The organism is Clostridioides sp. ZZV14-6009, from assembly GCF_020658095.1.
In the GTDB taxonomy this organism is placed as follows: Bacteria; Bacillota; Clostridia; order Peptostreptococcales; family Peptostreptococcaceae; genus Clostridioides.
On sequence record NZ_JAGWDG010000010.1, the window covers coordinates 1 to 57,671 of the forward strand.

The following is a 57,671-nucleotide window of genomic DNA, read 5'->3' on the forward strand; positions in this document are numbered from 1 at the left end:
TTTGATTTGGATATATTCTAAACTTAAAAGCTTTCATCTGTATCATTTCTTCACCTCCTTTTAATTTATATTACAGGTTTACATCTCCACCATACTTACGTTGAGGATGGAGTATTTCGCCTATCTTTGATAAAATGTTTTTATGTACTCTAGATTTTAATGTTTATTTTCTGATATAAATAATTTGTATACCCTCTCAGGTCTACCTTTTGTTGAGTTTTGTTTTTCGTATAATATAGTAGCATTTCCAGACTTTAGGAGACTACTTAAAAATCTATTGGCAGTTCTTACTGTTACATTTAAACATGAAGATAATTCCTTGGGAGTAACTTCATCTCTTTGTAGAATTTCAGTAACAGATATAATCTTTTGAATAGTAAGAGTAGATAATTTAGAATTTTTGGCAATTGTATTTATGTGTGGAGTTACTTTATTTGAAACAGTAAGTAATTTATCACATAATAAAGGTCCTATTGTCTCATAACTTTCATTAACTAAGAAACTGTAGTTTAAATGATTTATTTTAGATTCCTTATTAGCACTTATGGCGTTAGACATAGCTTGTTTTATATCATTACCAATTCCATACCCAACACATACTTTAAACTCTATACTATTTTCAATAAATTCTTTTATATAACATGTAGTAAAATTTTTGGTTAATGATTTAATAGTGTCGCATTTAGTAAAAATTTTAAAAGAACTACTATTTTTTTCAATTATAAAATCAGTTAATTTGTCTTTTTTTACAGTATTCAATATTTTATAAATTTTATCTATAGTATAATCATCATAGTTTGTATCTTTAGCTGTTATATATATTACACTAGGTTGGTTTACCTTCATTCTATGCAGATGAATGTCCTTTATTAATTCATTAAAAGTACTTTTTAATAAGTTTATGTCAGGATATATAAAATGAAAATTTACTCCTGCATCTTGTAACATAGGAACAATACTACTAAAACGAGTAGTAGAAAAATCAATTTTACCTTCATCCCATAACTTAATATGTTTTTTTGCAATATTTTTTTCAAGTTCTGCTATATCAGATAAACTCATTTTGGATGCATTTTCATTAATACTATACATTAAATCTCCAAAAGTACCATTTGATAAATAATATGATATGTCTTTTGGATTATCTGCCCAGTCCATTAGGTCAAAGTATGCTCTAGAAAAATCTAATGTATTGTATTTAAAAATAAGTTTTAGAAACGTATCATAATAACTTTGTAAATCAGTACCAAAATCAACTAAAGGTTTTTTTATAGTACCAGCTTTTTTTGTAATAGCTTCCTTAGGGATAGGGCCACTAACTGCAAATCCATCAAACTTATCTTCGATTTCTAGATACAAATCTCCAACATGAGAAAAATCTTTATAAATATATATTTCAATTTCTGCATTAATATTTAACCTTTTTATAGAGTTCTCTACAAACTCCTTTAAGAATTCAGTTGTTATGATTGCTATTTTCATAGACTACTTCCTTTTCAATTAGTATAATTATTTCATATTAGGTATTACTTTTTCTAGCTCTGATAAAACAATCTCTCTTTGTATTATTATATATAATAATATCATGACAAAATATTTATTGTCTAACTAATTATAATCTATTCAAAATGAATGATAAATTACAAGTACTTTCTGGAGCAATGATGATTCCTGTTATATTACTTGTTGTAGCAGGGGTATTTATAGGATTAGGGTCAGTTTTTGCAAATGTGGAAAACGTTTTTGTCTTAGGGTTTAATGGAAGTATATTGATACCAGCAATAGTAACAGCCATGTTGGTAGGGGTAACAGAACCAATAGAGTATACATTCTTATTTGTTGCACCATTATTGTACTTTGTAGTATATGTATCGCTAGCAGGATTAACATATGTATTTACAGAAATGTTTAATGTTTCTATAATGGGAGAATCATTTAGACATATGTTTCCTAACTTGTTACAATCTCAAAAAGTGGGTACATTACCTTTATTATTTTTAATACCAATATTCTTTATAGTTACTTATGTAATATTCAAATGGGCAATTAAGAAGTTTGATATAAAGACACCAGGAAGAAGTTCAGAAGAAGTTAAGCTTTATAGTAAGAAAGAATACAGAGAAAGACAATCAGTAGATAATGTTAAAGCAGTAAATAATGGTGCAGTAGAAGATACAGTAGAAGACAAAGATACAGAACTTGTACATTCTATAATAGAAGGTCTAGGAGGAAGTGGTAATATAAAAAATATTACAAACTGTGCAACTAGGCTTAGAGTAGAGTTAAACTCAATAGATGGATTCTATGAAGATGGTTTCTGGGTAAATGATTTAGGTGCAAGTGGAGTAGTTAGAAAGAAAAATTCAGTTCAAGTTATATTTGGGCCAAGAGTTATCACAATAGCAGCAAAAGTTAAAGCTGTATTAGGTGTAGATTAATGAGTATAAAGCCGTGCAAATTAGATTAGTTTGCATGGCTTTTTTAGTTTCAAGAGTATTATAGTTATTTTGAATTTATGGAAAACTTGTGCATAATAGCCATATCTACTAAATAAACTGATGACTTTAAAATAGGACTGTTAAATTAAGAAATACGGAAGTATGAAAAATGAAACATAATAAAACATAACAAAACATAACTAAAATTATAAAAAAATATAAAATATTATAGCTAAATAGTATAAAACATAATATAATTACTTTGAAGGGGGTGACAAAATGTGGGAATTTTATAATAATTTAATAGATAAAGTACCAGAAAACATAAGAGTAAAAGATTTTGTTATAGGTTCAGAGTTTGCTATGGTAATAACAGATTATGGAGCAGGTATTAGTCATTTATTATGTGATAAAAGATTTTCTTTTGAAAACGATATAAAAATAAATATGTCTTTAAAAGATTTATGCACGTCAATTAAGTCTTGGAATTTTATAGAGGCTAGTTTAGGATTAGCAGCAATAAATTCTTATTATAATCAGAATATTTGCAATAAAACATCAAAAGTAGAGAAAATTAATCATCATTTTATTTCCATGATTGATGATTCATCAAAAAAAATAGCAGTAGTAGAGGGAAATCTTAAAAATAAAAATAAAATTAAATTTAGATATGATGTGGATTTTTTCAATAGAAAAATAGAAGAAGGTGATTACAACATATCAGCATATGGATATTTAGTAGAAAACTATGATAGTACATATTTAGGTGGAGACTTAATTATTAATAAACATTTAATAAAAATAGCCAATGATTCACTTAATAAAGAAAGCGTAATTTGTGATATATCGACACCTATATCTTCAGATTTTAAAAAAATAGGTATAAAAAATATAGGTGGATTTGTTGTAGAGGATATAGACAAATGTTTTAATTTAGTAAAAATAAGTGCACCTTATGAGGATATTGAAAAGACAGGTAAAATGATGAAAATAGTAGGGGCAGAAAGGGATTAAATAAGTGAGTAAGAGTGTAAGAAGTAATAAATTAATTATGCTTTGTTTAGTTATTATATTGATTGTATTGATATTAGTATCGTTAGCACTTGGAAAATATCCAGTAGAGCCTCATCAAGTATTTGGAATTTTAGTTTCAAAAATATGCAATATAGATAAGTTTTGGACAGATAGCATGGAAACTATATTTTTAAATGTTAGATTGCCAAGAATAGTACTTGCATGTTTAGTAGGTGGGGCATTGGCAGCTGCAGGAGCATCATATCAATATATTTTTTTAAATCCTATGGCATCACCAGATATACTAGGGGCATCATCTGGAGCAGCATTTGGAGCAGCTTTAGCGCTATTTCTTTATAAAAGCGGTAGAGAGGTTACTGTTAGTGCATTCATTTTTAGTTTAATTACTGTAATTTTAGTTTATTTGATAAGTGAAAGAACAAAGGGAAGTAAAGTGTTAGGCTTAATTTTATCTGGTATTATGGTAAGTTCATTATTTTCTTCAGGTACATCTTTTATAAAACTTGTAGCAGACCCTAATGACCAGTTACCTGCAATTACATATTGGTTGATGGGGAGTTTATCAGGAGCTAAAATATCTGATATAAAATTTGCAATTATTCCTATGCTAATAGGTATAGTACCTCTAATACTTATTAGCTGGCAAATAAACACATTGACTGTAGGAGAAGATGAGGCAAGAACAATGGGGATAAATACAAAGCGTATAAGATTTATTACTATTATATGTGCTACACTTTTAACTTCTGCAAGTGTTGCTGTAAGTGGAATGATAGGTTGGGTTGGTCTTGTAATACCACATTTATCTAGAAGATTAGTTGGAAATAATTTTGTTTATTTATTGCCAACATCAGCTATGTTTGGAGCATCGTTTTTGTTGTTAGTTGATAATGTATCTAGAAATTTATGGACTAGTGAGATACCTATAGGTATATTAACATCATTTATTGGTGTACCATTTTTCATATATCTGATTACGAAAAGGGGGGATTAATATGATTTTAGAAGTTAAAGATCTCAGTTATTTTTATAAAGATCAAAATGTACTTAATCAAATATCCTTTAATGTTGAAGGTAGTCAGTTACTATGTATATTAGGACCTAATGGTGCAGGGAAAAGTACTATGTTTAAGTGTATACTTCAGTTATTAAAAGGATATAAAGGTGAAATATTATTGGATGGAAAAAACTTGAAGGATTATAAAATTAAGAATCTAGCAAGAAAAATAGCTTATATCCCTCAGTCTCATAATCCTGTGTTTAGTTATTCCGTTGTTGAAATGGTATTGATGGGAACAACATCACAAATTTCACCTATGTCTAAACCTACTAAAAAACAAATGGAAATAGTTGAAGAATCTTTAGACAAAATAGGAATTTCCTATTTAAAAGATAGGAGTTTTGTAAATTTAAGTGGAGGAGAAAGACAATTAGTACTTATTGCGAGAGCTTTAGCTCAAAACGCAAAGATACTTATTATGGACGAGCCGACCTCTGATTTAGATTATGGGAATCAAATCAGAGTATTAAATACAGTAAAAGAATTAACGAGGGATGGATATATAATAATTCAGTCAACACATAATCCAGACCAGGCCTTTTTGTATGCAGACAAGGTTTTAGCTTTATACAATCATGAAATATTAGCTTTTGGTGTGCCTAAGTACATAATTAATTCTGGTCTAATTAAAAAATTATATAACGTAGATGTAGAATTAAACAGTTTATATGATGATAAAATCAGAGTCTGCATACCAAAAAGTGTAACTATATAATTTACTTAAGGGGGATAAAATGAAAAAGAAATTATTATCATTGTTATTGGTACTAACTTTAGCAATAACATCTTTAGTTGGATGTACATCATCAAATGATGATGTTAAAGGTGAAAAAGAGGATAAAAACGCATCTAAAACAATAATGTTTACTGATTCAGTAGGTAGAAAGGTTGAGATTCCAGCAAATATTGAAAAAATAGCACCTTCAGGAAGTTTAGCACAAATCGTACTATTTTCAGTGGCACCAGATAAGTTAGTTGGATTATCAGGAGATTGGACAGATGATTCAAAAGACTATGTGGATAAAAAGTATACTAGTCTTCCTGTTTTTGGTCAATTTTATGGTAAGGGAGATTTAAATATGGAAGCCCTTGCAGCAGCAGAACCACAAGTAATTATTGATATAGGTGAGAAGAAAGGTAGCATGAAAGAAGATTTAGATTCTATACAAGAACAAACAGGTATACCAACTATATTTATAGAAGCTACAACTGCTAATATGTCAGAATGCTACACTAAGCTAGGGAAAATTTTAAATGTAGAAGATAATGCAAAAGTATTAGCTGATTACTGTAAAACTACTTATGATACAACTGTAGAAACGATGAATAAAATAGGTGATAAGAATAAAGTAAACCTTGCTTATTGCTTAGGAGATACAGGAACAAATGTAATCGCAGAAGGGTCTTTCCACTCTGAAATTATTAATATACTTGCAAATAATGTTGCAAAGCTTGATGACCCATCAAGTAAAGGCAATGGAAATGAAGTATCATTAGAACAATTATACTTATGGAATCCAGATGTAATAGTGTTTGCACCACAGAGTATATATAGTAAAGTAGGAAGTCAGGCTGAATGGCAAAAAATAAGTGCTATATCTAGTAATAAATACTATGAAGCACCAAGCACTCCATATAATTGGATGGAATTCCCTCCATCTGTAAATAGATATATGGGTATGATTTGGTTATCTGAAATACTTTATCCAGAGCATTTTAATTATGATTTAAAAGAAAAAACAAAAGAATTTTATAAGTTATTTTATCATGTTGATTTAAGTGATGGACAATATAGCAAATTAACTAAAAACGCTATTAAATAGTATATAGATATAAAGTTATTAAATAATGTATAGACATAAAGTTAATAAATAATATATAGACGTAAATTAGAAGAAAGTAGGATTTTACCTACTTTCTTTCATAAAAAGGGGAATTGATATGAAACTAATTACAGTAGCAGGGCCACCATCATCCGGAAAAACATCTGTTATTCTTCATCTAATTAAAGCTATGGAGGCAGAAGAAAATAAGGTTGGAGTAGTAAAGTTTGACTGCCTTACATCTTTTGACCAGATTAGATATGAAGAGAATAATATACCTGTTCAAATTGGACTTTCTGGTAAAATTTGTCCAGACCATTTTTTTATAAGTAATATTGAAGATGCACTTTATTGGTCTAAAAAATTAAACTTAGATATTTTAATTACTGAAAGTGCAGGGCTTTGTAATCGTTGCTCACCATATATAAAAACTATACCAGCAGTTTGTGTAATAGATAATTTATCAGGGATAAATACACCTAGAAAAATAGGACCAATGCTAAAATATGCTGATATTGTTGTAATTACAAAAGGAGATATAGTATCACAAGCAGAAAGGGAGGTATTTTCCTTTAATGTACGTCAAGTAAATTCAAAAGCTAAGATAATATTTATAAATGGAATCACAGGACAAGGAGTGTTTTTACTTAAGAAATATTTAAGTGATATAAAAGAAATAACTACGCTTAGAGAAAAGCAATTACGTTTTACAACACCAGCATCAGTGTGTTCTTACTGTACTGGAGAGACTAGAATTGGAGAATCTTATCAAATGGGAATGATAAAGAAAATGGAGTTTGACTATGAAATATGATAATTATGAAAATTTACTAAACATGTCTATAGAAGAGATAAAAGAAAGCTATTCTATGGCCTTTGATTTTTTCTTAAATTATAATCTAAGTAATATAGATGACTCAATTGCTTTTAATAATTTAATAGAATCTTTAGATGAGGAATTTTATATAACTTTTGGTATAGAAAAAGAAGAATTATATATTAAATTGGTGGAGTTTTTAAAAGAATTTGACCAAGATGAAGAGAGCTTAAATATAGAAAGTATTACTATTAATGGTGGGTACAATAAGCTAAAAGAAAAAGAAGCTATTTCGCTGAAAATAAAGGCTGGAGAAATTATAAGTATTGTTGGACCTACAGGCTCAGGAAAAAGTAGACTGCTAGAGGATATTGAATGTTTAGCCCAGAGAGACACTCCTACTAACAGACAAATATTAATAAATGAAAGTGTTCCAAGTGATGAAACTCGTTTTGTTATGGATGGAAAGTTAGTAGCTCAACTTTCACAAAATATGAATTTTGTAATGGATTTAACAGTAGAAGAATTTTTACAAATGCACTCTAAAAGTCGTTTCTGTAAAAATCAAGATGACATAGTAAAAAAATGCTTTTATTGTGCTAATAAACTAGCTGGAGAAAAATTTGAATTAACCACAAAAATAACTCAATTATCGGGAGGTCAATCAAGAGCTCTTATGATATCGGATACTGCATATATGAGTTCTTCACCGATAGTTTTAATTGATGAAATTGAAAATGCAGGTATAGATAGAAAAGAAGCTCTAAGACTATTATCTAAAAAGGAAAAAATAATTTTGATTTCAACACATGACCCTATATTAGCTTTAAATGCTGATAAAAGAATAGTTATTAAAAATGGTGGAATTTCAAAGGTAATATCTACGACAGATGAAGAAATAGAAAGTATTAAATACATAGAAAGCTTAGATAATATTTTACTAGATATTAGGCACAAGGTTAGAAAAGGTGAAGTCTTAAATAGAAAAGAAATAAAAAGTATTGTACAGGAGGAGGTAACTGGCTTTGTGGGAAATTTATGATGATTTAATAGAAGGAATTCCTAAGGATATAATCGTTGAAGATATAGCTGTTGGGCAACATAATATTTTAGTAAGAAGTAGTGTAGGTAGTGGTATCGGTTTTGTATATAATGAAGATGGGCGTCCTCCAGAGTTCGTAAAATCTTTTAAAGGAAAATCTTTACATGAAATAGCTGGATGTATTAAGTCTTGGAATATCACAGAATCAGGAATTGGCTTAGCTGCAATAAATTCTTATTATAATTCTGTAAAAATTTCAAAAGAAAATAATATAAAGTTAAATGAAAACAATTTTATAGAAGATAGAATTAATGACCCTTTTATTTCATACCAAAATATGATAAGGGGGAAAAAGGTAGCGGTTATAGGTCATTTTCACTATTTAGAACAACTATTTGCACCTGTGTGTGATTTATCCATAATAGAAAGTGAAGATATATATGGTGATTATCCAGAGACTTCAGCACCATATATCTTACCTGAACAGGACTTTGTAGTTATATCTTGTTACACATTAAGTACAAAAACTTTTCCTTGGTATTTAGAATTAAGTAAAAATGCTTATGTGGTATTGGTAGGTCCAGCAACTCCAATGGCACCTATATTATTTAAGTATGGAGTAAATGATTTATCAGGATTTGTAATTAAAGAACATGATAAAGTAATGAGCATAATAAGTGGAAATGAGAGAAACAGTATGTTTTACAGTACAGGTCAGAAAGTAAATTTAAAAGATAGTGGGGAAATTTAAGTATGAGAATGAATTGGAATGATACTACAATAAAATCTTTTGTTGATGCAAGTGAATATACTGGTTTTCACAAGATATTAGCTAAAGAAATAATTCCATACATCAAAGATAGCCAAACTTTTTGTGATGTAGGTTGTGGATTAGGTTTAATAGATATGTATTTAAGCGAAGAACTAAAAGATATAACTTGTATTGATATAAACCAAAATGCTATAAATTACTTAGAAAAATCAATAAAAGACAATAATATAAACAATATTAGATATATGGTCAAAGATTTTAAAGAGATAAATACAAGATTTGATACTATATTAATTTCATTTTTTTCATATGAGAATATAGAATTTTTTACTGAACACTGTGATAGATTAATTGCAATTGTTAATGATAAATCCAAAACTCATATTCCAGTATCTAAGAAAAGAATGGACATGGTAGAAAGACATAGTTCAAAAAATTTAAAATCATTATTAGATGAAAAGAAACTTAAATATGAATTAATACCATTAAGTCTTGAATTTGGACAGACATTTACCTGTAAAGATGATATAGTCAGGTATGCTAAGTCTTATGATGAAGGCGGAGAGTATGAAACTATATACAATCATATTATGAAAAATGTAGTTAAAGGAGATAAAGTAGCTTATTACCTTCCGTATGAAAAAAATATATCTGTTTTTATAATAGACTTTAATAGATAGATAATTGTAAATTTTAATTTAAATATTTATATTTCATAATAAAGCTTAGACACTTAGTTTGTAACATATACAACTAGTAAATATAAATACTAAATTAAAAGTAGTATTTTTATCAGATGAATTACTATATATTTATAATTTTGCATATAGTGCTATATTTTGATTTAAGTTGACAATTTATATAAGATTGCATACAATTAAACTAAGAATTGAATAAACGTATTTAAAGAGTAGGGAAGTTGGTGAAAATCCAACACGAACCCATCACTGTAAGCATGGATAAATTCTACATAGCCAACAGATGTTATTTAGAAAGGCTGAGAAAATGAAATGTAAGTCAGATACCTACATTAAATATTAGTAAATAAATTTAGAGGGGAGCAACTAGATTTATTGTTTTGTATATGGAATTTAGAATTTAAAGTATACATATTAAAATGGGATGTTATAGCATTATTTGCTATAACTTTTTTTATGCTCATATTTCTAAATAAGGGGGAAATGTATCATGAGGAAGATTTCAAAAGGGAAGTTGAGTAGTATAATTTTAGCAGTTATGCTGATGTTATCATTGCTAACAGGGTGTAGTAAACCAGAGGAAAATAATGATGTTAGTAAGATGAATAATGAAAAGGAAGTAGTTTTAGCAGCAGCTAGGGATTTGGCACCAGGTGAACAAGATGCTTATTACACAAGTTCTATACTTTATGTTTGGGAACCGCTAATAGGATTGGGTGATGATGGAAAACCAAAGGCAGAACTTGCAGAAAAGTGGTCAAATTCAGATGATTATAAAGAATGGACATTTACAATAAAGAAGGGTGTAAAATTTCATGATGGTGTAGATTTGAATGCAGATTCAGTAGTAAAAAACTTTGAACGTTATATGAATATGAAAACAAAATCCTCACCTTTTTATTCGTTTGATATAGAAAAGACATATCCTAATTTACTAAGTGTGGATAAAGTTTCTGACTATGAAGTTAAACTTACTTTTAGTAAACCAATATCAACTTTAATATACAACATGGCTAGATTTGGAAGTGCTATGTATAGTCCAGAGTGTTTTGATATAAAAACGGGAGATTTTACTAAATATGCACAAGGAACTGGTCCATTTAAGATAAAAGAAAGAGAAAAAGAACAATTTGTTTTGTTAGAGAGAAATCAAGACTATTATGGAGATAAAAGTAAAGTTAAAAATGTAAGAGTAAATGTAATTAAAGATGCACAAACTCGTTACACAGCACTTAAATCAGAGGAAATTATGGGTGTTATGGATTTAGGGGCTATTACTCCAGAGTTAGCTAGTGAGCTAATAAAGGATGAAAACTTTGAGATTAAAACATCTCCATCAACAATAACTCAATTTGTATCTACAAACGGTACTAGGGCACCATTTAATAATGTTAAGATAAAAGAAGCACTAAGTTTGTTGTTGGATAGAGAAACTATAGTAAATAAATTTTATGGAGGATATGGAACTCCCACTATGAATATATTGAATCAAGGTTCTCCTTTTGCTAAGGAAATTAAACCTGTTTATGATGCAGAAAAAGCAAAAAAAATCATAAAGGATGAGTTAAAAGGGGAAACAAAAGAGTTAGAGTTTATAATACCATCTTATGGTGTAGACCGTTATCCATACAAAACTGTAGCAGAGTATATACAATCTGTATTAAGTGAAGTTGGATTAAACTCTAAAATAACTATACTTGATGGAGCAGCTTTTAAGGAAGCACAAAAAACAGGAAATTATGATATAGCACTTCACACTCAAGGGCTTCCAAATGCAGAACCATTTTCTATATTTGATAGTTATATGAGAAGCACAGGGTCAAGTAATATAGCTTATTCATTGGGCTATAAAAATGAAAGAGCAGATGAATTAATAGGTCAATTAGAAAAAACAATGGACTTAGATGAAAGAAGTAAAATATATAATGAACTTCAAGATATATCAGCAGAACATCCATCAGCTATACCATTATTTGAAGATGTTAACTTAATTGCCTATAATAAAAAAATAACTGGGTACAAACCTACATTATATGGAACTACATTAGCAAATATGGAGTGGAGTAAGTAGTGAAAACACCATTTAAATATTTAATTAGAAGGATATTGATGACTATCCCTATTTTGATAGGAATAACTTTTCTAGGATTTATATTAGGGGTTATAGCACCTGGTGACCCAGCGGTTGAATATTTAAGCATGGATGGTATTTCTGCTCCTACAGATGAAGAAATAGAAAGAGTTAGAGAAGAATTAGGGTTAAATGATAATATTATAGTTCAGTATATTAATTGGACTAAAAAAGCTATGACTGGAGATTTAGGACTTTCCTATATCAAAAAGACATCTATCACAGAAGAGATATTAAGAAGGTTACCAATAACCTTCTCTTTATCTTTAATGGCTATGTTTTTTGTTATAGTGTTATCTATACCACTAGCTATAATCATGGCTTTAAAAAAGGATTCAACGATAGATAAGATTGGCACTTTTGTATCATTGCTTCTGACATCTATTCCAGGGTTTTGGTTAGCTATTATCATGTTAAGTATATTTTGTGAGAATCTTAGATGGCTACCTACAAGTGGGTATGGTACAATTAAACATTTAATAATGCCTGGATTTGTTTTAGCAGCTGGAACTATAGGAACTGTAGCAAGGCTAAATAGAGCAACTTTAATAGAAAGTATAGGACAAAACTATATAACAGTGGCAAAAGCTAAGGGCCTGCCAAATAAAATAGTTATTTTTAAGTATGCTTTTTTAAATTCATTAATGCCTATTGTAACTGTTCTGGGAAATTATTTTGGTGCTATTTTAGGAGGCTCCACAGTGGTTGAGGTTATTTTTAGTATTCCAGGTATGGGAAGCTATGTAATACAAGGAATAATGAGTAGGGATTATCCAGTAGTGCAAGGATATGTGCTATTTACAGGGATTATATTTATAGTGTTTAATTTAATTGTAGATATATGTTACCTATTTCTTAATCCTAAAATGAGGGTTGGAGGTAAATAATATGGATAAATTTAAAGAAATGTTATTTATACATAAACTAGCTTTTTTAGTGCTAATAATTATGATACTTGTTGCAATGTTTGCACCAGAGTTAGCTCCATATGACCCTAATCAAGTACAAATGGAGGATAGGTTAATGGGGATTTCTAGAGAGCATATACTTGGAACAGATACTCTAGGTAGAGATATTCTAAGTAGAATATTATATGGAGCCAGAGTATCCATATCTTTAGCTTTTTTAGCAAGCCTATTAACAATGCTATTTGGTAGTTTTGTAGGTATAATAGCAGGATATTGTGGTGGTATAGTAGATACGATAATCCAGTCTATTGTAAATATATTTCAAGGTCTTCCCAGTCTTAGCTTTATGATTGCTCTTGCTGGAGTTCTTGGACCAGGTATAAAAAGTTTATTAATTGCAATAGTATTTACTTCCTGGGCTGGTTTTTCAAGAGTAGTTAGAGGAGAGGTATTAAAGGTAAAAGAAGAAAAATATGTTGAAGGTGCAAGAGCATTAGGTGCTAGTCATCTTTATATAATTTTGCACTATATAATTCCAAACATATTTGCTCCTTTTATAGTACTATTTACAATAAGGATAGGAAAAAGTGTACTTTCTATGGCATCGTTAAGTTTTTTAGGTCTAGGAATACAACCTCCACAAGCCGATTGGGGTGTTATGATAAATGATGCTAAGACTCATTTTAGAAGCTATCCAAATCTATTATTAGCACCTGGTTTTAGTATATTATTATTGTGTTGCAGTATAAATTTAATTGGAGATGCACTAAGGGATATGTTTGATGAAAAAAGCAACTCTTTAAGCCAATATCTTTAGAAGGAATAAAACTATGAATAGAGATATAAGTATAAAAGGTTTAAAAATTCATTTTAATACTAAAGAAGGAAAAGTAAAAGCTGTAGATGGAGTATCTAGAACCTTTCAAAGTGGTAGAATTACAGGAATTATTGGAGAAACTGGAAGTGGAAAATCGGTGCTAGGACTAGGAATTTTGAACCTTGTATCTAATAATTCAATTGTTTCAGGCAGTGTTTTATATGAAGAAAAAGATTTGCTAAAAATTAAAGAAAAGGAAATTAGAGAAATCAGAGGGAAAAAAATAGCGTTAATCCCCCAAAATCCATCAAGTTCTTTTAATCCAATATTGAAAATAGGAAGTCATATGAATGAACTTTTTTATTATCATGGAAAAGAGAAAAAGAATTCTTGCAAGAGTAAAAGTTTAGAGATATTAAAAAAATTCTTTTTCGCAAATAGTGAGTTGGTTTATAATTCGTATGGATTTCAGCTAAGTGGAGGTATGAGTCAAAGGGCATTGGCAGCTATAGGGACATCATTAAAACCTAACTGGATAATTGCAGATGAACCAACTAAAGGGTTGGATGCAATAATAAGAAAGCAAGTATATGAAGTATTTTATGATTTAAGAAATAATATGGGTGTTAGTATGATACTTATAACTCATGATTTAATGCTGGCTAAAAAGCTTTGTGATGAAGTTGTAGTTATGTATGCAGGTAAAATCATAGAAGAGGGTCCAAAAAATAGTATATTTAATAATCCACTACATCCTTATACAAGAGGTTTAATCGATTCACAGCCAAATGAAAAATTAATACCTATTGAAGGGATAGCACCAAGTTTAACAAACTTACCAAAAGGATGTAGATTTTCTCCAAGATGTAAGGTTGCAAAAAAAACATGTATTGATTATGAACCAAGACTATTTGATGTTAATGGTTCAAAGGTGAGGTGTTTTCTTTATGATAAAAGTTTGTAACCTTTATAAGGAGTTTAAAAGCGGAATAATCAATAAAAAGATAGTCAAGGCGGTAGATGATGTATCATTTGAAATAAAAGAAGGAAAAACATTAGGTCTTGTAGGAGAAAGTGGATGCGGAAAATCAACTTTATCAAGGCTTATTTTAAGACTTATTAAATCTGATGGAGGTAAAATTTATTTTAATGGTAGAGATATCAGTAATTATGATTTTTCTCAAATGAGGGATTTAAGAAAAGAGATGCAGATAATATTTCAACATCCAGATTCTGCCCTAAGCCCTAAAAAAACTATATATGGGAGCCTTGTGGAGCCATTAAAAATTCATAAACTCTACGAAAAGAATAAAGCAAGAGAATACATAATGGAATACTTAAGTTTTGTTGGGCTTAGTGAGGAAATTTTAAATAGATACCCACATCAAGTAAGTGGAGGACAAATACAAAGAGTTGCTTTAGCTAGAGTCCTTTTATTAAATCCTAAATTTATGATATTGGATGAACCTACATCAATGCTAGATGTATCTGTGCAAGCTCAAGTTATACAGGTTTTGAAGAAAGCTCAAAAACAGTTTAATATAACCTATTTATTTATATCTCATGATATAGACTTGGTAAAAGAAGTTAGTGATGAGGTTGCGGTCATGTTAAATGGCAAGATAGTTGAAACTATAGAGGCTAAGGAATTGTATAAAAGTGCAAAGCATGCTTATACTAAAGAGCTTATTGAGAATTTCACTAATTTTTAAAATATAGTAATCAATTGTTTAGTCAATCAATTATTACATTAGTAAGAGTAGTTTTTTGAGTATAGAAAATTACAAATCTTGTCCCTAACACTTTTAGAAAGGAAGATTAAGCATGTGTTATAAAAATATAGATTTTGAGAAAAAATGGCATGAGTATATTGAAAGTAAAGAAGGATATGCAAGAGAAAGAGCTTTTGATGATGAAGCGGAAAGAATATTTTTCAAAAAATTATCTCATAAATATGATGATAATCCAACACTTTATGATTATTCAAAAGAAGTATTTGATTTTATAGATGAGTTAATAGATGAAGGAAAAAATCTTATAGAAATTGGTGCAGGTACTGGAAAATTTACTATACCACTTTCTAAGAAATGTAAAGGTGTAATTGCTAATGATTTTTCAATAGATATGCTTAATGTGCTTGAAGGAAAGATTAGTGAACATAATATAACTAATATAGACACAGTACAAGGGAAATGGGAAGAGATTAATGTTGGGCATAGTGATTATATTTTATCTGTGAATTCTCTTTATCGAATTTGGGATATTAAAGATGCTTTGAGTAAGATGGATAAGTTAGCTAGAGAAAAAGTGATTATAGTGAGAACTATTCAAAAACCATTATTTAATGATTTGTATATGGATTTAGGTGATAAAGATAGAACTTGTCCAGATTATATATATATTCCAAATATACTACATTCTTTAAATATATGTGCAGATATAAAATTTATTGATGTTGAAAATGAAATTGAATTCAATAGTATAGAGGATATACTTTTTAAAATGGAAACAGAATTAAATAAAAAGATTAACATTAGTGATATGTTAGATAAGTATATAGACAATATGATAGAAAAAAGAGAAAACAAATATATTTTTAAACATAAAACTAAAGTTGTAATTATATACTGGAATAGTATAAGTTAGATTTATTAATATTATCAAAGCATAGAAACTCTTCTGAAAATATTTACAATCTCGACACATTATGCTACAATTATTTAGAATAAATAAAATTTAATAAGAATTACCTCATCTAATAAAAAGATTGAGGTAGAGGTCGCATTTACTAAGATTAATATTGAAGAGGTTGGAAGCCAATGAAGCAATATAAAAGGAGTAAGTGCCGAAGTGCTAGTGTCCAAAGCTAGTGCTGGGGCTGTATTTAATAAGTACAGCACTGTCATCAAAATTATCCCGAATTTTGATGGAGAGCTATCTTAACTAAGATAAAGGGAAGGTGTAGGTATATTGTATTTAGCGCATTTAGCTCAACATGTATCCATGTTGAGCTTTTTTACATCTATACAAAATAGGATAGAAAAGGGAAGCAATAATAAAATATTTTAATTTAAAAAGTGGGGAGATTAAAAATGAGCAGTTTAAAAAAGAAAAAGTTTACTATGCCACAGACACTTACTATAATATTTTTACTAATAGTAGTAATGGCAGTTCTTACTTGGATAGTGCCAAGTGGAAATTTTGAAAGGGTAGATATAGACGGAAGATCGGTTGTTGTAGCTGGAACTTATGAAAAAGCAGCATCAAATCCACAGGGAATTACTGATGTATTTACAGCACCTATAAATGGATTTATAGATGCGGCTGAAGTAGTTGGATTTGTTTTGATAGTTGGAGGAGCTTTTGGAATAGTTAATAAAACAGGAGCTATAGAAGCTGTTATAGCTCATACTGTAAATAAAATGAAGAGATTCCAATTTTTAATAATACCTATATCAATGATTCTATTTGGATTAGGTGGAACAACATTTGGAATGAGTGAAGAAACACTACCTTTTTATATGATATTTATTCCACTCATGACCAGTATGGGATATGATTCATTAACAGCAGTAGCGACAGTATTTATAGGAGCAACAGCTGGATTTGGAGCAGCTACTACTAATCCTTTCTCTGTAGGAATAGCACAAGCATTGTCACAAATAACACCAGGTTCTGGGATAGAGTTGAGAGTTGTTATGTTTATAATATATATGGCTATATCTATAGGATTTGTTATGATGTATGCCAATAAAGTTAAAAAAGACCCTAAAAAGTCTTTAGTACATGGTATATCATTGAATCAAGAATCAATGGCTAATACTGATACAAACATAAAAGAATTTACAAAAAGAGAAGCTATGGTAATAGCAATTTTCACAATAGGTATGGCAATTATGATATATGGAGTTTTAAAGCTAGGATGGTACATAACTGAAATTGCAATGATATTTACAGCTATAGGTATAATATCAGGAATAGCATCAGGGCTTAAACAAGATGACATAGTCAATTCATTTATAAGTGGAGCAGGAGATTTAATGACAGCAGGGTTATGTATAGCATTTGCACGTGGAATAGTAATAATAGCAGAAAATGGATTTATAATAGATACAATTTTAAATTCTGCCGCAAATTTATTAAATGGACTTCCAAAAACTATATTTATAAATTTAACTTTCTTAATAGAAGGTTTAATAGCATTTTTTATACCATCAGCATCAGGACTTGCATCACTTACAATACCTGTACTTGCACCACTTGGAGACTTAGTAGATGTATCTAGACAAATGATAGTTACAGCTTATCAATTTGGTATAGGTGTAACTAATTTAATAACACCTACATCAGGTGTTTTAATGGGAGCACTAGCAGTAGCTAATATTCCTTGGTCAAAGTGGGTTAGATTTGTAATGCCTTTAATGGTAGTATTAACAATTACTGTAATGGTATTTTTAACAATAGGATTATTTGTTGGATTCTAATAGGAGGTATATTATGATTGAAAGTATAAAGAAAAGAGCTTATGAGATAGAGAATGAACTGGGAAAAGAAATTGAAGAAGTATGTGATTTTATATTTAACAATCCAGAACTAGGAGAAGAAGAATATATATCATCAAAGTACTTAGTAGAGAAAATGAAGGAATATGGATTTGATACAACTTATCCGTACTGCAATATGGATACTGCTTTTAGAGCAGAGCTAGGGGATAACGATGGTCCAACTATAGCATTTTTAGCTGAGTATGACGCACTACCTGGATATGGGGAAAATAAAGAACCAGGTCATGCTTGTGGACATAACTGGATTGCTGCATCTACATTAGGAGCTTGTATAGTACTAAGTAAGTTAAAAGAAAATTTTAAAGGAAAAATTGTACTAATAGGAACACCAGCTGAAGAGACAACAGGAGGAAAGTGTGATTTAGTTAAAGCAGGAGCTTTTGATGATGTTGATGTAAGTTATCAGATGCATATAGAAGCTTTTAATAACATAAACTGCAAGGCTTTGGCAATAGACTCAATAGAGTTTAGTTTTGAAGGTGTATCAGCACATGCAGCTAGCCACCCTCATATGGGAGTTAATGCATTAGATGCAGTACAACTTACTTTTGCAGGAATAAATGCACTAAGACAGCATGTAAAATCAGATGTTAGAATACATGGGATAGTTTCAAATGGAGGAGAAGCTCCAAACATAGTTCCAGAAAAAGCAGCCTGTGAGTTTTTCGTAAGAGCTGCTGAAAGAAGTTATTTAGATGAAGTAACTAAAAAAGTTATAAACTGTGCGAAAGGTGCAGAGCTAATGACAGGAGCTAAACTTTCTTATAGATACTTTGAAAATTCTTTTGACAACATAATTAATAATAAGGTGCTTCAGAATATAACAAAGAATAATTTAATTGAAGCAGGTATAACGGATATATTAGAAGGAAAAGAGGGGCCAGTAGGTTCTACAGATATAGGAAATGTAAGCCAAGTTTGTCCTACTATGTATACAGAAATAGCTCTAGACATAAATCCAATGGTATATGTTCATGAAAAAGAGTTTTTAAATTATGCAAATTCTGAGGAAGCTTATGATAAACTCCACAAAGCAGTAAAGGCAATGGTAGGATGTGCGTTAGAAATTTATCTAGAAGATGGACTACTTGATGAGATTAAGAAAAATCACTTAAATTAAAAATAAAACAAAGGGGTATTACCGAAAAGTTGGTAATACCTCTTTATTTTTTGATAGAAGTCATATTTTTGTAGATTCTATAGATAAAGTTATATTATTTATCTAATCTTAATCATATAATAATATTTCTAAGTCAATATTAAATAAAAATAAGTAATCTATCAATTTGGCATAACTTTTGCTTTATACTAAGTTAAAAGATTTTGAACTATATTAGAACTATTAAAATCTCACATAATATAAACAAAAGAAAGGATAGATTTATAATGAAAACAATAGCAGTAGTAACTGATGGATTATCTAAATTAGAATGTTTTTTAAATAAAAATCTAAAGCTAATATTTAAAGATAAAGTAAAAATAAAAAATTATTATTTAAATAGAATAACAGAAGAAGAATTGATAAAAGATGACATAATATTAGTAATGATAGATGATAGAGTATTAAAAATAAAAAAATATGTAAAGGATGTCTCAAAAATAATAACTATAAACAGGAGTATAAAGCAAAGGGATATATACAAGTTATTTTCATTACCAGAAGGAATAGATGTATTAGTAGTAAATGATAATAACCATACTGTATTAGAAACAATATCTAATTTATACAATATAGGAATAAATCACTTAAATTTTATACCATATAATCCTAATGAAGAATATAGACACATTAAGATAGCTATAACACCAGGAGAGAGAGAGTTAGTTCCTGAATATATTAAAGAAGTTATTGATTTAGGACATAGATATATTGATAGTTCAACATTTATTCAAATAATAGCAAAGCTTAAACTAGATGATAAAGAAATTACTGAGAGGTTAATTAAATATACAGATGAAGTGATTAGTTTATATTCAGGTATAAATACTAAATATAAAGAACTTACTATAAAAGCAGATGAATTAAACTCTATAATAAACCTATCAAACTTAGGTATGGCAATGATATCAGAGAAGGAAAATATAATTATTTGTAATGATAGTTTGAGTGATACACTAGATATTCAAAATGATATTATAGGAAAAAATATAGATGAACTAGAGAATGAAAATATTAAAAAGATTTTTAGATTAAGTAAGGCACATGATGAAGTTATAAAGTTTAATAATAAATATTTAAATGTAAATAAGTATAATATAGAAAGTTTTGGAAGGGTGACTGGATATTATTTTTGTATTCAAGAAATAACTTACATAAGGAAATTGGAACAAAACCTATCAAAGAAGCTTAGAGAAAAGGGGCAAGTTGCTAGGTATACCTTTGATGACATAAAAACAGTATCAGTAAAAATGGAAAGAACTAAAGAGCTAGGTATGAAAATAGCGGAATCTGATTATACAGTTCTTATAACTGGAGAAAGTGGAACAGGAAAAGAACTCATGGCTCAGTCTATTCATAATGCATCGCCAAGACATAGTCAACCATTTATAGCTATAAACTGTGCAGCTATGCCAGAAAATTTACTTGAAAGTGAACTTTTTGGATATGAAGAGGGTGCTTTTACAGGTGCCTTAAGAGGAGGAAAAAAAGGTTTATTTGAGCAAGCTAATAATGGAACTATATTTTTAGATGAAATAGGAGACATGCCTATATATTTACAAAGCAAATTACTTAGAGTATTACAAGAGAATCAAGTCATGAGAGTTGGGGGAGAAAATGTAATAGATACTGATGTTAGAGTAATTGCAGCTACAAATAAAAATTTATTAGAAATGATAAAAAAAGATAGGTTCAGAGCTGATTTATATTATAGGATAAATGTATTGCCTATAAACATACCACCTTTAAGGGAGAGAAAAGAAGATATAGAAGTTATGTTAAAGTATTTTATGAAAAGGAAGAGGGAAATTAGTCAAGATGTTCAAGACATTATTAATGCATATGAATGGCCAGGGAATATAAGAGAGTTAAAAAATACAGCTATGTATATTAACATTATGAGTTCTGAGCATGTTATTTTAATCAATGACCTACCTCATAACCTATTAAATATAACTGAAGATTATAGTAAAGAAATAAGTACATTAAAAGATAGAACATCTATAGAAAAAGTAAGGTTAGTAATGGAATGCTTAAAAAATGCCAATAACCTTAATAAAAACATAGGTAGAAATGGTATTGTTAATTCAATAAATGAATTAGGTTATAATATAACAGAAGGTGAGGTAAGGGGAATACTTAATATACTTAAAGAACTAGATTTGATAATATGTGAATCAGGTAGAAAGGGAAGTGAGTTAAATAGAAGAGGGAAAAATATATTAAATAGTATTTAATAGGTCAATAAAAAGGAAAATATAAATGCCTATTTTGCCCATTAATTAGACTTAAGACTATTCAAAAAAGCCGAATTAAACAGGATTAAAATAAAATGTAAATTAGTAGAATGATTTATATAACTGCTGCCTTAGAAAAAGTATTTTAAAAATAAATTAGAATTTTTAAATAAATAAAATATTGGTATGCTACTTGCTCTTTAACAGAGAAGTAGCATTTTTTATTGTTCATAAATAATTTAAGGGGTGAAGAAAGTGATTAAAAAGAAATATCCAGTAATAGGAATATCAGGAAACTTATTAATTGATGAAGGGGGGATGTTTCCTGGTTATGAAAGGGCTTATGTAAACAATGACTATATACAGTCAGTAGTTATGTGTAAAGCTATACCATATATTGTACCAATTGTATATGATGATGAGATTATAAAGGAACAAGTATCAAATATAGATGCACTTATACTATCAGGAGGGCAAGATGTAAACCCTCTCATATGGAAAGAGGAACCTCATAATAAGCTAGGTGCAATATCACCCAAAAGAGATGGTTTTGATATGAAGTTATTAAAACATGCTTTAGATATGAAAAAACCAGTGTTAGGTATATGTAGAGGGGAGCAAATAATAAATGTAACTGAGGGAGGAAGCTTATATCAAGACTTATCTTTAATTGAAGGAGCTTACATAAAACATAATCAGCAACATTTATCTAATATACCTACACATACAGCGCAGATAAAAGAGGGTACAAAGTTGTATGAAATATTAGGAGAAAAAGAAATCTTAGTTAATAGTTTCCATCATTTAGTTGTCAATAAGGTAGCTCCAGGATATATTGTTTCAGCTACTGCTAAAGATGGTTTAGTTGAAGCTATAGAAAAGGAGGGAAATGAGTTTGTAATAGGTATACAATGGCATCCAGAAATGATGACTAAGGATTGTGATAATATGAAAAAAATATTTATGGCGATAGTTAAAGAAGCATCTAAAGAAAAATAATTATAACTATATTTAAGTTGGGTTTGGAGGAATAACAATGAAAAAAAGCGTTAAGTTAGGTTTCTGGAGTATTGTATTATTAGGGATTAATGCAATAATAGGGTCAGGTATATTTGGTTTACCTGGAGATGCTTATACAAATATAGGTCCAGCAAGTATATTAGTACTAGTTTTTTGTATGTTTTTAGCTGTCTCTATTGCTTTATGTTTTGCTGAAGCAGGGAGTTGGTTTGATACTGATGGAGGGCCATATCTTTATGCAAAAGAGGCATTTGGAGATTTTATTGGGTTTGAAGTTGGATTTATGAAGTGGATAGTTAGTATGATTGCTTGGGCGACTATGGCAAACTTTTTTGCAGTTACACTATCATCTATATGGCCTCAAGCAGCCGAGCCACTTATTAAAAATATAATAATTGGTATATTAGTTGGAGGGCTTGGGCTTATAAATTTTATGGGAATGAAGCAATCTAAGCATTTAAATAATATAATGACTATAGGAAAATTATTACCAATAGTTTTATTTATAGTTGTAGGTTTATTCTTTATAAAAGGTTCTAATTTTACACCATTTGTAATAATACAAAAAGGTCAAAGTACATCATCAGCTTTTGTAGCAGTATCAATAACTTTATTTTATGCTTTTACAGGGTTTGAATCTTTAGCTGTTGCAGCAAAAGATATGGAGAATCCTAAGAAAAATGTACCTAAGGCATTAGTGATGGTAATGTTTGTGGTATCAGTAATATATATGCTTATATTGGGGATAAGTATAGGTGTATTGGGAGATGGATTAAGAGGGTCAGCGACTCCTGTTGCAGATGCTGCTATTAAAATGTTAGGTCCTATAGGTGGATATATAATTACAATAGGGACTATAGTATCTGTTGGAGGTATAAATATTGCATCATCTATATTTACACCAAGGTCTGCTGCTGCTTTGGTTGAGCAAGGATTAATGCCTAAGTCTATAAGAAAAACTAATAAAAATGGAGCTCCATATATAGCAATTATAGTATCTGTTATAGGAACTTTATTAATAGCATGGTCAGGGTCATTTACAACATTATCTCAAATAAGTGTTGTATCTAGATTTATTCAATATATTCCTACCTGTCTAGCTGTATTAATATTAAGAAAGAAGTATGCTGGTAAAGACATAAACTTTAGGATACCTGGAGGAGCAATTATACCAATATTTGCAGTAGCTATAAGTGTAGTATTATTGATAAAAGCAGGTATTGATGAACCAATGAAGATAGTTTGGGGACTAGGTGGTATGATAATTGTAGTTCCTATATATTTCTATATGACTAAGGTATACTCAAAGAAATATAATGATATTGAAGTCAAGTAATCCTTATAATTACTAGATAGTAAAATTACGAGGATTGTAATAAATTTTCTATCTATAAATTGGATGCAGAAATATAATCATGTGAGTGATTTTTTTGTACTTTAGCTCCAGTATTGAAATTAACAAAGAATTATATTTATATGTATTTTATAAGGATACTTTTGAATTTAGGATAAGCGGTATAACATTTTGGTGTTATACCGCTCTTTGCATAAATAACTTTATTTTTTTACTGATCTAGTTGCATAAAATGATGGAATATTAAATTCATCTAATAAGAGATGTCTATAAAGAAGAAACTGTATGTACAAAGAAAGGAGTAGAGTATAAAATAGAGTTTAAACTAAAACTTATAAAATTGTATGGTTAAAATAAGGAGCAGATAAAAATGAAAGTATTAATTTCTATAGATTCCTTGAAAGGAAGTTTATCTTCAATCGAGGCAGCAAATGCAATAAAAAAGGGAATATTAAAAGTAAAAAAAGATGCAGAAGTAAAAATATTGCCACTTGCAGATGGTGGTGAAGGGACAGTAAATGCTTTAGTTCAAGGAATGAATGGGAAAAAAGAAACTATAGAGGTTACTGGACCCATAATTAAGAAAGTAAATGCGACATATGGATTATTAAAAGGTACAAATACAGCAATAATAGAAATGGCTCAAGCCTCAGGATTAACATTAGTTCCAACTGAATTTAGAAATCCTTTATATACCACGACTTATGGTGTTGGAGAAATAATAAAGGAAGCAATAAATAAAGGCTATAGAAACTTTATAGTTGGAATAGGTGGAAGTGCTACTAATGATGCTGGGGTAGGTATGCTTCAAGCTTTAGGATTTGAGTTTTATGATGAAAACAACAACTTAGTAGGGTTAGGTGGAACAGTTTTAAATGAAATAAGACATATAAAAGTAGATAATAGATTAAAAGAATTAGATGAATGTAATTTTAAAATAGCTTGTGATGTAAACAACCCACTGTTTGGAAAAAATGGAGCTGCGTACATATATGGACCTCAAAAAGGTGCGACACCAGAAGTAGTTGAACAATTAGATAATGGACTTAGAAATTTTTCTAAGGTAGTAAAAAGTAACCTAAATAAAGATGTAGCTAATGTAGAAGGCGTAGGAGCAGCAGGAGGATTAGGTTTTGCATTTTTAGCGTTTTTAAATTCAAAATTAGAATCAGGAGTAAAAATAATATTAGATGAAATTAAATTAGAAGATGAAATAAAATGTGTAGACCTTGTTATAACAGGTGAAGGTAGATTGGACAATCAAACTGCTATGGGCAAAGCGCCAATAGGAGTTGCAAAACTAGCCAAAAAGTATGGAGTAAAAGTAATAGGTTTAGCTGGGGCAACGACAGAAGATGCAGTTAAGTGCAATGAAGAAGGGATAGATGCTTATTTTTCTATAGTAAATAGGGCTATGACAATTGAAGAAGCAATGGATAAAGAAACTGCAAGTAATAATATGACTGCTACAACAATACAAATATTTAATCTTATAACTAGTATACAACAGACAAAAAATAAGTAGTATTTAAAAGTAAGTGGTATTAAAATTAAGATATATTGAGTAAAAAGAAAGCTGTCACATATGAATTTAGATTTTTTCAGTGTGACAGCTTAATTTATTTTGTATTAATAATTTTAATAATATGTATTGTGAACAAATTAATGAATTTAGATGCTTTGAATAAGATAAGCTATTCTATTCATAAAACTACTATAACTATCTGCTTTAGTGAGCTCTTTTACATTATTCCACTCAGATAGTATTTCAATAAAACTTTCAAATATGTAATTGAATCTTTCTTTTTCTTTTTCGTTTATAGGTATCATGGCTATAATTTGAACTTTTTCCTCTCCCCATTTAACTGGTTTATCGTTTACAATTAAACAGACTCCAGTTTTTAAAGCATTCATTTTCATACTATGAGGAATTGCTACATTGTTATTAAACGCAGTTGAAGACATATTTTCTCTTATAAGAACGTCATCTATATAGTTAGGCTCAACATATTTATTTTCATATAGTACATTTCCCATAAATCTTATATAATCTTTAGCACTGTCTAAATATATGTTTTTCATAAATAAAGATTCACTGAAGTACATTTCTAAATGATTTTGTACAGTAAGTATATTTTTTCTTTCCTTAATCTGAATAAATTTACTTTGAATATTGTCATAATCTTTTCTGTTTGGATAAGGATTTATATAGACAAAAGGTAGAGGACATCTATCACTAATTGGTAAGGTAGTAATAACCATATCTACTTTGCTATCAAAGTCTAGATTATGAATGTCTGAAAAAATCTGAATAACTTCTATAGATTCATTAAATCTTTTTTCGAGGTCTCTCACTATTTTGAGTTGTAAGTCATAGTAATTTGGAGTAATTAATGCACAGAGAACTTTATCTTCTAGTAGTTTTTGCCTATCAAAAAATGAGCCTACATGAAGAGATATATATGATATCTCATCTTCATCTATCTTTATATCCTCTAAAATTTGAATTTGATTACAAATATAAACAGAAATATCATATATTAGAGGATAGGAATCTTTTAACTTTTGAGGTATTTGATTTCTCAAAACTTGATTATTATTGGCCCTACTTACTAAGTTTTTTACATGAAGAGTAAATCTCACAACGAATTCATCATCAGATAAATCTATAAAATATAAATCATATACATTTTTAATTATTTTTTTAGTTAAATCAACGAAATGTTCATTTATATAATTAGATAATGATTTAGTATCCATTTGATGGTAGTTTAAGACTGTGGTTTTGTTTGTTAACTGAAATACTAAATAATATAGTTCTGCACTAGTTAAAGTTATATCGTATTCAGACTCTAAAAAGCTCGATATATCTTTTGCTATATTTATATCTATATTATTGTCTATGTAGTTTACTACTTCACCTGATTCTATGTAATTATTCTTTTTTATCCTATCTATGGTTATCATTAGATGAAGAAGTATGTTATTTATAGCATATTCATTTGTAAATAAATTGTACTTTTTTAATATATGTATTACATTTTCCTTTAGTTTAGTTAGATTATATTCCTGATATATTTTTTGAACATCAAATAAACTTAAAAAGTCACTTCCTGTTTCTTTAAATATTATAGAACTCATTAATTTGCGTTTTGAAGACTCATCTCCAACTAGTTTTAGTAAAAATCTTGATTGTTTTATTTTTAAATTATAATTTTCTATAAATTTATTAGCTTTGACTATATCACCTTCAATGGTTGCTGAGCTAACAAATAATTCTTCACTTAAATCAAATATATTAATTCCTTTACTGTTAATGATAAGTTCCTTTAAAATTAAATTTAACCTATTAGCAGGTGATGCATTTTCTGAACTATCAATTTTAGTTTGACAACTACTATTAAGATTTACTTTATATCCTTTTTTAGAGGACAATATAATTTCACCAGTAGAATTAATCTCATTTACATATTTTCTAATTGAACGTGTTGATACGTTAAGATAATTAGCTATTGTAGATGAATCTATCCAATCATGTTGCGTTTTTATGAAATTTAAAAATAACTCTTTTTTAGATGTTTTCATCAATATCCCCTCACATAGTTTTTAAAATAAAATCTGTATGATATGATATATTGTATAATTGAATGTACGTATTATAAAGTACATTATACTATATATTAACATGTCTAGTTAAGAGTAAATGATTTCCTATTGTTAGGAACTATATTTATGTTAAAGGAACTTATTTAGGAAGTACAATATAAATATAATCAAATAAAAATAAAAAAAATTCATTAAGAAGTAAATTAATGAATGAAGATATTGGAGGTATTATTATGAAAAATATAAGAGTGTTATTAGCATGTGGTTCAGGAGCAAGTACAGGGTTTATGGCAACTAGTATGAGAAAGAGTGCAAAGAAAAAGGGGATAGAAGCAGATATAAAGGCTAGAAGTGAGTCAGAAATAGATAAATATTTACCAGAGATAGATTGTTTATTATTAGGGCCACATCTAGACTATATGAAAGATGAGATTCAAAAAAGAGCAGATGAGTATAACGTTCCAGTAGCATGTATATCTAAAATTGCATACGGGAGATTAGATGGTGCAAAAGCTTTAGAAGAAGCACTAGAGCTAATATCAAATAAATAAAATATTTATAGGGAGATTATTTATGAATAAATTTATAGATTTATATACATACTTGCTACTGAATTTTAATATAGGGAGTTTAGATATTATTATTAGAAATATAAGTTTTCTCATGGGTCATATACTTATGTGTGGTGGATTTGCAATGCTTATAAAGTTTGATATTGGAATGAGTCCTTTAGATGCAATATTAATCCATATTGAAAATAACTTTAAATATTCATATAAAGTTTTAAAAACTACAGTAGATGTACTATTTTTAATTCTAGGTGTATATTTAGGTGGAAATTTAGGATTTGGAACTCTATTTTACATATTATGTACAGGGACCACAATTTCAATTTTTAGTAAATTAATCTCTACTAATAAAAAAATATACTTTTCAAATATATAAACTGATAAATGGATAAGTATGAGATATATCTGTGAATCGTATTCAATAATTTAAGTCGCTTGAAGACTGAAAATCTTGTAATTGCTCAATTTTGATGATTGAGCAATTACTTTTTTATTGTGATATAACATAATGATAATATAATAAACTAAAGTATAAAATTATAATATTATAAATTTATATATATAGACATTGACTAAATCATAATTGTGTATAAAAATAAGTAGTTAAGAGGTAATATATTATTATAATATGTGATAAATTTAGACAAATAAAACCTATATATAAGGAGAGCGAAAATATGATAATTGAGTTAAATAAAAGAAATTCTGAAAATCTAACAAAAACAGAAATGGAAATAATTAAATTTATAAATCAAAATGAGTCAATATTATCAGAATTGTCCATAGTAGAGATTGCTCATGAAACATATTCGTCTCCAGCAACTGTTTCAAGAGCAATTAGAAAATGTGGTTTAAATGGATTTAATGAACTTAGATATAGATTGACAGTAAAAGATGAAAATAATGATATACACAATATGGGGGATATAATAAACAAGTCTTTTATAGAAGCACAACGAGTTATAGAACAAATATCTTTAACTACACTAATTAATATAATAAAAACTATAAATGAATCTAGTAAGATATACGTCCTAGCAAGAGGTCTTACTGAATATGTAGCAAAAGAGTTTAGCCTTAAGTTACAATTGCTTGATTTCAATGTGTTTTTCATAAATGACCCTAATATAATGAAAATAAAATCTAAATCAATGAAAGAAGATGAACTTATAATCATATTTTCGTTGAATGGAAATACTAAAGAACTTGTAGAATCAGCACAAAATGCCAATTTAGGTGGAGCCAAAGTTATAACATGTTGTTGTAGTGAAAATGCAAAACTTATAAAGTATTCTGATTTATATATTGTAGGATATAAGCATTATCATATATCTATATCTGAATATGAAGTGTCTTCTAGGTTGCCCCTGTACATTATATCTAGGATAATTATAGATTATATGGTCAAATATAATAATTCTGGAAATTAAATTGAAAAAGTCTATGAAAATCTATTTTCTATTTATGAAAAGATTTTCATAGGCTTTTTTATTATAATGAAAACATACACAACAGAAGTAAGGGGGAAGACAATGATATATACATTAACCACGAATCCAGCAATAGATATGAACATATCTACTAATGGTATAAAAAGTAAATTAGTAAATCGTACATCAAATGCTACATATTCTCCTAATGGAAAAGGTTTAAATGTAACATTTGTACTAGGTCATTATGGTATAGAGTCTAAGATATTAGGTTTTTTTGGAGGATTCTCAGGAAAATATATAGTTGAAGAAAGTGAAAAGAAAGGGTTTGATGTACTACCTACATGGGTAGAAGATACAACTCGTATAAATATATTTTTAAATGATGGAAATGATGAGTTTAAATTTGTAAACTCTGGGTCATATGTAAATGCAAAGCAAAAATTAGACATGCTAGAGAAGCTAGAGTCATTAGAAGATATAAGTTATTTGTCAATAAGTGGAAGTTTACCACCTGGTATTGATGAGAATTACTATGAAGATATATTTGAGATTTGTAAAAATAAGAATATAAAAACAATACTTGATATAAGTTCGCCGAAATTAAATGAATTATTAGAATATAATCCATATTTGATAAAACCAAATGATGAGGAAATCAAAGATATATTTGGAATTATCGTAAGAGATGAAGAGGATATTAAGGATGTACTTAAGTTTCTACATTTAAAAGGAGCTCAAAATATATTACTAACATTAGGAGAAAAAGGTTCTTATTTTTACAATGGAAAAGCAATTTATTATGCTAGTGCTCAACCAGTTACAGTTGTTAGTTCTGCATGTGCTGGTGACTCTGCATTAGCTGCTTTTTTAAGTATATGGCTAGAAAATCCAGAAGATATTGAAGATGCATTAAAAAGGTCTGCGGCAACGGGTGCAAGTGTGGCTGAAAGTAATGGTATAGGTAATTTGGCGAATGTAGAAGATTACATAAAAAATATAAAAGTAAGAAAGGTGGTATAAAAATGGGGAAGAAGATAATCCTTGGGGTAACAGGTTGTCCAACTGGAATTGCTCATACATTTATGGCAGAAGAAGCGTTAAAAAAATCAGCTAAAGAATTAGGATGTGATATAAAAGTTGAAACAAATGGCGCCATAGGTGTAGAGAATAAATTAACAGCAGAAGATATCGAAATGGCAGATGCAATAATAGTTGCTTGTGATAAAAACGTTGATATGGATAGATTTAATGGAAAACCAGTAATAGAGGTGCCTGTAAAAGAAGGTATACACAAAGCTAGTGAGCTTATAAAAAAGTGTATTGATGGTAAAGTACCAGTTAGAAAAGGAAGTACATCAAGTAACAAATTTACAGAAGAAGGTAATTTATCGTTTGGTCAAAAGTTATATAAGGACTTAATGAATGGGGTATCTCATATGCTGCCTTTAGTAGTAGCAGGTGGAGTGCTAACTGCTATATCATTTTTATGGGGAATTTATTCATTTGACCCAAATTCAGAACAGTATAATCAGATAGCAGCTACATTAAAATCTGTTGGTGGATATTCTATGAATTTGATGGTTCCTGTATTAGCAGCATTTATAGCTCAATCTATATCAGGTAGACCTGGTATGTTGGCAGGGCTTGTTGGAGGAATGATATCGTTTGACACAGGTTCAGGGTTCTTAGGTGGAATTATATCAGGATTTTTGGCAGGTTATGCAGTTAAATTATTTGTGTATTTATTGAGAAAATTACCAAGACAGTTGGAAGGACTTAAATCGATTTTTATAATTCCTATAGTCAGTGTAGGTGTTGTTGGTATATCTATGTTGTTACTTGGAGGACCATGTTCAGCACTTAATAATGCTATGATGAATTTCCTTTCAGGGTTACAGAACTCAAGCCCTATAATCTTGGGATTAGTAATAGGATGTATGTCAGCATTTGATATGGGAGGTCCAGTAAATAAAGCAGCATATGTAACTGGAACTATGCTTCTAGGTCAAGGAAACTACTTATTCATGGCAGGTGTATCTGCAGCTTGTATAACACCACCATTAGTAATAGCTATAGCATCTACTTTATTTAAAAATAGATTTACAGAAGAAGATAGAGCAGCAGGACTGATTAATTATATACTAGGTAGTACTCATATAACAGAAGGAGCAATACCTTTTGCGGCAAAGAATCCACTGAAAGTCTTGCCAGTACTTATGATTGCATCATCAATATCAGCGATTTTAACTTACATAATGAAAATAGAGGTACCAGCTCCACATGGAGGATTTTTAGTCTTAGGATTAGTAAATAAGCCACTTTTATGGGTAGGATGTATACTTGTAGGTTCATTAGTAGGAGCAATACTTTATATGATGGTTACACCTAAGGTAGTAAATAACAATAATACTACAGAAAATACAAATGAAATTAAAAATAAAAATGAAATTAAAAATGAAAATACAAAATCGGAAAACGTATCTAATAATATATATTTGTATAACGAAGAAACAGTAGTTTTAGATGTTAAAGGAAAAAATAAAACAGATGTAATTGATGAAATGGTTGAAATACTTGACAAATCGGGTGTTCTTTTAGATAAAAATAAATTTAAAGAAGAAATTCATAAGAGAGAAGAAATATCATCTACAGGTTTTGGTATGGGCATAGCGATACCACACGCAAAAACAGATGCAGTAAAAGTACCACGTGTAGCAGTTGGTGTATCAAAAGAAGGGTTTGATTTTGAATCGGAGGATGGAAGTCCAGTACATATTATATTTATGATAGCAGCTACAGATAATGGTGATAATTTACACTTAAAGACATTGTCTCAACTATCTGCAAAGCTAATGGATGAAGAATTTTTAAATGAGCTAATAAATAGTAAGACAAACATAGAAATAGTATCAAAATTAAATAATGAAGAAATTAAATCATTATAAATATATAGGAGGATGAATTATGGCATTAGTGACAACTAAACAAATATTATTAGATGCACAAGAAGGGCATTATGCAGTAGGAGCATTTAATGTTGAAAATATGGAGATGGTTATGGCAGTAATAGAAGCTGCTGAAGAACTTAAATCACCTGTAATACTACAGACAACACCTTCAACAATAAAGTATGCAGGATTGGATTATTATTTAGCAAATGTAAAGGTAGCATCAGAGAAGGCAAGCGTTCCTGTAGCAATGCACTTAGACCATGGTTCAAGTTTTGGGCTAGCAATGCAGGCACTTAGAGTTGGATATACTTCTATTATGATTGATGGTTCTCATGAAAGTTACGAAGATAATATAGCAGTATCTAAGGCTGTTGTGGATGCATGTACACCTTCAGATATACCTGTTGAAGCTGAATTAGGTAAAGTTGGAGGTAAGGAGGACGATTTAGATGGTGGTGATGGTGGAACATATACAGACCCACTAGAAGCAAAAGAATTTGTAGAAAGAACAGGGGTATCATCTTTAGCAGTAGCAATAGGTACGGCACATGGGTTATATAAGGGAGAGCCAAAACTTGATTTAGATAGATTATCTGAAATTAGAGAGGTTGTATCAGTTCCATTAGTATTACATGGTGGGTCAGGGATACCAGATAAGATTATTAAAGAATCTATAAAAAGAGGGATTTGCAAGGTTAATTATGCAACAGAGTTAAGGATTGCTTATAGTAATGGGGTTAAGGATGTGCTTAATTCTGACCCAGAGGTAATTGACCCTAAGAAATATGGTAAAAAAGGTTTAGATTCGGTTAAAGAATTTGTTAAGAGTAGAATGGAAGTTTGTGGATGTGTAGGAAAAACATTAGGGGCAGTGGAGTGTTATCAATAAAACCTAATCATAAATAAAAATAAAGTAAGAGGTCTATAATAAACCTCTTACTTTATTTTATATATTTAAGAGAGTAAGTGAGCAATATGGAATAAAGAAGATATTATTAATATAATAAAAATCTCTTCTTTCACTTTAATTTAATAGTAAAAAGACCATAATAGAGGAATAGTTATTAAAGTAGATGGTACTTCAATGATGAATATATGATAAAATAATTTTGTAGAGTATATATAATAATTATAAAATAAGATTGTTATGTTAATTTTTAAAATTAAAAAGTATAATAAAAAAGAAAATTTGATAATTATTTAGAGTGATTTTTAATTGAGTGTAAAGGGTTACCAATTATTAAGAAGTATAACTAAAATATATATTCAAATTATTTTATGGAAAGTTGTATATAATTATAGATAAATTAAGACATAAATCAGATAAGAGATTAGTATGAAAAGCAAATTTTTAGATGCAATTCAGTGATTCTGTTAATCAAGTAGATAAATGAAAACTAGAAATGAAAATTAGTTTAAAATAGTTATAAGATAACTTTAATTCATTAATGTAAAGAGCTTTTGAAGGAGAATTATTTAGCTAAGTAATATTACATAATAAATATGAGGTGATTAAATGAGAAATATACCAGATGAGATTAAAAACTCAATAATAAATATATTTCCAAAAGAAAATACTATGGCCATCATAATATTTGGTAGTTATGGAACAGATAGGCATACATCAGAAAGTGATATAGATATAGCATGGATTCCTATCAAAAAAGTATCAATTACAGAGCTTGCAACGAAAACAGAGGCTCTAAGAAATATATTAGATGTTGATGTAGACTTAAAGATTGTTACAGATAACTATACAATAGCACTTAGAAAGGCTATTTTAGAAGGTGATGTTATTTATGAATCTAAAGATTTTAAGGATTATATAAATAATTTCTATTTTGAAAATAGTGATGTAATAGATATCTTAGATTGGAGGGATATGTATGGTAATTAGAAATAAATTGTCTTGGAGTTCAATAGAAGAAGTAAATAGAGATTTTGGTTCTTGTTTATATGATTTGCAAAACTTCAAAATACTATATACTAAAGAAGAAATGCCTGAATTATGGGCTAGATATATAAAAGAAGGTTTTAAAAGCTATATGGTATCATTTCTAGAATTAACAAAAGCAATGCTGTATTATAAATCAATTAATTTAAATATAAAATCTAAGACCTTCTATGATTATCTCTTGGCTTGTGAGTATCATAACTTATTGCCCCAAAATTCTTCTATTGTTATAGAAACACTTAGAAAGTTAAGAAATGATGATTCTCATGGATATGATATACCAGAGTTTGAAGATATGTATGAGTTGTTTACAGAAAACGAAGAGGTTTTTGTTAGTATAAGAAATATTTGTAAAAAATGATTTTTAGGGAGACGCATTTTAACTAAGATGTAAAGGAAAGAAAAACCTTGAGTAACTTTGAGTTTTTAAAAGAAGTTAAATAAAATGTATCAGAGATAAGTTAGTAGTAGCAATTGGCTAATATCTTATTTGATTATAATAAAATAACAATACGACCTCTTAATACAGCTTTAGAATCTAAATTTATATTAAGAGGTTGTATTTAATTAAATTAATACAAATGTTGTATAATTAAATCATAAATACTAAAAGTTAATGAAGCCAAAATAGAAAATATCATTATACAAATATATGCATATAAATTTATTATAAAGATTAATAAATCATATATTATTTACAATTTATTAAGAAGAACTAGATGTACTCCTATTATATTGAGATATGAAACCTTTAGGCATTTTACTTATAAAATACACAACCATAATACAAGACAAAGGCTTGTCTACTATATTGCTAAGGATTCTTGGAAAGAATGCAGCAGTAAATATCTTCTGACCAGACTGAACTAAAAAACCGACCAATAAATCAGCACCACTTCCACTTAAACCACCAAACAATAAAACTGAAATAGGAGTACCAATTAAAGGACAAACAACAGATAGAATTAGTCCTGTAATAATAGCCTCCTTATAACCAAAACCTTTTTTCTTAGAAATATATCCAACAATAAGACCAAGAACAATATTTACAAGGGCAAAAGGTATATTCGTAGGGCCTGATATAACTCCTAAAACCAAGTTTGTACAGCCACCAATAAGAGCACCCCAAAAAGGCCCTAATACTACAGCTCCAAGCACAGTACCAACCGTATCTAAAAATAATAATGGTATATTTATCATAGATATAGCTATACCTAAAACAATGTTAATAACTATACACATTGAAGAAAATGTTATTTTCTTAGTATTCAATTATAATACCTCCTAAAAAAAATGTATATATTTATCATAGTATAGATTATAAAAGATTACTAATTGTATATTTCTATATAGAATACTATAAATATAGAGCAAATGAATAATATAATTATCAAAATATGTAGTATTATTAAAAGTGAGAATACTTAAGGAGAATATTATGAAAAGAAACAGAGAGATTGTAGTAGTTTGTCATTGTATATTGAATTGTAACTCTAAAGTAGAGGATCTATCAGAATTTAAAGGTGCACAAAGTATAACAATAGATTTAATAAATAATGGATATGGAATAATTCAATTACCATGTCCAGAGATGATTTTGTATGGAATAAATAGGTGGGGACATGTAAAAGAACAGTTTGACAATTTGTTTTTTAGAGAACAATGTAGACAAATGCTAATACCTTATATAAGACAGTTTGATGAATATTTAAAAAATAATTATAATATAAAAAGTATCATTGCCATAGATGGTAGTCCAAGTTGTGGATATAATAAGACCTGTAGTTCTAAAAATTGGTTTGGTGAATTAAGTGGTTGCAAGGACTTGATGAATAAAATAAATGATGTCCAAATGGTAGAAGAGAAAGGTATTTTTATAGATGAGTTAGAAAAATTACTTAATGAATATAATTTAGAAATACCTATAGTTGGATTTGACGAACTTAGAGAAGATAAGTAAGTGAAAATTTTATTGATATATGCTTAAGAAGTATGATAAATGCTAATATATATAAGCTTTAGTGAAGGTATAGGTAAAGACATAGTAGAAGGTAAGGTTGGATTTAAGGATTTAGAAGCTTATGCACTGAAAATGCCAGTTATAAAGAATAAGTCTGGAAGACAAGAAATGTTAGAAAATATGCTTAATAGGTATATATATGAAGTTGATACAATTTGTAACAAGTAGTTGTATTGTTATGAATCTTAGATGATTAAATAAAAACTAGGGAGTATTCTCTAGTTTTTATTTAAAAAAATATAAATAAGAGCATTCTTTATCAGTAAAAAATTGTCTGAAAGATTTTCTATTGATAGTGAGTTTTCAAATACATTTGAGATAAAAGATATATAACACTAAGTAAAAAATAAGCTATAATAAACTTATCAAGAAGCTATATATGTATAGTTGCTAGTGGAGTTGCTTTACATAAAGAAAATATGGATAACAGTATTAGATGAAGAATAACTAAAAAGGAAAATAGGGTAAATAAGAACGTAGGGAGATTTTTGTTAGATAAATCTTCCTACGTTTTTATTTACAATAATTTTGAATGATGTTTGTTTTAGTTAGTAGTTTTGAGAAATATATATATAATGAGATAAGTGGTTACACTAATAAAGATTATATAAATATATATCTAAATATTTTTTGTTATATAGAAATACATTGTGTACAGTTAAAAGTTAGTGGCAAAAGTTATTATTAATTTGTTTATTAATATATAAATACAGATTAGAATTCCTTTGATAAAACTATAGAATAATAAATTTAAAATATATTTATGGATATATAAATTATAATGAAATATAATATATAAGTATTACTCTAAATATTTATAATAATATAATATATTAAAATATGAAGCTGGAAAGTTGATGAGAATTATATGAAAAAGAAAATATTGTTTTTAGGAATTATTTGTATATCTATAATTTTACTAGGTAATTCTACTTATTCCCAAAAGAAGCAACTATCTGAGAAAGAAAAGGTAGATGACTTTAAATATGTATATAATGTTATAAAAACGGGGTATCCTTACTTAGATGTAAATAAGAGACTTAATAATATTGACTGGTTAGAAAATGAGGATAAGTATATAAAAAGAATTAAAAATACTGAAAGTGATGAAGAATTTATAGAAAAAATGTCATCTATATTATCTGAATTAAACAATAAACATACTGAATTAATAGATAATAAAAACCGATATGAACTTTTTAAAAAATCATACTCTAATAATAATTGGTATGACTTTCTTAATGATAAAAAAGTTGTAGATAGATATGATTCTATAAATACTAAGATAAAAATGCCAAATGATATTTTTGTGAAAAAAGAACTAATTTTAGAAGATATAATTAAAGGCAAGGTTGGATACATGTATTTACCTGCAATGTCGCCACAAAATGGGTCAATAGATAAGGATTTAAAAATTATAGGAGATTATATTAATAATTTAGAAAAACATCAAGCTTTAATTATTGATATAAGAGGAAATTCAGGGGGAAGTGACAGATATTGGAAAGGAATTGTATCTAAACTTATAAAAAATGATATAAAAATAGAGGGTTATAGACTCTATAGAAATAATAATGAAATAGTTAAAAAATACACCAATGCAAGAAATATAAAGTTAGAGCCTATAGAAAATCTACCAGTAGGTGTAAAGAAAAATGCACCAGAAGAAACTTTAAAAAATTTTAGTGATTTTGAAAAGACTTCTTATACTATAAATACTAATAATGATTTAAAATTTCAAGGTAATATATACTTACTTATAGACGAAAAAGTATACTCATCATCAGAGTCGTTTTCTATGTTTTGTAAAGAGACTAAGCTTGCAACTTTAGTAGGAGAAACTACTGGAGGTGATGGTGGAGGAATAGACCCTGTGTTGTTTGAGTTAAAAAATAGTGGTTTAATAGTTAGAATGTCAAGTTGTATGTATTTAAACAAAGATGGAATATGTGATGAAGAATTTAAAACTATTCCTGAGTTTAAAGTAAAAGACTGTAAAAGAACGATAAATTTTAAAGATGATAACAGTATAAAAAGGGTACTAAAGCTTGAAAATATCAATTATTAAATAACAATTAAATATTACTTTATACTGGAGAAAATAGAATTAAAAAATCAACGGTTTGAGATGTTATATTACTTCCAGCACTTGACCAAGGCAAACATATAAGAACAAGTAAAAATAGATTTCCAACCAGTGAATAACGCCACCTAAGTAGAGACTATAGGTGGCGTTTTCATATGGCAACAGAAAGGAGGAAATTAGTACAAATGTTTTTTTATATAGTCAATCGTGAACATATAACGGCTAAAGAATTGGCAAATTATTTTAATGTATCAACAAGAACAATATACCGCGATATCAATACTCTGTCTATTGCCGGAATACCTATCATATCCACAAAGGGAACAGGTGGGGGAATATCGCTAATAGACGGACATGCTCTCGACAAATCATTGTTATCTAAAGAGGAGCAACAGAACATATATCAGGGATTACAAATGTTACAGGTTATAAAATATCCTAATGCTGAAATTGCATTAAGTAAAATTAGTGATATTTTTAGAAATGTCTTGGAACCAAAGTGGTTGAAAGTTGATTTTACATTCTGGCGAAGTGATGAAAATAAGATAAATAAAAGATTTTCAGAATTAATGTTAGAGTTAAATAAATCAAACAATTTTAGAATATTTGATAACTTTGAGGATGCTAAAAATTATATTTTAAATCTAAAATGACAGAAAATAATATAAGCAAAGCATTTAGAAGTATTGAATATAAAAATAAAATAAATATATATGATGAGTATTTAATAAGGAAATGGCATTTTCAGCATTAAAAAATTAATATAAGTAAAAATTTAAGAAACATATTTATTAATAAGCTTTCTATGTTACAAAAGTGTAATATTGGTAGGCAAAATGTAATATTTACATAAGGATTTAACCGTACAAAACCTTTAAAATGAAGATATACTAAGAAGTGAGCAAACGGAGGTTATTAATTATGAAAGAAATATTAAAAATAAAGAATATATCAAAAGATTACGGTATAAAAGGATTTAAAACAAATGTACTAAAAAGTATATCTCTTACAGTTAATGAAGGTGATTTTATAGCAATAATGGGGCCATCAGGTGCAGGCAAAACAACATTACTTAATCTAATGTCTACGCTTGACAAACAAACCTCAGGAGAAATAATACTCGATGGGATTGATATATCGAAAGTAAAAAATAATGAACTATCGAAATTAAGAAGAGAAAAAATAGGATTTATATTTCAAGACTATAACTTACTAGATAATATGACACTCATGAATAATATAGCACTTCCTCTGGCGTTAGGGAAAAAGAAAAGTAAGGAAATTGAAGATAAGGTATTTTCTATAGCCAAAAAATTTGGATTAGAAAATCATTTAGATAAATATCCATACCAATTATCAGGTGGTCAAAAACAAAGAGGTGCAGCAGCAAGGTCACTAATTACAAACCCAGCAGTAATATTTGCAGATGAACCAACGGGTGCTTTAGATTCTAAATCAGCTTATGAACTTTTAAACTCATTAGAAAGGATAAATAAAGAAAATAATGCTACTATTATAATGATTACACATGACCCTCTAACAGCAAGTTATTCAAATGAAGTATATATGATAAATGATGGAACTATAAAGTGTAAATTAAACAAAGGAAGTAGTAGAAAAGAATTTTATGGAAAAATTATGGATATGTTGGCCTCTATGGGAGGTGAAATGTAAGTGAGTGTACTTGGGATTGCTTATAATAATTTTAAAAGTAATATAAGAACTTATTTGGCATTTTTTATATCTATGGTCTTTTCAGTAGTTGTACTGACTAATTTTGAATTACTAAGATATGGTGATGCGATAAATGTATTGCAAGGAGAAAATCAGAAATTCACATTATCAGTGTTAATATCTGTAATAATAATATTATCAGTATTTTTATTTTTCTTTATATGGTATGCAACAAATATATTCTTTAAAAATAGGTCAAAAGAAATAGGAATACTATCTTTTATGGGGTTGGATTTATATACTATAGGAAAAATATATTTTGTAGAAAATATGCTTATAGGAATAAGCTCTTGTATAACAGGAATACTTATAGGGATAATAACATCTAGATTTTTCCAGGTAGTGATAATAAAATTATCTGGATTTGATATAAATGTATCCAATGGGCTTAGTATCAAAGCTATAATGTATGCCAGTTTGATATTTATTTCTATATTTATGATAATGACTATAAAAGGTTTTGTAACAATATGTAGAAGTAGTGTAATAAACCTAATTAACACATCTAAGAAGCAAGACAAAATACCAAAAGTAGGAATAGGATTATACATATTAGCCATAATATCAACTTTAGTATTAGGATGTGGTTATTATCTTTCTATGGATATACGCTCTGGAAACATAACTAGTGTAATGGCAGTTATAGTTATAATAATAATAGGTACTTATGGTCTATTTAAATCAGTTATGCCTGTTGTATTTCATATGATAATGAAAAATAAAAAAGTATTATTTAATGGAAATAATATAATTGCTATAAACAATATAAATTACAGATTAAATAAAAACTATAAAACTTACTCTATAATAGCTATAATTATAACTACTACAATATCAACCCTTGGTGCATCAGTTGCTATAAAACATCTACAACAAAATGCTCAAGAACAAAGAAATGTATATACTGTTAGTATAGTTTCAACAGATATAAATGAAGTAAACAGAAAACAAATAGAAGATATAATCAAAGACACTAATAATATAAGGTATTCAGTAAATCCAGAACTAATTGCTTTAGAAAATCCAGATAGCAAATATGATTATGATAAATTAAATACAATAATGAAATACAGTGATTTTTACAATACTCTTAAAGTAAATGGAAATGAGGAAGAATTAAAAGAGTATGGCGAAAAACTAGTTAAAGGAAATAATGTAATACAGTTAAAAAGTCCTCAAACGATAGTAACATTAGCTAAAAAAGAAACCAGTGTGAACATTGATGGACAAGTATATAATATTACAAAAGGGGAAGTAAAAGTACCAGTATTAGGAACAGGGATTAATGACGGTATTATAGTAGTGAATGATAACATCTACTCTAAGTTAAAAGACAAAGGACAACCAATATATTTCTATGGAGCAAAAGTATCTGATGAAGAAAATAGCCAAAAGATGTTTGATAATATTGAAAAAAATTTAAGTATGCAAAGTGGCTACATGAGAAATGGATATAAAGCTCAGAACGAAAGTCAATGGATGAAATTTGCATATGTAGTGCTTGTATTTTTATTTTTAGTATTTACGCTTGTGGCTGGAAGTATAATATACATGAAAATATATAGTGATGCTTATGAAGATAGAGATAAATATAAAACTTTATTAAAGATAGGAACTACAGAAAAAGAGATAAATAAAGCTGTATTTAAAGAAGTAGCCATATTTTATACTTTACCAATGTTAAGTGCAACAATATCAAGTTACTTTGCATTAAGACTAGCAGGCAATTTATTAATGGCTGATTTATTTAGTATATATATATTGAGCTTAGTAATATGCTTAATAATATTTATAATATATGGAGCAGTATCTGTTAATAAGTTTAAGAAGGTAATATACGAAAATTAATCAACAAATCTATTAAAACAAAGGGGGTGTCTCAAAATGAACTTTTTAGTTCATGAGGCACTCTTTTTTGTATAAAATCAAATATATTTTCATCATTTCAAAAATGAAAAAGAGGCATATATCTATTTTGAGACAGCACCTTATTAATTAGGTCTAAGTCGTTTGACTAATAAATGTATACAAAATATGATATGATAGAGATAATTTATATTATAAGAAAATATTAAAATAATGGAGATTACATAAATGTATAAAATTTTATTAATAGAAGATGATATTGATTTATCAAAAGAAATTGCTTTGGCATTAGAAAGATGGGGATTTAAAGTAGAAGTAATTGATAAATTTGAACTGATTTTAGAAGAATTTATAGATAAAAAACCAGATGTAGTACTTTTGGATGTAAATTTACCACTGTATAATGGATTTTACTGGTGTGAGAAAATAAGGTCTGTTTCAAATGTTCCAATAATATTCCTTTCATCAAGAGATTCTGATATGGATTTAATAATGGGAATAAATAATGGAGGAGATGATTATATTACAAAACCATTTTCTATAGATATATTGGTTACCAAAATAAATGGGATAATAAGAAGAGCTTACAATTATAGCGACTCTAATAGTGTTCTATACTACAAAGATTTGATGTTTGATGTGGGAAAAGGAATCATAAAGAACAAGTACAAGGAAAAAGATATAGAATTGACTAAAAATGAAATAAAAATTTTAACTTTATTATTAAAAAATAAAAATAAAGTTGTATTAAGAGAAAGTCTTATGATGACTTTATGGGATAATGATGAGTTTGTTACAGATAATGCTCTTACAGTAAATATGAATAGGCTAAGAAGTAAAATTAAAGAGTTAGGGTTTGATGATTTTATAAAAACTAAAAAAGGAATAGGATATACAATATAATGATAGTAAAATATTTAAAAGACAGATTCAAGTATATTGTACTTTTTTTAATTATCATTAGTATAATAAATATTTACTTATTTGCTATAAATATATTTGAGAATCAATATGCAGAGTTAATATACTTAGATTTTTTAGCTTTACTCATAATAATAGTATTTTTTATTGTAGATTATATAAACTTTAAAAATAGCTATAAAGATTTATGTAAGTGTTTAGAAAATAATGATGATATAGACAACTACTTGATTAGTGGACAATCCTTTGAAGAAAATATCATAAGAGATATTATTGAAAATTTGAAATCAAAGAACAATGATGATACAAAAAATTATAAACAATCTCTAAAAGAATTGGATGAATACATAGCTAAATGGGTTCATGAAATAAAGATTCCAATATCATCTTTGAGTATAATTACAGATAGATTAAATAATATAGAAGATAGTATAGATATTAAGAATCAAATTGCAAAAATAAACTTTTTAGTAAATTCTATTTTATATAGTAGTAGAAGTAATAGTATGTTTGAGGACATATTTATGAATAAAGTTAATTTAGAAAAATTAATAAAATCCTCTATAAAGAATAACTCGTTTTTACTCATAAAAAACAATATTGAAGTTAATTTAAGCAACTTAAATTATACTGTTTACACGGATTCTAAATGTATAGCATATATTTTAGACCAAATTATTAATAATGCTATAAAATACTCAAAAGAAGTTGGTAAAATTGAATTTAATGCAAAACCATTAGAAAACGGAGTAGTGTTATCTATAAAAGATTATGGCATTGGTATAAATGAAGAGGATATATGTAGAGTTTTTGATAAAGGATTTACAGGAACAAATGGAAGGAATAGATTGTATAAATCTACTGGAATGGGACTATATTTTGCAAAAAAGATGTTGGATAATTTAGGGCATAAGATTGATGTGTACTCAGAGAATGGTGTTTATACAATTTTTAATATTCATTTTTATGATATATCAGATTATTTAAATCTAGATAATTAGAAATAGTGAATTCATTTTAAATATGAAAAATATAGTAGTATTTTTACTTTAAAATATAATTTGAAATAGTATTATGAATCAAAAACAGGTAGATAATCTACCTGTTTTTGATTCATAATACTATTTATAAAAATTATTATCTCTAAGAACTTGAGCACGTCTACGATTAATTAAAAACTGTTTTAATTCAGTTAAGCAAAAGAATAAAATAGCTCTATTTTCAAATTCTGTTCTATCAACAGGTAGAGGTTGATTTTGCATACTAAGCATTAACCTGCCCAATTCTTCAAGAAGAAGATTCCCTGTTTCGGCTTCAAATTCAGTATAACCTATCTTATGTATGAAAGCAGATAGAATATGAGCTTGTGGTGGAGTAGAATTTAGTTGAGATATATAACTATACAAGTTTTCTAAGATATCCCGTTGGCTTTTTATAATATCCATATGTTCTAAGAAAAATTTAGTATCACTTAATAAAGTATTATTAATATTATCATAAGTTTCAGAAATACTATTATCAATAAGTGAATTTAAGGTATATAAATCTCTACTGAACCTATTTTCTTTTTTAGGATTTACAATAATATCGGCAATATCTATAAGCACAATACTTACTTCTTCTTGTAATTTTTTTTGAACTTCATAGATTTTATGTATATTTGTTGGAATATACATATTTATTATGACACCTATTCCAGTACCTATTGCAAATATTCCAGCTTCATTTAAAATCCATTTAATAGATGTTTCTCCTTGGAGGAAGTAATGGGATGCGATTACTACACACATGGCAATAACATCTTGAATTTTTAATAAAAAACAAAGCGGTATAATTATGAATATAAATATTGAAAATGAAGTTAAATTATATCCTAAAATATTAAAACATAAATAGGAAAAAATAGTACATAAAAGAAAGCCATAAACCTTTCCAATAGAGCCTTTAAGAGTTTCTTTTTTAGTGTCCTTTACTGTAAGTAGTACTATAACTCCAGCGACCATTGAGTATTCTAATTTTAACAGCCAAGCAATAGATATAGCAAGAGAGCATCCAAGAGATAATTTTATTACTTTAAGTGAATTAATATTATTCAAATATAAACCTCCTGTAAACAAATATAATAAAGATAATTTTAACATAAAACTAATGGGGTTTGAAATGTAATTAATTATACTTAATTATTTTATTGCCCTATTTAGCTAAATACAATCAATATATTTTTATTTTATGAAAGTTTTTTGTGAAAATTTAAAGCAATAAATAGCACTTGGATTATAAAAATATAATGTAAATTGAGATATTATTGATATATCTACATCAAATCTTTAGTTTCTGCATTATGGATAGAAAGAAAAGCGAAAACTAAAGATATAACTGTTAAAATAACAGGAAAGAGCATATTATTTGCCAGTGTAAAATCTCCTACACTTGCTTGGGTTAAAAATATTAACAAAAAGGATGTAATAATTGTTGCTTTTGATGATTTGCTAATAATACCAATAAATAGTGCTATAAAGCTCATACTGACAAGTACAATCGACTTTAAAATAAGTTGTACATAGAATAACGAACTTCCCATATTAAAATCTATTAAGAATGAAGAAGTCATAAATTGAGAACCTAATAAAATACAACCATAAATCAAAAGTCTTGTTAATATTAGTGCCACAAAATTAAAAATCCAGACAGCTAATATTTGGGAAAGCAGAATTTTTTTACGTTTAATTGGATAAGAGAACATTAGGTTCATTGTTTTGTTTTTGTAAGCACTGACAATAAAAGAAGATAGCATAACACTTGTAAAAATTAAGAATGCCATACTTGTAAAAAGTTCAATTGGTGCAGATATAATATCATTTCCTGGAGCTGCATCAAGAATCCCAGACTCAGGGTCATTTGCAATTCCTAAAAATGCTAGTGCAAAAACAAATAGGCAAAGAATAATTGCTAAGATAAATACATTTTTAATGTATTTTTCTATATGATTTTTTTCCATTCTAATTTTATTAACTTTAACATTATTTATTAGCCCCCTCTGTTATTTTCAGGAAGTAATCTTCCAAAGTCTCCATTTTTGTATGTAGAACACTTATATCTACACCACCAAGCGTTAACTCTCTTGATACATCTTGTGTTGTAATATTCTTATCATAGATTCGTATATTGTTTTCATCTATAATCTTGAAATTAATTATATTCAATTTATCTGCTAGTAGATAAGAAGCACGCTTAATATCATTTACACTTAATTCTATATATGTAGTGTTCATTTCTGAAATATCTTTCATAGAAATTTCTTTAAGCATTTTACCTTGATTAATAACACCGATTGTATCTGCAATACTCTCAATTTCAGAAAGTATATGTGTAGATATCATAATGGTAATATCATATTCTGTACATAGCATTTTAAGCGAATCTCGAATTTGCTTTATGCCAGCAGGGTCAAGACCATTAGTTGGTTCATCCAAAATCAGCAACTCTGGTTTGTTTAGAACCGCACGAGCAATTCCTAGACGTTGTTTCATACCTAAAGAATAACTCTTAACAGGTTTGTTAGATGCATCAGATAAATTTAACATTTTTAATGCATTGTCTATACTTTTAGGGCTGTAGTATCCCATATACTCACAATGTAATTTAAGGTTTTCAAAGCCACTCATATGATCATAAAATGTAGGAAATTCAATGATACTCCCCATACGTTTTAAAACTTCATAAGATGAAGAAGTAAGTCTTTCACCAAAAATCTCAATTGTTCCATCTGTGGGCTTCCAAAGATTAGTAATCATTTTCATTATTGTGGTTTTACCTGCTCCATTTGGACCAAGAAATCCATATATTTCTCCCTTTTTAATATTAATGTTGACATTACTGACAATGACCCTTTCTTCAATAGCTTTAGTAAGATGATTTGTTTGTAAAATATATGACATTTAAGTGTCCCCCTTTCTTAGATAATTTTTATTATAGATAAATAGATTTTCAAAACTCTTAAGTAAATCTTACGAATTTCTTTCGTAGATATTTTAATATGATAGTTTTCTTAATTTGACAGTAAATGTAGTATGGATGTTTGGCTCACTATCCAGAATTATATCACCTCCAAGTTGAATGGCTAGATTTTTTGCAATTGTTAAACCAAGACCATTTCCCTGAATATCTCTGTTTCTGGAATCTTCCATTGTAAAAAGACGTTCAAAAACTGTTTTAGCAAATGCCTTTTCAATACCTTTTCCTTTGTCTGTAACATCAATATAGACATATTTTTTATCTGAATGGATAAAAATACCTAAATATTTTCCGTCTGAACCATACTTAATAGCATTAGAAATAAGATTGAATAGGATACGTTGTAGTGAATCTTTATTTCCTTGAACAAAAATAATTTCTTCTGGAATTTCTATAGCCACTTGAAAATTTTTTTGTGTAAGTAAATCATAAAAATCTAAAATATTTTCACGGCAACATTCATTGATATTTACTTTCAATAACTCGATATCTGTGTCACCAGCCTCTAGCTTTGCTAATGTAAAGAACTGATTAATCAAGTCCATTACTTTCTGTGCTTTCTGTTCTACTTTTGTAAGCATTTTATTTTCCTCGTGGGTATTTAGTTGTATGATTTCCAAATATCCTAATATGACAGTCATAGGTGTTTTAATGTCATGGGATATATTAGAAAGCATTTTTTTTGAAGAAATTTCAGAACGTCGGAAGTCTACACGGATTTTTTGACAATCCTCCAAAAGGCGGTTAATTTGTGATACTAAATCTATAAGAACTTTATTATCTGTAAAAATCATTACTTTTTTTTCGTTATTTGTATCTAAGATATCTATCAGACTATTGCTTATTTCCCTCAGCTTTTTTTGTATTCCTTTTCGAAAAATGAACTGTTGGTATAAAACGATAATGACTAAAATTACTACACAAATAGAAAGAAAAAAAATAATCGTTGAACTACTCATTATGCTCCTCCTAATTTATATCCAATTCCCCACACTGTAATGATGTATTTTGGAGAACGTGGATTATCTTCAATTTTGTTTCTTAGTCTGCTGATATGAACATTGACAGCATTTTCGTCACCAAAATATACATCATTCCAGATTAGTGAATAAATCTGCTCTTTGGTATAAACCCTCTTTGGATTTTGTAAAAGTAATTTTAAAATATCAAATTCTTTGGCAGTAAGTTCAACTTTATTTTTATTTTTATGAACAGTGTAATTATCCAAATTCATAACTAGGTCTCTGCATATAAGGACACTGTTATCAATAACAGGCGTGAAGTTTGACATAGCAGAATATTGTTGCGTTCTTCGAACATTGGCTTTTATACGGGCTAAGACTTCTGCAACTGAAAACGGTTTGGTAATATAATCATCAGCACCTAAACCTAAACCTAATGTTTTATCAGAATCAGAATCTTTAGCTGATATAATGATGATTGGAACAATATTTCGCTGTCTTATGTATTGCATAACTTCCATACCACTAATTTTAGGAATCATTAAATCCAATAAAATAATATCAAATTGTTTTTCATCAAACTTAACACACGCATCTTCTCCATTATATGCAATAGTGATTTCAAAACCCTCAGAAAGTAAAAAGGTTCTTAACATTTCGCTGATTTCTAAATCATCCTCAACTAATAAGATTTTCATTTTATACTCCTTATTATGTAATTATTTTTTGTTATTTCATATCATAATAGCAAATAAAAATAGTTGTAGCAAATGAAAATAGTCAAAAATGTATATAATATTATTAACAAAAAATAAAATTATATAGTTAATATGATTTTATAATTGCTTTGGTATGGTGATTTTTAACTTTTATGTTATACTATTTATAAAAGTAGGTATAAATATAAAAATACATAATTAAATATGTATGAGAAGTTTTAAATAGCCTTATTAATGAACTTAATTATTGTTCATAATGACAAATTGGAGGAGATAAACATGAAAATCACTGAAGGATACATGCCTTTTGAAGGTTTTAAGACCTATTATCGTATAGTAGGAGAAGCTACAGAAGGAAAGAAACCATTAGTACTACTTCACGGAGGTCCAGGTTCTACACATAACTACTTTGAAGTATTAGACAAGATAGCTGAAAGTGGCAGACAAGTTATAATGTATGACCAAATTGGTTGTGGTAATTCATTTGTAGAAGGGCATCCGGAGCTATTTAATGCGGACACATGGATAAAAGAGCTTATCGAACTAAGAAAACATCTAGGGCTTGATGAAATTCATCTATTAGGTCAGTCTTGGGGAGGTATGCAGGCTATTTGGTATGCTCTTGAGTATAAACCAAAGGGTATTAAGTCATATATTCTTTCATCTACTCTTTCTTCTGCAAAACTTTGGGAAAAAGAACAAAAAAGAAGAATATCATATATGAGTGAAGCTGACCAAAAGGCGTTACTTGATGCAGTAAATACTGGAGATTACTCTAGTAAAGAATATAATGATGCATTGGAAAAGTTTATGGAGATGTATTGTGCAGGGGAAGTAACTGAAGATTCTCCTGAATGTTTAAGAAGACCTAAAAAGTCTGGTTCTGAAGCATATATTGTAGGATGGGGATACAATGAATTTTCTCCTACAGGTACTCTTTCTGGATATGAGTTTACAGATAGATTACATGAAATAAAGGAACCTTGTTTAGTAACTAGTGGAGCGATAGATTTGTGCTCACCATATATTGCAAAGACTATGTATGATAGAATTCCTAATAGTAAATGGGAACTATTTGAATATTCAAGACATATGCCATTTGTTGAAGAAAATGATAAATATATAGAGGTTCTAACTGAATGGTTAAACGAAAATGATTAAGCTTATATAAATTTATAAAAAGGGATTAAACTGATTGTTTAATCTCTTTTTTTTATTATTTTATTATAAAGGGTATTATTTTTTATATGTGATAAATTTTGAATAGAATAATCTGGGCAATCATAAAAAGGTTGCAAATATTTAGAGATAGATAAAAGTCATAAAACTTTAATAAATCATGTAAATTATTAAAAAACTACTATAATTAACATCTAATAACAGAGTTTAAAAATACTTAGTTTTCTAAGGTTTTAGAAATTTTTTTTAAAATTGGTATAATTATTCTGTTTAAACTTGCTTAAAAAGTATATTTATTATAATAAGAAACAATTATATAGATAGGAATAGATTATTATATTAATATACAAATAAAAATAACTATAGAAGGAAAGGCATATTATGGAAAAGTCAAAAGTTATTGAAATGATAAAAAATAATCCTAATATTATAGCAACTATAAATAATCCAACTGATGAGATGAAACTACTAGCTATCAAAGAAAACGGACTTGTACTAGAATATATAAATAATCCAACCAGAGAGATGCAAGAATTAGCAATTAATAACAATATTAGAGCAATTAAATTTATAAATGACCCAACAGAAGATATGATGATAAAAGCAGTAAATGATGGATGGAGTATATTAGACTATATAAAAAATCCAACTGATAAAGTGATTAAATTAGCTATAAATCAAGCAGGGTGGGCTATTAAATATTCTAAAAATCCAAGTGAAGAGTTACAATTATTAGCAGTAAGAAAAAATTATGATTCAATAAAGTTTATAAAACAACCTTATGAAAGTGTACAGGAAGAGGCAGTAAAAATAAGTTATGATGCATTAAGATATATAGATTCTCCTAGTTATAATACAGAACTTATAGCTATTAAGAATAATGAGGCAGCTATTAACTTTATAACTAATTTAGATAAGAATAAAATATTAGAATTTTTAAAAGTAAATATTTTAGTGATTAAGTATATTGTAAAAAAAATATCTAAGGATGAGCTAGAAGAAGTATTAAAACAAGTACTATCAAAAGAAGATGTTGAAGAAAAGTATATTAGAGATTTTTTAAATTGTAATATTATAGATAGAAACAGTGACTATATAGCAATAGACAAGATGATGTTTATTTATAAATATGGAAGTAAAACAGCAAAAAAAATAGCTGTAGATGAAAAATTGAAAATTATGTAGGAGAGAGAAAAAATGAATTTTATAGATACATTAAAAAGCGTTGACTTAATATTATCCACTGGAGAAGTACCTCTAATAGTTGGTGAAAGTGGAATAGGAAAAACAGCTCTAGCAAAAAAACTTGCTAAAGAAAATAATTGGAGTTTGATTGTAATTGATGGAAATCTACTTAAAGAAGGTGAAATAGGAGGTCTTCCAACTATAGAATCTTATGTAGGAGTTAATTCTAATGGATATAAGACAGAAAAGAAAACGACAGTATATGCTGTTCATAATAAACTAAGAGAAATTGATGAAGAAATATCTAAAGGAAAAACAGTTATTTTATTTATAGATGAGATAAATCGTTGTGAGCATACTGTACAACAAGAACTTATGAATCTAATTTTAAATAGAGAGATTAATGGATATAAGTTACATGATGATGTAAAGATTTTAGCAGCAATGAATCCATCAAGTAAATATGGTTCAGACTTCGATTATCAAGTTGTAGATATGGATTCAGCTCAAGAAAATAGATTTGTTTGGTTAAATATGGAGAGTGACCATACACAATGGTTGAAATGGGCAATAGATGAAGGCATTGAAAAAAAGATTATAGAGTTTATTTCAACTTTCCCAGAATATCTGCATAAAACAAATGAAGATGACATAAGAGCAACTCCGAGAAGTTATGAAAGAGTTTCTAAAATTTATAAAGTTTATAAGGATAAAAAGAAATCAATTCCTAGAGCAGTATTTTTAAATGTTATAAAGGGGAATGTAGGTAAGGTTATAGCAGAAGAGTTTATAAGTTTTATTGAATCAGATTCCAGCCCATTGATATCTTATGAAGATGTTTTTTTAGGTGATACTATTGATGAACATCTTGTAGAAAGAGTAAAAAATGAAAGCCATACAAGACTTTATCTATCAGCAATAAATATTCTAAAAAATTTAGAATTAAATATGAGAAATGACGAGTATAAATCAAAATATTATATTGATAGGTTTATTGAGTTCTTAAAAATATATCCGATAGATTTAATGATAGGAATTATGAAGGATATTAGAAATAGCTATATTGAAGTGTATAAAAAAGCTATAGAAAATGAAGAGTTTGTAAAATCTTACTTTGAGTCATATCGTTTAATAAGGGGATAGTATATGGAAAATTATTTTGATAAGCAAGCAAAAGAACTCTATATTAAAGCTAGTGAAATTATAAATACTCATTCTATGCTAAAGGCAAATCGTGCTAATGAGAAATTTGAGGTGGATATACCAAAAGATTTTAAAGATGAATTTTTTAGTCTAGTAGATAAAGTTAATTTAAGCCTTATGGAAGAAAAAGATAATTTTTATGGATATTTTTTGTTTCAGATGTCAAGAGAGATACGATTCGATATAAGTAGTCCTACAGGTGTGAATTTTAAAGGAGCTAAATACGTCATATACTTTAATCCAATAATTTTTTTAACTCTCAATATAGAACAAATGGAAAGTACAATAAAGCATGAAATTTATCATATAGTATCTGTGCATTTAGTGAGAGCAAAAGAATTAAAAGGAAAGTATAGTACATTAGCCATTAATATGGCAATGGATATAGTAGTAAACAAATATTTGAATAATTTACCGCCATATGCTACTACTTTAGAATGGGTAAATCTGAAATATTCTCTAAAACTAGAGCCGTATGAGCCTTTTGAGTATTATGTAGAAAAGATTCAAACTGAATTAGATTTGTTAGAAGAAGATGAAGATGGTGAAGAAGATGATAGTGACAAGTATGGAAATATAGAAACTGATTATAGTCCAGAAAAAACTCATGATATATGGGAAGAATCCGATGATATAGATGAAAGAACTCTTAGAGAATTTACAGAAAAATTTATTGATAGTTCTCAAAAAGGTAAGATTCCAGCACACTTGGAAAATATGATAGCAGCCATTAAAAATAGTAAAGGCGAATTACCATGGAATTTATATCTTAGTAGATTAATGGGAACAGTTGAAAGCAACAAAAAGAAGACTATAACAAGGAGAAATAGAAGACAGCCTAACCGATTAGATTTAAGAGGAGAACTTAGAAGTCATAAAGCAGAAATAGCAGTTGCTATTGATATAAGTGGAAGTATTAGTGATGAAGAATTTAAACAAGCAATTAAAGAAGTTCTTAATATAGTTAAAAATTATAATCATGAAATTACTATTATAGAGTGTGACAGTGAAATTAGACGTGTATATAAAGCAAAAACTATAAAAGATATAAAAGATAGAGTTAAAATAGGTGGAGGCACAAAATTTACTCCAGTCTTCGAATATGCTAATAATAAAAAGATTAACTTATTAGTTTACTTTACTGATGGTAAGGGTGAAAATAAGCTACAAGTAATACCTAGAGGTTATAAAGTTTTATGGGTTATTTCTGGAAATGGAGATAAACTTTCACTGAGAGAGCATTATGGAGCAGTTAAAAAACTTAGTAAAGTTGAAACAAAAGATGATGCATTAGAGATAAATGATGTTAGAAATGATGGATACTCAATGAATAGCCAAGCACCAATTTTATAAATATTATACTGGATATGATTGTTATGATTTGTTCGATTGTTATGGTTTATTCACTATCAAAATTAATAAAAAATACATAGATTAATAGTCAATGTATTTTTTATTATTTAAACAATAAAAGTTTTACTTAGCTTAAAATCTTAAAATATGGTACAATTAGTATATAGTAGATAGTTTTGATGATGTAAATTCAGTTGTCAAAACTATTTTTTGTTAAGGATGGTGAGGTTTTGTGTTTAAGATTGATGATTATATAATGTACGGAATGACAGGTGTTTGTAAAGTTTTGGACATAACAAACGAAAAAATTACAAATGGTGTACAAAAAGAATATTATGTATTAAGTCCCCTTTATTCTAATAATACAATAATAAAAATACCTGTTGATAATAAGAAAGTTCCAATGAGAAAGATACTTTCTGAAGTTACTGTGGCTTCGCTAATAAGTGATATACCAAATATGGATACATCCTGGATAGATAATGAAAAAATGAGAAGTGAGCAATTTAAAGTGATGCTTAGAAGTGGTAAGTGTGAAGAGTTACTTAAATTAATAAGAAGTATATACTGTAATAAAGAACATATAAAATCTCTTGGTAAAAAATCACATCAAGCAGATGATAATATGATGAAAGAAGCAGAAAGATTATTAAATGAAGAGTTTGCAACTGTTTTGAATATTTCTCCTGATGAAGTTACCTCATATATATCAAGTCATATACCGCAATAAAGTATTTTTTATATTATCTCCTACTTAAAAAGTATAGCATAGTTAAAAATATAAAAAAAATAAAATAATATTTAAATATAATTTTACAATAAGTGCTTATGAATATTTTATTGCTATTTTTAATTATTTCAGAATATTATTTATTCACATTGCTTTTATTAAAAACTGAATATATAATAATATTATAGGAATCGTTAAAATGATGTTTATAATATACAATTCTTAAAAAATTAAATTATTATTGAATATACTTTTTAATCAAGGGGATGATTGAATGGTAAGTTTAATAAGCATGCTGGAAATCTGAAGTAAAATTAATAATATTATAAGAGTATTATCGTTTAAAGTATATGACAATATAAAATATATTTTAGTGTTGATTAATAAGGTGGCTACTATATTAAATAGAAGTCACCTTATTTAATTTTACCTATATCGTAAAAATTTATATTTTACTAAAGTAAAATAGCTTCATTTAAGTTACATATAGTTTTAATCTCTCTGTAAAAAATATTATTTTTAGTTTCATATAAACGCACTTTGAACTTAATATTTATCCAGCTTATTATTTTTATATTATTGCTAGAATTAAGTATATTACTAAGATATTTTTAAATATTAACATTAAATTATTTGGAATTATACCAATATAAACATAAGTTACATTTTATTATAAATAATACAATTTAGATATTTAAGGATTAATTATTTTTCATACATGAAAATATAGATTAGATAAATACTTTTAGTTTAGAAGAGTACATTATAAATATAATCGACAAAATAAGACTAAATATACCTTTATAATTTAAATTGATATATTTGTTGTATATTTATAGTGTAACTTGAAAAATTATAGACATACAAAATTTAGATTATTTCTAAAAGAGTAATATATAATAATTACTATAGTTTGTTTTTAATCAAACTTTTCTATATTAATTAAGTAAATGTTGAGTTAACAGATAAAAAATAATTGATTTTGAAGAATTTAAATTTATTAAGTTAATTAAAAATATAACAATCATTTAAAAATTAAAAATAGTTAGTTAAAATTGATTAGAATATTCTTTTTTTTAATTTTATTATTGATAATGTTTCTTAAATAACAAATGCTCTTTGACGTCGTATAGTCTAAGTAATATAAGTTGCATATCAAAAACCTATCTAATAAATAATATGAATCCATAAAATAATAAAATTTCATCTCTAAAAAACTATTTTGACGCTTAGTTTAACTTATATTTCCAGACGGAAAATTTATATAATATACTTGACAAGTATAATTTGATTTATTCTAATTATTTACTGTCGATTATTCGATTTTTTTCTTATTTTTTTGTTGCATATAAGTATGTGTTTATGGTACGATTTACATGGTGAAATAAATAAAGGGAGGTGAAAAATAAATATTCGTGAAAAAGTTTTCAAGTTGAGGTATTTTATGGTTAATAAATTATAAATAGTATCACCTCAATTAATAATATCAAAGCGAATATCTAGGTAATCACTTTAAAACAACAGTTTTTATATTTAGATTCACAGAATGCATGTGTATATTTAATAAGAAATAAATTTAATCTGTGAATAGATAGTAGTTTATTTATTTAAGTTGACAAGTAATTGAATGAAGTATTTAGAAATTTAAAAAACAAGTAAAGACAGTATTTAATTTGAATAAATACATGTTGCTTTATTCAAAACTCCTTTAAAAAGGCAATAGTAATATGATTACGCAATTTGCCACAAAAGGAGGAATTTAGTTTGTAAAATACTATCAAGTAAAAAAATAAGAATTGCATATAGTGAAGATTTTTTCATTTAATTAGGAGTAGTTAAATTAGAAAAAATTGCTAGAGTGATGAATTTAGAAGTTAGATATAAAATTATCCATTATGTTATGGCAATATTGTATTTAAGCTAAATAATAATTAATGAACTAATAATTTATAGTTTGGTTTTTTGTGGTGTTAATTTATAAAGATAACAGGTTATAAATATACCTGACAATAATGAATTTATATAATTTAAATTTATAGATATAGTATTTAAATTTATTGACAATAAAGATATTAATCTTTATGCCATGAAAACATCTAGATTCTACAAATAAAAACGCAATTATCTTAATAATTATTACGAATTGTTTTACAAAACAATATCACCATATCTTTCATTAAAAGAAAGAGTCTGGATAAAACGTAGAAAATATAAAAATACAATTAAGAAAGGATTTAAACTTATGAGCACAACAGTAAATAAAAAGGGTAAATTCCCTATAGGATTTTATATCTGTGCAACAACTTTCTCGTTTGAAAGAGCAGCATATTATTCTGCAAAGTTTTTAATTTATATATTCCTTACAACAGCTATTGTTAAAGGTGGTCTTGGAATAGATAAAGGACAAGCAGCTATAATGCAAGCTAACCTTGTTGCATTCACATATTTCGCACCAATAATTGGAGGATATATATCAGATAGATGGATAGGAGCTAGATATACTATACCTATAGGTATGCTTATCATGGGGGTAGGATACTATCTTGGTTCTATTGCAACTACAGTTTCTATGGTAAATGCAATGATAATTCTAGTTTCAATTGGTACTGCATTCTTTAAAGGAAATGTATCAGCAGTAAATGGACAACTTTTTGATAATCAAGAAGAACTTGATACAGCATTCTCTGTACAATATTCTTTTGTTAATATAGGTTCTTTCATCGGAACAACAGCAGTTGGTATACTTTATCTTAAGACATTTGCTAAAAATGGAATACTTGGTTTCTCTCAATGTTTCTTCATAGCAGCTGTTCTTTGTGTAATCGGTGCAATCTGGTTCACATATGGATGGAGATTCCTTGGAAATGCAGGGAAAAGACCTTTTAAAGAAGGTGTAGTAGCTGAGAAAGTTAAAGAAAAAGATAATACTCCTCTTACAAGTATGGATAAGAAGAGAATTTGGGCTATTATACTTATTTCATTCTTCTCTGTAGTTTTCTGGTTATTCTGGTACCTAACTTATCTTGCAGTTTATGATTATGGTGCAGCATTTGTAAACATGACTATTGGAGGGTTTGAAGTTCCTCTTGCTTGGTTCGACTCATTAAATGCACTTGTATGTATTGTACTAGGTCCAGTTCTTGGAGCATTATGGTTTAAGCTTGCTAGTAGACCACAAGGTGATATAAGTTTATTTAAAAAGACAGGTCTTGGATTAATATTCTTAGGGCTTGCATTCTTAATGCTTGTTGGAGCAGAGCTTACAAGAGGTGTTGGAGCTCCTGAAACTGCTAAAGCTAGTATAATATGG

At 27.8% G+C, this 57,671-nt stretch carries 51 protein-coding genes and 2 riboswitches (1 of these 53 running past the window's edge); of the genes, 43 read left to right on the forward strand and 8 right to left on the reverse strand.

Features of this window, described 5'->3' with window-relative positions:
- Positions 1–156: 156 nt before the first annotated feature.
- Positions 157–1,482, reverse strand: a complete 1,326-nt coding sequence (locus KGF36_RS12900; RefSeq protein WP_227838972.1) for a hypothetical protein — start codon at positions 1,480–1,482, stop codon at positions 157–159.
- Between the two features lie 146 nt (positions 1,483–1,628).
- Between KGF36_RS12900 and KGF36_RS12905 the strand changes: the two genes are divergently transcribed.
- From KGF36_RS12905 to KGF36_RS13005, 21 genes are all read left to right on the forward strand, one after another.
- Positions 1,629–2,438, forward strand: coding sequence for a glucose PTS transporter subunit EIIB (locus KGF36_RS12905; RefSeq protein WP_227854793.1), 810 nt, complete (start codon positions 1,629–1,631; stop codon positions 2,436–2,438).
- A 279-nt stretch (positions 2,439–2,717) separates the two neighbouring features.
- Complete coding sequence (locus tag KGF36_RS12910; RefSeq protein ID WP_227830086.1) at positions 2,718–3,452, forward strand: enolase N-terminal-like fold-containing protein; 735 nt, start codon at positions 2,718–2,720, stop codon at positions 3,450–3,452.
- A 4-nt stretch (positions 3,453–3,456) separates the two neighbouring features.
- Positions 3,457–4,467 (forward strand): FecCD family ABC transporter permease, encoded by a 1,011-nt coding sequence (locus tag KGF36_RS12915; RefSeq protein WP_413841418.1) that lies wholly within the window; start codon positions 3,457–3,459, stop codon positions 4,465–4,467.
- 1 nt (position 4,468) lies between these two features.
- Positions 4,469–5,248, forward strand: a complete 780-nt coding sequence (locus tag KGF36_RS12920; RefSeq protein WP_227830085.1) for an ABC transporter ATP-binding protein — start codon at positions 4,469–4,471, stop codon at positions 5,246–5,248.
- Between the two features lie 19 nt (positions 5,249–5,267).
- On the forward strand, positions 5,268–6,356 hold the full coding sequence (locus KGF36_RS12925) for an ABC transporter substrate-binding protein (protein ID WP_227854794.1): 1,089 nt from the start codon (positions 5,268–5,270) through the stop codon (positions 6,354–6,356).
- A gap of 118 nt (positions 6,357–6,474) precedes the next feature.
- A complete protein-coding gene (locus KGF36_RS12930; protein WP_227433850.1) occupies positions 6,475–7,170 on the forward strand; it encodes a GTP-binding protein in 696 nt (231 codons plus the stop codon).
- On the forward strand, positions 7,160–8,215 hold the full coding sequence (locus KGF36_RS12935; RefSeq protein ID WP_227830083.1) for an ATP-binding cassette domain-containing protein: 1,056 nt from the start codon (positions 7,160–7,162) through the stop codon (positions 8,213–8,215). Before KGF36_RS12930 ends, KGF36_RS12935 begins: the two co-directional genes overlap by 11 nt.
- Entirely contained in the window at positions 8,199–8,966 is a 768-nt protein-coding gene (locus KGF36_RS12940) for a Rossmann-like domain-containing protein (RefSeq protein ID WP_227830082.1), read from the forward strand. The genes KGF36_RS12935 and KGF36_RS12940 overlap by 17 nt, the downstream gene beginning before the upstream one ends.
- Before the next feature lie 2 nt (positions 8,967–8,968).
- A complete protein-coding gene (locus tag KGF36_RS12945) occupies positions 8,969–9,667 on the forward strand; it encodes a methyltransferase (protein ID WP_227830081.1) in 699 nt (232 codons plus the stop codon).
- Between the two features lie 209 nt (positions 9,668–9,876).
- A riboswitch (cobalamin riboswitch) is annotated at positions 9,877–10,014 on the forward strand.
- Positions 10,015–10,175: 161 nt separating this feature from the next.
- Positions 10,176–11,756 (forward strand): ABC transporter substrate-binding protein, encoded by a 1,581-nt coding sequence (locus KGF36_RS12950; protein ID WP_227842811.1) that lies wholly within the window; start codon positions 10,176–10,178, stop codon positions 11,754–11,756.
- Positions 11,756–12,703, forward strand: coding sequence for an ABC transporter permease (locus KGF36_RS20495; RefSeq protein ID WP_227830079.1), 948 nt, complete (start codon positions 11,756–11,758; stop codon positions 12,701–12,703). Before KGF36_RS12950 ends, KGF36_RS20495 begins: the two co-directional genes overlap by 1 nt.
- A gap of 1 nt (position 12,704) precedes the next feature.
- Positions 12,705–13,541, forward strand: coding sequence for an ABC transporter permease (locus KGF36_RS12960; protein WP_227830078.1), 837 nt, complete (start codon positions 12,705–12,707; stop codon positions 13,539–13,541).
- Positions 13,542–13,554: 13 nt separating this feature from the next.
- Positions 13,555–14,505 carry an ABC transporter ATP-binding protein gene (locus tag KGF36_RS12965; RefSeq protein WP_227842812.1) on the forward strand — a complete coding sequence of 317 codons (951 nt, stop codon included), beginning with the start codon at positions 13,555–13,557 and terminating at the stop codon, positions 14,503–14,505.
- On the forward strand, positions 14,489–15,253 hold the full coding sequence (locus KGF36_RS12970; RefSeq protein ID WP_227850597.1) for an ABC transporter ATP-binding protein: 765 nt from the start codon (positions 14,489–14,491) through the stop codon (positions 15,251–15,253). The genes KGF36_RS12965 and KGF36_RS12970 overlap by 17 nt, the downstream gene beginning before the upstream one ends.
- Before the next feature lie 112 nt (positions 15,254–15,365).
- On the forward strand, positions 15,366–16,187 hold the full coding sequence (locus KGF36_RS12975; protein ID WP_227830075.1) for a class I SAM-dependent methyltransferase: 822 nt from the start codon (positions 15,366–15,368) through the stop codon (positions 16,185–16,187).
- 119 nt (positions 16,188–16,306) lie between these two features.
- Positions 16,307–16,486: riboswitch (Lysine riboswitch) on the forward strand.
- Positions 16,487–16,633: 147 nt separating this feature from the next.
- Positions 16,634–18,025 (forward strand): YfcC family protein, encoded by a 1,392-nt coding sequence (locus KGF36_RS12980; protein WP_227433860.1) that lies wholly within the window; start codon positions 16,634–16,636, stop codon positions 18,023–18,025.
- A gap of 13 nt (positions 18,026–18,038) precedes the next feature.
- Entirely contained in the window at positions 18,039–19,226 is a 1,188-nt protein-coding gene (locus tag KGF36_RS12985) for a M20 family metallopeptidase (RefSeq protein ID WP_227838960.1), read from the forward strand.
- Positions 19,227–19,492: 266 nt separating this feature from the next.
- Positions 19,493–21,502, forward strand: a complete 2,010-nt coding sequence (locus tag KGF36_RS12990; RefSeq protein ID WP_227830073.1) for a sigma-54 interaction domain-containing protein — start codon at positions 19,493–19,495, stop codon at positions 21,500–21,502.
- A 246-nt stretch (positions 21,503–21,748) separates the two neighbouring features.
- On the forward strand, positions 21,749–22,501 hold the full coding sequence (locus tag KGF36_RS12995) for a gamma-glutamyl-gamma-aminobutyrate hydrolase family protein (protein ID WP_304521243.1): 753 nt from the start codon (positions 21,749–21,751) through the stop codon (positions 22,499–22,501).
- A 37-nt stretch (positions 22,502–22,538) separates the two neighbouring features.
- Positions 22,539–23,858 (forward strand): APC family permease, encoded by a 1,320-nt coding sequence (locus tag KGF36_RS13000; protein ID WP_227842814.1) that lies wholly within the window; start codon positions 22,539–22,541, stop codon positions 23,856–23,858.
- 388 nt (positions 23,859–24,246) lie between these two features.
- On the forward strand, positions 24,247–25,401 hold the full coding sequence (locus tag KGF36_RS13005; protein WP_227830070.1) for a glycerate kinase: 1,155 nt from the start codon (positions 24,247–24,249) through the stop codon (positions 25,399–25,401).
- 146 nt (positions 25,402–25,547) lie between these two features.
- On the opposite strand, the gene KGF36_RS13010 is transcribed toward KGF36_RS13005, so the two are convergent.
- Positions 25,548–27,461 carry a PTS sugar transporter subunit IIA gene (locus KGF36_RS13010; protein WP_227842815.1) on the reverse strand — a complete coding sequence of 638 codons (1,914 nt, stop codon included), beginning with the start codon at positions 27,459–27,461 and terminating at the stop codon, positions 25,548–25,550.
- A 254-nt stretch (positions 27,462–27,715) separates the two neighbouring features.
- On the opposite strand from KGF36_RS13010, the gene KGF36_RS13015 reads away from it, so the two are divergent.
- The 8 genes from KGF36_RS13015 (at position 27,716) to KGF36_RS13050 (ending at position 34,750) form a co-directional block, all read left to right on the forward strand.
- Entirely contained in the window at positions 27,716–28,033 is a 318-nt protein-coding gene (locus KGF36_RS13015; RefSeq protein ID WP_227842816.1) for a PTS sugar transporter subunit IIB, read from the forward strand.
- Positions 28,034–28,055: 22 nt separating this feature from the next.
- The gene (locus KGF36_RS13020) at positions 28,056–28,427 is read left to right on the forward strand and encodes a hypothetical protein (protein WP_227842817.1); all 372 of its coding nucleotides are present in this window, start codon (positions 28,056–28,058) and stop codon (positions 28,425–28,427) included.
- A 301-nt stretch (positions 28,428–28,728) separates the two neighbouring features.
- The gene (locus tag KGF36_RS13025) at positions 28,729–29,481 is read left to right on the forward strand and encodes a MurR/RpiR family transcriptional regulator (RefSeq protein WP_227830066.1); all 753 of its coding nucleotides are present in this window, start codon (positions 28,729–28,731) and stop codon (positions 29,479–29,481) included.
- A gap of 102 nt (positions 29,482–29,583) precedes the next feature.
- The gene (locus KGF36_RS13030; RefSeq protein ID WP_227830065.1) at positions 29,584–30,504 is read left to right on the forward strand and encodes a 1-phosphofructokinase family hexose kinase; all 921 of its coding nucleotides are present in this window, start codon (positions 29,584–29,586) and stop codon (positions 30,502–30,504) included.
- A gap of 2 nt (positions 30,505–30,506) precedes the next feature.
- The gene (locus KGF36_RS13035) at positions 30,507–32,429 is read left to right on the forward strand and encodes a PTS fructose transporter subunit IIABC (RefSeq protein WP_227854795.1); all 1,923 of its coding nucleotides are present in this window, start codon (positions 30,507–30,509) and stop codon (positions 32,427–32,429) included.
- Positions 32,430–32,448: 19 nt separating this feature from the next.
- Entirely contained in the window at positions 32,449–33,324 is an 876-nt protein-coding gene (gene gatY, locus KGF36_RS13040; RefSeq protein ID WP_227850600.1) for a tagatose-bisphosphate aldolase subunit GatY, read from the forward strand.
- 627 nt (positions 33,325–33,951) lie between these two features.
- On the forward strand, positions 33,952–34,332 hold the full coding sequence (locus tag KGF36_RS13045; protein ID WP_227830062.1) for a nucleotidyltransferase domain-containing protein: 381 nt from the start codon (positions 33,952–33,954) through the stop codon (positions 34,330–34,332).
- Positions 34,322–34,750: a hypothetical protein gene (locus KGF36_RS13050; protein WP_227830061.1), complete on the forward strand. Its 429-nt coding sequence runs from the start codon at positions 34,322–34,324 to the stop codon at positions 34,748–34,750. The genes KGF36_RS13045 and KGF36_RS13050 overlap by 11 nt, the downstream gene beginning before the upstream one ends.
- A gap of 344 nt (positions 34,751–35,094) precedes the next feature.
- Here the strand turns inward: KGF36_RS13050 and KGF36_RS13055 are convergent, their stop codons facing one another.
- Positions 35,095–35,661, reverse strand: a complete 567-nt coding sequence (locus KGF36_RS13055; protein WP_227830060.1) for a CD3073 family putative ECF transporter S component — start codon at positions 35,659–35,661, stop codon at positions 35,095–35,097.
- A 166-nt stretch (positions 35,662–35,827) separates the two neighbouring features.
- On the opposite strand from KGF36_RS13055, the gene KGF36_RS13060 reads away from it, so the two are divergent.
- The 8 genes from KGF36_RS13060 to KGF36_RS13095 all read left to right on the forward strand — a co-directional run bounded on the left by KGF36_RS13060 (position 35,828) and on the right by KGF36_RS13095 (position 44,017).
- Positions 35,828–36,349 carry a CD3072 family TudS-related putative desulfidase gene (locus KGF36_RS13060; protein ID WP_227850601.1) on the forward strand — a complete coding sequence of 174 codons (522 nt, stop codon included), beginning with the start codon at positions 35,828–35,830 and terminating at the stop codon, positions 36,347–36,349.
- Positions 36,350–36,388: 39 nt separating this feature from the next.
- The gene (locus tag KGF36_RS13065) at positions 36,389–36,577 is read left to right on the forward strand and encodes a hypothetical protein (RefSeq protein WP_413906973.1); all 189 of its coding nucleotides are present in this window, start codon (positions 36,389–36,391) and stop codon (positions 36,575–36,577) included.
- Between the two features lie 700 nt (positions 36,578–37,277).
- On the forward strand, positions 37,278–38,477 hold the full coding sequence (locus KGF36_RS13070; RefSeq protein ID WP_227850602.1) for a S41 family peptidase: 1,200 nt from the start codon (positions 37,278–37,280) through the stop codon (positions 38,475–38,477).
- A 173-nt stretch (positions 38,478–38,650) separates the two neighbouring features.
- Positions 38,651–39,148 carry an HTH domain-containing protein gene (locus tag KGF36_RS13075; protein WP_227850603.1) on the forward strand — a complete coding sequence of 166 codons (498 nt, stop codon included), beginning with the start codon at positions 38,651–38,653 and terminating at the stop codon, positions 39,146–39,148.
- Between the two features lie 268 nt (positions 39,149–39,416).
- Positions 39,417–40,169, forward strand: a complete 753-nt coding sequence (locus KGF36_RS13080) for an ABC transporter ATP-binding protein (RefSeq protein ID WP_227838930.1) — start codon at positions 39,417–39,419, stop codon at positions 40,167–40,169.
- A complete protein-coding gene (locus KGF36_RS13085; protein WP_227850604.1) occupies positions 40,170–42,077 on the forward strand; it encodes an ABC transporter permease in 1,908 nt (635 codons plus the stop codon).
- Between the two features lie 246 nt (positions 42,078–42,323).
- Positions 42,324–42,998 (forward strand): response regulator transcription factor, encoded by a 675-nt coding sequence (locus KGF36_RS13090; protein WP_227850605.1) that lies wholly within the window; start codon positions 42,324–42,326, stop codon positions 42,996–42,998.
- On the forward strand, positions 42,998–44,017 hold the full coding sequence (locus KGF36_RS13095; RefSeq protein WP_227842825.1) for a sensor histidine kinase: 1,020 nt from the start codon (positions 42,998–43,000) through the stop codon (positions 44,015–44,017). The genes KGF36_RS13090 and KGF36_RS13095 overlap by 1 nt, the downstream gene beginning before the upstream one ends.
- A 120-nt stretch (positions 44,018–44,137) precedes the next feature.
- Here the strand turns inward: KGF36_RS13095 and KGF36_RS13100 are convergent, their stop codons facing one another.
- The 5 genes from KGF36_RS13100 to KGF36_RS13120 all read right to left on the reverse strand — a co-directional run bounded on the left by KGF36_RS13100 (position 44,138) and on the right by KGF36_RS13120 (position 48,690).
- Entirely contained in the window at positions 44,138–45,112 is a 975-nt protein-coding gene (locus KGF36_RS13100; protein WP_227830052.1) for an aromatic acid exporter family protein, read from the reverse strand.
- Positions 45,113–45,330: 218 nt separating this feature from the next.
- Positions 45,331–46,014, reverse strand: coding sequence for an ABC transporter permease (locus KGF36_RS13105; RefSeq protein WP_227842826.1), 684 nt, complete (start codon positions 46,012–46,014; stop codon positions 45,331–45,333).
- Positions 46,015–46,036: 22 nt separating this feature from the next.
- Positions 46,037–46,954: an ATP-binding cassette domain-containing protein gene (locus tag KGF36_RS13110; protein WP_227842827.1), complete on the reverse strand. Its 918-nt coding sequence runs from the start codon at positions 46,952–46,954 to the stop codon at positions 46,037–46,039.
- Between the two features lie 93 nt (positions 46,955–47,047).
- Complete coding sequence (locus KGF36_RS13115) at positions 47,048–47,989, reverse strand: sensor histidine kinase (protein WP_227842828.1); 942 nt, start codon at positions 47,987–47,989, stop codon at positions 47,048–47,050.
- Positions 47,989–48,690, reverse strand: coding sequence for a response regulator transcription factor (locus tag KGF36_RS13120; RefSeq protein ID WP_227842829.1), 702 nt, complete (start codon positions 48,688–48,690; stop codon positions 47,989–47,991). Before KGF36_RS13120 ends, KGF36_RS13115 begins: the two co-directional genes overlap by 1 nt.
- A gap of 300 nt (positions 48,691–48,990) precedes the next feature.
- Here KGF36_RS13120 and pepI point away from each other — a divergent pair, with 300 nt between their 5' ends.
- From pepI to KGF36_RS13150, 6 genes are all read left to right on the forward strand, one after another.
- Positions 48,991–49,872 (forward strand): proline iminopeptidase, encoded by an 882-nt coding sequence (gene pepI, locus KGF36_RS13125; RefSeq protein ID WP_227830051.1) that lies wholly within the window; start codon positions 48,991–48,993, stop codon positions 49,870–49,872.
- Between the two features lie 399 nt (positions 49,873–50,271).
- Positions 50,272–51,075, forward strand: a complete 804-nt coding sequence (locus tag KGF36_RS13130; RefSeq protein ID WP_227830050.1) for a hypothetical protein — start codon at positions 50,272–50,274, stop codon at positions 51,073–51,075.
- A gap of 12 nt (positions 51,076–51,087) precedes the next feature.
- A complete protein-coding gene (locus tag KGF36_RS13135; protein WP_227830049.1) occupies positions 51,088–52,218 on the forward strand; it encodes an AAA family ATPase in 1,131 nt (376 codons plus the stop codon).
- Positions 52,219–52,221: 3 nt separating this feature from the next.
- On the forward strand, positions 52,222–53,631 hold the full coding sequence (locus tag KGF36_RS13140; protein WP_227830048.1) for a VWA-like domain-containing protein: 1,410 nt from the start codon (positions 52,222–52,224) through the stop codon (positions 53,629–53,631).
- Positions 53,632–53,863: 232 nt separating this feature from the next.
- Complete coding sequence (locus tag KGF36_RS13145; protein ID WP_227830047.1) at positions 53,864–54,361, forward strand: CarD family transcriptional regulator; 498 nt, start codon at positions 53,864–53,866, stop codon at positions 54,359–54,361.
- 2,242 nt (positions 54,362–56,603) lie between these two features.
- On the forward strand, positions 56,604–57,671 hold the 5' portion of the coding sequence (locus KGF36_RS13150; protein WP_227829633.1) for a peptide MFS transporter. It continues 288 nt past the right edge of the window; the window shows 1,068 of its 1,356 coding nt (coding positions 1–1,068); the start codon lies at positions 56,604–56,606; the stop codon falls past the right edge of the window.

What these genes read in the sequence shown, in the direction of transcription:
- KGF36_RS13015 (WP_227842816.1), top strand. Translation starts at nt 27,716, where the DNA reads ATGAAAAATATAAGAGTGTTATTAGCATGTGGTTCAGGAGCAAGTACA.
- KGF36_RS12925 (WP_227854794.1), top strand. Translation starts at nt 5,268, where the DNA reads ATGAAAAAGAAATTATTATCATTGTTATTGGTACTAACTTTAGCAATA.
- KGF36_RS12985 (WP_227838960.1), top strand. Translation starts at nt 18,039, where the DNA reads ATGATTGAAAGTATAAAGAAAAGAGCTTATGAGATAGAGAATGAACTG.
- KGF36_RS13140 (WP_227830048.1), top strand. Translation starts at nt 52,222, where the DNA reads ATGGAAAATTATTTTGATAAGCAAGCAAAAGAACTCTATATTAAAGCT.
- KGF36_RS13020 (WP_227842817.1), top strand. Translation starts at nt 28,056, where the DNA reads ATGAATAAATTTATAGATTTATATACATACTTGCTACTGAATTTTAAT.
- KGF36_RS13065 (WP_413906973.1), top strand. Translation starts at nt 36,389, where the DNA reads ATGCTAATATATATAAGCTTTAGTGAAGGTATAGGTAAAGACATAGTA.
- KGF36_RS12965 (WP_227842812.1), top strand. Translation starts at nt 13,555, where the DNA reads ATGAATAGAGATATAAGTATAAAAGGTTTAAAAATTCATTTTAATACT.
- KGF36_RS13045 (WP_227830062.1), top strand. Translation starts at nt 33,952, where the DNA reads ATGAGAAATATACCAGATGAGATTAAAAACTCAATAATAAATATATTT.
- KGF36_RS13000 (WP_227842814.1), top strand. Translation starts at nt 22,539, where the DNA reads ATGAAAAAAAGCGTTAAGTTAGGTTTCTGGAGTATTGTATTATTAGGG.
- KGF36_RS13080 (WP_227838930.1), top strand. Translation starts at nt 39,417, where the DNA reads ATGAAAGAAATATTAAAAATAAAGAATATATCAAAAGATTACGGTATA.
- KGF36_RS13050 (WP_227830061.1), top strand. Translation starts at nt 34,322, where the DNA reads ATGGTAATTAGAAATAAATTGTCTTGGAGTTCAATAGAAGAAGTAAAT.
- KGF36_RS12980 (WP_227433860.1), top strand. Translation starts at nt 16,634, where the DNA reads ATGAGCAGTTTAAAAAAGAAAAAGTTTACTATGCCACAGACACTTACT.
- KGF36_RS13030 (WP_227830065.1), top strand. Translation starts at nt 29,584, where the DNA reads ATGATATATACATTAACCACGAATCCAGCAATAGATATGAACATATCT.
- KGF36_RS12900 (WP_227838972.1), bottom strand. Translation starts at nt 1,482, where the DNA reads ATGAAAATAGCAATCATAACAACTGAATTCTTAAAGGAGTTTGTAGAG.
- KGF36_RS12910 (WP_227830086.1), top strand. Translation starts at nt 2,718, where the DNA reads ATGTGGGAATTTTATAATAATTTAATAGATAAAGTACCAGAAAACATA.
- KGF36_RS13115 (WP_227842828.1), bottom strand. Translation starts at nt 47,989, where the DNA reads ATGAGTAGTTCAACGATTATTTTTTTTCTTTCTATTTGTGTAGTAATT.
- KGF36_RS13120 (WP_227842829.1), bottom strand. Translation starts at nt 48,690, where the DNA reads ATGAAAATCTTATTAGTTGAGGATGATTTAGAAATCAGCGAAATGTTA.
- KGF36_RS12935 (WP_227830083.1), top strand. Translation starts at nt 7,160, where the DNA reads ATGAAATATGATAATTATGAAAATTTACTAAACATGTCTATAGAAGAG.
- KGF36_RS12920 (WP_227830085.1), top strand. Translation starts at nt 4,469, where the DNA reads ATGATTTTAGAAGTTAAAGATCTCAGTTATTTTTATAAAGATCAAAAT.
- KGF36_RS12970 (WP_227850597.1), top strand. Translation starts at nt 14,489, where the DNA reads ATGATAAAAGTTTGTAACCTTTATAAGGAGTTTAAAAGCGGAATAATC.
- KGF36_RS12990 (WP_227830073.1), top strand. Translation starts at nt 19,493, where the DNA reads ATGAAAACAATAGCAGTAGTAACTGATGGATTATCTAAATTAGAATGT.
- KGF36_RS13060 (WP_227850601.1), top strand. Translation starts at nt 35,828, where the DNA reads ATGAAAAGAAACAGAGAGATTGTAGTAGTTTGTCATTGTATATTGAAT.
- KGF36_RS13075 (WP_227850603.1), top strand. Translation starts at nt 38,651, where the DNA reads ATGGCAACAGAAAGGAGGAAATTAGTACAAATGTTTTTTTATATAGTC.
- pepI (WP_227830051.1), top strand. Translation starts at nt 48,991, where the DNA reads ATGAAAATCACTGAAGGATACATGCCTTTTGAAGGTTTTAAGACCTAT.
- KGF36_RS13090 (WP_227850605.1), top strand. Translation starts at nt 42,324, where the DNA reads ATGTATAAAATTTTATTAATAGAAGATGATATTGATTTATCAAAAGAA.
- KGF36_RS12960 (WP_227830078.1), top strand. Translation starts at nt 12,705, where the DNA reads ATGGATAAATTTAAAGAAATGTTATTTATACATAAACTAGCTTTTTTA.
- gatY (WP_227850600.1), top strand. Translation starts at nt 32,449, where the DNA reads ATGGCATTAGTGACAACTAAACAAATATTATTAGATGCACAAGAAGGG.
- KGF36_RS12975 (WP_227830075.1), top strand. Translation starts at nt 15,366, where the DNA reads ATGTGTTATAAAAATATAGATTTTGAGAAAAAATGGCATGAGTATATT.
- KGF36_RS13035 (WP_227854795.1), top strand. Translation starts at nt 30,507, where the DNA reads ATGGGGAAGAAGATAATCCTTGGGGTAACAGGTTGTCCAACTGGAATT.
- KGF36_RS12930 (WP_227433850.1), top strand. Translation starts at nt 6,475, where the DNA reads ATGAAACTAATTACAGTAGCAGGGCCACCATCATCCGGAAAAACATCT.
- KGF36_RS13105 (WP_227842826.1), bottom strand. Translation starts at nt 46,014, where the DNA reads ATGGAAAAAAATCATATAGAAAAATACATTAAAAATGTATTTATCTTA.
- KGF36_RS13010 (WP_227842815.1), bottom strand. Translation starts at nt 27,461, where the DNA reads ATGAAAACATCTAAAAAAGAGTTATTTTTAAATTTCATAAAAACGCAA.
- KGF36_RS13095 (WP_227842825.1), top strand. Translation starts at nt 42,998, where the DNA reads ATGATAGTAAAATATTTAAAAGACAGATTCAAGTATATTGTACTTTTT.
- KGF36_RS12945 (WP_227830081.1), top strand. Translation starts at nt 8,969, where the DNA reads ATGAGAATGAATTGGAATGATACTACAATAAAATCTTTTGTTGATGCA.
- KGF36_RS13135 (WP_227830049.1), top strand. Translation starts at nt 51,088, where the DNA reads ATGAATTTTATAGATACATTAAAAAGCGTTGACTTAATATTATCCACT.
- KGF36_RS13025 (WP_227830066.1), top strand. Translation starts at nt 28,729, where the DNA reads ATGATAATTGAGTTAAATAAAAGAAATTCTGAAAATCTAACAAAAACA.
- KGF36_RS13005 (WP_227830070.1), top strand. Translation starts at nt 24,247, where the DNA reads ATGAAAGTATTAATTTCTATAGATTCCTTGAAAGGAAGTTTATCTTCA.
- KGF36_RS12950 (WP_227842811.1), top strand. Translation starts at nt 10,176, where the DNA reads ATGAGGAAGATTTCAAAAGGGAAGTTGAGTAGTATAATTTTAGCAGTT.
- KGF36_RS13110 (WP_227842827.1), bottom strand. Translation starts at nt 46,954, where the DNA reads ATGTCATATATTTTACAAACAAATCATCTTACTAAAGCTATTGAAGAA.
- KGF36_RS13130 (WP_227830050.1), top strand. Translation starts at nt 50,272, where the DNA reads ATGGAAAAGTCAAAAGTTATTGAAATGATAAAAAATAATCCTAATATT.
- KGF36_RS13070 (WP_227850602.1), top strand. Translation starts at nt 37,278, where the DNA reads ATGAAAAAGAAAATATTGTTTTTAGGAATTATTTGTATATCTATAATT.
- KGF36_RS12905 (WP_227854793.1), top strand. Translation starts at nt 1,629, where the DNA reads ATGAATGATAAATTACAAGTACTTTCTGGAGCAATGATGATTCCTGTT.